Source organism: Streptomyces sp. NPDC002209 (assembly GCF_042890265.1).
Classification (GTDB): domain Bacteria; phylum Actinomycetota; class Actinomycetes; order Streptomycetales; family Streptomycetaceae; genus Streptomyces.
In genome coordinates this window covers 1-57,671 of sequence record NZ_JBIARX010000021.1, presented here as the reverse complement: position 1 = coordinate 57,671, position 57,671 = coordinate 1, and the positions used below count along the sequence as shown (strand labels likewise).

Annotated in this window: 53 protein-coding genes and 1 pseudogene (1 of these 54 running past the window's edge); 34 read left to right on the top strand and 20 right to left on the bottom strand. The window is 67.9% G+C overall.

Annotation, left to right across the window (positions count from 1 at the left end; translation table 11 throughout):
• Window positions 1–5,650, bottom strand: the 5' portion of a protein-coding gene (locus ACFYXK_RS29325; protein WP_389413846.1) for a polymorphic toxin-type HINT domain-containing protein. Its footprint begins 1,271 nt before the window's first position; the window shows 5,650 of its 6,921 coding nt (coding positions 1–5,650); the start codon lies at window positions 5,648–5,650; its stop codon lies beyond the left edge, outside the window.
• A gap of 772 nt (window positions 5,651–6,422) precedes the next feature.
• Between ACFYXK_RS29325 and ACFYXK_RS29320 the strand changes: the two genes are divergently transcribed.
• The 4 genes from ACFYXK_RS29320 to ACFYXK_RS29305 all read left to right on the top strand — a co-directional run bounded on the left by ACFYXK_RS29320 (window position 6,423) and on the right by ACFYXK_RS29305 (window position 13,697).
• Window positions 6,423–10,694 carry a ricin-type beta-trefoil lectin domain protein gene (locus ACFYXK_RS29320; RefSeq protein ID WP_389413845.1) on the top strand — a complete coding sequence of 1,424 codons (4,272 nt, stop codon included), beginning with the start codon at window positions 6,423–6,425 and terminating at the stop codon, window positions 10,692–10,694.
• Window positions 10,695–10,788: 94 nt separating this feature from the next.
• On the top strand, window positions 10,789–10,932 hold the full coding sequence (locus tag ACFYXK_RS29315; protein WP_389413844.1) for a hypothetical protein: 144 nt from the start codon (window positions 10,789–10,791) through the stop codon (window positions 10,930–10,932).
• Window positions 10,933–11,454: 522 nt separating this feature from the next.
• Window positions 11,455–12,810 carry a tetratricopeptide repeat protein gene (locus ACFYXK_RS29310; RefSeq protein ID WP_389413891.1) on the top strand — a complete coding sequence of 452 codons (1,356 nt, stop codon included), beginning with the start codon at window positions 11,455–11,457 and terminating at the stop codon, window positions 12,808–12,810.
• A gap of 17 nt (window positions 12,811–12,827) precedes the next feature.
• Window positions 12,828–13,697: a glycosyltransferase family 2 protein gene (locus ACFYXK_RS29305; protein WP_389413890.1), complete on the top strand. Its 870-nt coding sequence runs from the start codon at window positions 12,828–12,830 to the stop codon at window positions 13,695–13,697.
• A gap of 542 nt (window positions 13,698–14,239) precedes the next feature.
• Here the strand turns inward: ACFYXK_RS29305 and ACFYXK_RS29300 are convergent.
• A pseudogene (locus ACFYXK_RS29300) lies at window positions 14,240–14,788 on the bottom strand (WYL domain-containing protein); the annotation flags it as partial.
• A 197-nt stretch (window positions 14,789–14,985) separates the two neighbouring features.
• On the opposite strand from ACFYXK_RS29300, the gene ACFYXK_RS29295 reads away from it, so the two are divergent.
• From ACFYXK_RS29295 to ACFYXK_RS29270, 6 genes are all read left to right on the top strand, one after another.
• On the top strand, window positions 14,986–15,354 hold the full coding sequence (locus ACFYXK_RS29295) for a hypothetical protein (RefSeq protein ID WP_389413843.1): 369 nt from the start codon (window positions 14,986–14,988) through the stop codon (window positions 15,352–15,354).
• A 330-nt stretch (window positions 15,355–15,684) separates the two neighbouring features.
• Window positions 15,685–16,077: a hypothetical protein gene (locus ACFYXK_RS29290; RefSeq protein ID WP_389413842.1), complete on the top strand. Its 393-nt coding sequence runs from the start codon at window positions 15,685–15,687 to the stop codon at window positions 16,075–16,077.
• 103 nt (window positions 16,078–16,180) lie between these two features.
• A complete protein-coding gene (locus ACFYXK_RS29285; protein WP_389413841.1) occupies window positions 16,181–16,363 on the top strand; it encodes a hypothetical protein in 183 nt (60 codons plus the stop codon).
• A 101-nt stretch (window positions 16,364–16,464) separates the two neighbouring features.
• On the top strand, window positions 16,465–17,535 hold the full coding sequence (locus tag ACFYXK_RS29280) for a DDE-type integrase/transposase/recombinase (protein ID WP_389413840.1): 1,071 nt from the start codon (window positions 16,465–16,467) through the stop codon (window positions 17,533–17,535).
• Complete coding sequence (locus ACFYXK_RS29275; RefSeq protein ID WP_389413839.1) at window positions 17,532–18,050, top strand: AAA family ATPase; 519 nt, start codon at window positions 17,532–17,534, stop codon at window positions 18,048–18,050. The genes ACFYXK_RS29280 and ACFYXK_RS29275 overlap by 4 nt, the downstream gene beginning before the upstream one ends.
• Window positions 18,047–18,346 carry a hypothetical protein gene (locus tag ACFYXK_RS29270; protein ID WP_389413838.1) on the top strand — a complete coding sequence of 100 codons (300 nt, stop codon included), beginning with the start codon at window positions 18,047–18,049 and terminating at the stop codon, window positions 18,344–18,346. Before ACFYXK_RS29275 ends, ACFYXK_RS29270 begins: the two co-directional genes overlap by 4 nt.
• Before the next feature lie 452 nt (window positions 18,347–18,798).
• Here the strand turns inward: ACFYXK_RS29270 and ACFYXK_RS29265 are convergent, their stop codons facing one another.
• The 6 genes from ACFYXK_RS29265 to ACFYXK_RS29240 all read right to left on the bottom strand — a co-directional run bounded on the left by ACFYXK_RS29265 (window position 18,799) and on the right by ACFYXK_RS29240 (window position 24,576).
• Window positions 18,799–20,106: a sedoheptulose 7-phosphate cyclase gene (locus tag ACFYXK_RS29265; RefSeq protein WP_389413837.1), complete on the bottom strand. Its 1,308-nt coding sequence runs from the start codon at window positions 20,104–20,106 to the stop codon at window positions 18,799–18,801.
• An 80-nt stretch (window positions 20,107–20,186) separates the two neighbouring features.
• Window positions 20,187–20,714, bottom strand: a complete 528-nt coding sequence (locus ACFYXK_RS29260; RefSeq protein ID WP_389413836.1) for a flavoprotein — start codon at window positions 20,712–20,714, stop codon at window positions 20,187–20,189.
• Window positions 20,701–21,951 carry an MFS transporter gene (locus ACFYXK_RS29255; RefSeq protein WP_389413835.1) on the bottom strand — a complete coding sequence of 417 codons (1,251 nt, stop codon included), beginning with the start codon at window positions 21,949–21,951 and terminating at the stop codon, window positions 20,701–20,703. Before ACFYXK_RS29255 ends, ACFYXK_RS29260 begins: the two co-directional genes overlap by 14 nt.
• Window positions 21,927–22,895 carry a hypothetical protein gene (locus ACFYXK_RS29250; protein WP_389413834.1) on the bottom strand — a complete coding sequence of 323 codons (969 nt, stop codon included), beginning with the start codon at window positions 22,893–22,895 and terminating at the stop codon, window positions 21,927–21,929. The genes ACFYXK_RS29255 and ACFYXK_RS29250 overlap by 25 nt, the downstream gene beginning before the upstream one ends.
• Before the next feature lie 11 nt (window positions 22,896–22,906).
• Window positions 22,907–24,118, bottom strand: a complete 1,212-nt coding sequence (locus ACFYXK_RS29245) for a hypothetical protein (protein ID WP_389413833.1) — start codon at window positions 24,116–24,118, stop codon at window positions 22,907–22,909.
• Entirely contained in the window at window positions 24,115–24,576 is a 462-nt protein-coding gene (locus ACFYXK_RS29240; protein WP_389413832.1) for a uridine kinase, read from the bottom strand. The genes ACFYXK_RS29245 and ACFYXK_RS29240 overlap by 4 nt, the downstream gene beginning before the upstream one ends.
• Window positions 24,577–25,311: 735 nt before the next feature.
• Here ACFYXK_RS29240 and ACFYXK_RS29235 point away from each other — a divergent pair.
• The 3 genes from ACFYXK_RS29235 (at window position 25,312) to ACFYXK_RS29225 (ending at window position 28,584) form a co-directional block, all read left to right on the top strand.
• A complete protein-coding gene (locus tag ACFYXK_RS29235; protein WP_389413831.1) occupies window positions 25,312–25,596 on the top strand; it encodes a lactococcin 972 family bacteriocin in 285 nt (94 codons plus the stop codon).
• Between the two features lie 143 nt (window positions 25,597–25,739).
• Complete coding sequence (locus tag ACFYXK_RS29230) at window positions 25,740–27,851, top strand: hypothetical protein (RefSeq protein ID WP_389413830.1); 2,112 nt, start codon at window positions 25,740–25,742, stop codon at window positions 27,849–27,851.
• 46 nt (window positions 27,852–27,897) lie between these two features.
• Entirely contained in the window at window positions 27,898–28,584 is a 687-nt protein-coding gene (locus ACFYXK_RS29225; RefSeq protein ID WP_389413829.1) for an ABC transporter ATP-binding protein, read from the top strand.
• A gap of 404 nt (window positions 28,585–28,988) precedes the next feature.
• On the opposite strand, the gene ACFYXK_RS29220 is transcribed toward ACFYXK_RS29225, so the two are convergent.
• Together ACFYXK_RS29220 and ACFYXK_RS29215 are read right to left on the bottom strand one after the other, a co-directional pair.
• Window positions 28,989–29,786, bottom strand: coding sequence for a leucine-rich repeat domain-containing protein (locus tag ACFYXK_RS29220; protein ID WP_389413828.1), 798 nt, complete (start codon window positions 29,784–29,786; stop codon window positions 28,989–28,991).
• A gap of 503 nt (window positions 29,787–30,289) precedes the next feature.
• Window positions 30,290–30,775 carry a hypothetical protein gene (locus ACFYXK_RS29215; RefSeq protein WP_389413827.1) on the bottom strand — a complete coding sequence of 162 codons (486 nt, stop codon included), beginning with the start codon at window positions 30,773–30,775 and terminating at the stop codon, window positions 30,290–30,292.
• Window positions 30,776–30,940: 165 nt separating this feature from the next.
• Here ACFYXK_RS29215 and ACFYXK_RS29210 point away from each other — a divergent pair, with 165 nt between their 5' ends.
• The 5 genes from ACFYXK_RS29210 to ACFYXK_RS29190 all read left to right on the top strand — a co-directional run bounded on the left by ACFYXK_RS29210 (window position 30,941) and on the right by ACFYXK_RS29190 (window position 36,432).
• A complete protein-coding gene (locus ACFYXK_RS29210) occupies window positions 30,941–31,255 on the top strand; it encodes a hypothetical protein (RefSeq protein ID WP_389413826.1) in 315 nt (104 codons plus the stop codon).
• 966 nt (window positions 31,256–32,221) lie between these two features.
• Window positions 32,222–33,790, top strand: a complete 1,569-nt coding sequence (locus ACFYXK_RS29205; protein WP_389413825.1) for a hypothetical protein — start codon at window positions 32,222–32,224, stop codon at window positions 33,788–33,790.
• Between the two features lie 120 nt (window positions 33,791–33,910).
• Window positions 33,911–34,594 carry a hypothetical protein gene (locus ACFYXK_RS29200; RefSeq protein ID WP_389413824.1) on the top strand — a complete coding sequence of 228 codons (684 nt, stop codon included), beginning with the start codon at window positions 33,911–33,913 and terminating at the stop codon, window positions 34,592–34,594.
• 79 nt (window positions 34,595–34,673) lie between these two features.
• Window positions 34,674–35,162, top strand: coding sequence for a hypothetical protein (locus ACFYXK_RS29195; protein ID WP_389413823.1), 489 nt, complete (start codon window positions 34,674–34,676; stop codon window positions 35,160–35,162).
• A gap of 181 nt (window positions 35,163–35,343) precedes the next feature.
• Window positions 35,344–36,432, top strand: a complete 1,089-nt coding sequence (locus ACFYXK_RS29190; protein WP_389413889.1) for a selina-4(15),7(11)-diene synthase — start codon at window positions 35,344–35,346, stop codon at window positions 36,430–36,432.
• Window positions 36,433–36,487: 55 nt separating this feature from the next.
• On the opposite strand, the gene ACFYXK_RS29185 is transcribed toward ACFYXK_RS29190, so the two are convergent.
• Entirely contained in the window at window positions 36,488–37,789 is a 1,302-nt protein-coding gene (locus tag ACFYXK_RS29185) for a cytochrome P450 (RefSeq protein ID WP_389413822.1), read from the bottom strand.
• 339 nt (window positions 37,790–38,128) lie between these two features.
• Between ACFYXK_RS29185 and ACFYXK_RS29180 the strand changes: the two genes are divergently transcribed.
• Entirely contained in the window at window positions 38,129–39,502 is a 1,374-nt protein-coding gene (locus tag ACFYXK_RS29180; RefSeq protein ID WP_389413821.1) for a cytochrome P450, read from the top strand.
• A gap of 193 nt (window positions 39,503–39,695) precedes the next feature.
• Here the strand turns inward: ACFYXK_RS29180 and ACFYXK_RS29175 are convergent, their stop codons facing one another.
• Window positions 39,696–40,172, bottom strand: coding sequence for a hypothetical protein (locus tag ACFYXK_RS29175; RefSeq protein WP_389413820.1), 477 nt, complete (start codon window positions 40,170–40,172; stop codon window positions 39,696–39,698).
• A gap of 389 nt (window positions 40,173–40,561) precedes the next feature.
• Between ACFYXK_RS29175 and ACFYXK_RS29170 the strand changes: the two genes are divergently transcribed.
• From ACFYXK_RS29170 to recR, 7 genes are all read left to right on the top strand, one after another.
• Window positions 40,562–41,464 (top strand): helix-turn-helix domain-containing protein, encoded by a 903-nt coding sequence (locus ACFYXK_RS29170; RefSeq protein WP_389413819.1) that lies wholly within the window; start codon window positions 40,562–40,564, stop codon window positions 41,462–41,464.
• Window positions 41,386–42,372, top strand: coding sequence for an SAM-dependent methyltransferase (locus tag ACFYXK_RS29165; RefSeq protein WP_389413818.1), 987 nt, complete (start codon window positions 41,386–41,388; stop codon window positions 42,370–42,372). The genes ACFYXK_RS29170 and ACFYXK_RS29165 overlap by 79 nt, the downstream gene beginning before the upstream one ends.
• Window positions 42,373–42,715: 343 nt before the next feature.
• A complete protein-coding gene (locus tag ACFYXK_RS29160; protein WP_389413817.1) occupies window positions 42,716–42,973 on the top strand; it encodes a Tn3 family transposase in 258 nt (85 codons plus the stop codon).
• A gap of 2 nt (window positions 42,974–42,975) precedes the next feature.
• Entirely contained in the window at window positions 42,976–43,224 is a 249-nt protein-coding gene (locus ACFYXK_RS29155) for a Tn3 family transposase (RefSeq protein WP_389413816.1), read from the top strand.
• 681 nt (window positions 43,225–43,905) lie between these two features.
• Complete coding sequence (locus ACFYXK_RS29150) at window positions 43,906–44,505, top strand: hypothetical protein (protein WP_389413815.1); 600 nt, start codon at window positions 43,906–43,908, stop codon at window positions 44,503–44,505.
• Window positions 44,506–44,932: 427 nt separating this feature from the next.
• Window positions 44,933–45,445 (top strand): RNA polymerase sigma factor, encoded by a 513-nt coding sequence (locus ACFYXK_RS29145; RefSeq protein ID WP_389413814.1) that lies wholly within the window; start codon window positions 44,933–44,935, stop codon window positions 45,443–45,445.
• Window positions 45,446–45,660: 215 nt separating this feature from the next.
• Window positions 45,661–46,269 carry a recombination mediator RecR gene (recR, locus tag ACFYXK_RS29140; protein ID WP_389413888.1) on the top strand — a complete coding sequence of 203 codons (609 nt, stop codon included), beginning with the start codon at window positions 45,661–45,663 and terminating at the stop codon, window positions 46,267–46,269.
• A gap of 365 nt (window positions 46,270–46,634) precedes the next feature.
• Here recR and ACFYXK_RS29135 read toward each other — a convergent pair whose 3' ends face one another.
• The 3 genes from ACFYXK_RS29135 to ACFYXK_RS29125 form a co-directional block, all read right to left on the bottom strand.
• A complete protein-coding gene (locus tag ACFYXK_RS29135) occupies window positions 46,635–47,252 on the bottom strand; it encodes a hypothetical protein (protein WP_389413813.1) in 618 nt (205 codons plus the stop codon).
• Between the two features lie 380 nt (window positions 47,253–47,632).
• The gene (locus ACFYXK_RS29130; protein ID WP_389413812.1) at window positions 47,633–47,980 is read right to left on the bottom strand and encodes a hypothetical protein; all 348 of its coding nucleotides are present in this window, start codon (window positions 47,978–47,980) and stop codon (window positions 47,633–47,635) included.
• Between the two features lie 4 nt (window positions 47,981–47,984).
• Window positions 47,985–48,419 (bottom strand): hypothetical protein, encoded by a 435-nt coding sequence (locus ACFYXK_RS29125; protein ID WP_389413811.1) that lies wholly within the window; start codon window positions 48,417–48,419, stop codon window positions 47,985–47,987.
• 139 nt (window positions 48,420–48,558) lie between these two features.
• Here ACFYXK_RS29125 and ACFYXK_RS29120 point away from each other — a divergent pair, with 139 nt between their 5' ends.
• Window positions 48,559–49,149 carry a hypothetical protein gene (locus ACFYXK_RS29120; RefSeq protein WP_389413810.1) on the top strand — a complete coding sequence of 197 codons (591 nt, stop codon included), beginning with the start codon at window positions 48,559–48,561 and terminating at the stop codon, window positions 49,147–49,149.
• A gap of 333 nt (window positions 49,150–49,482) precedes the next feature.
• On the opposite strand, the gene ACFYXK_RS29115 is transcribed toward ACFYXK_RS29120, so the two are convergent.
• The 3 genes from ACFYXK_RS29115 to ACFYXK_RS29105 form a co-directional block, all read right to left on the bottom strand.
• On the bottom strand, window positions 49,483–51,156 hold the full coding sequence (locus ACFYXK_RS29115) for an FG-GAP repeat domain-containing protein (protein WP_389413809.1): 1,674 nt from the start codon (window positions 51,154–51,156) through the stop codon (window positions 49,483–49,485).
• A 437-nt stretch (window positions 51,157–51,593) separates the two neighbouring features.
• Window positions 51,594–51,815 carry a hypothetical protein gene (locus tag ACFYXK_RS29110; protein ID WP_389413808.1) on the bottom strand — a complete coding sequence of 74 codons (222 nt, stop codon included), beginning with the start codon at window positions 51,813–51,815 and terminating at the stop codon, window positions 51,594–51,596.
• Window positions 51,816–51,819: 4 nt separating this feature from the next.
• The gene (locus ACFYXK_RS29105) at window positions 51,820–52,071 is read right to left on the bottom strand and encodes a hypothetical protein (RefSeq protein ID WP_389413807.1); all 252 of its coding nucleotides are present in this window, start codon (window positions 52,069–52,071) and stop codon (window positions 51,820–51,822) included.
• Between the two features lie 460 nt (window positions 52,072–52,531).
• Here ACFYXK_RS29105 and ACFYXK_RS29100 point away from each other — a divergent pair, with 460 nt between their 5' ends.
• The 5 genes from ACFYXK_RS29100 to ACFYXK_RS29080 all read left to right on the top strand — a co-directional run bounded on the left by ACFYXK_RS29100 (window position 52,532) and on the right by ACFYXK_RS29080 (window position 54,906).
• Window positions 52,532–52,942 carry a hypothetical protein gene (locus ACFYXK_RS29100; RefSeq protein ID WP_389413806.1) on the top strand — a complete coding sequence of 137 codons (411 nt, stop codon included), beginning with the start codon at window positions 52,532–52,534 and terminating at the stop codon, window positions 52,940–52,942.
• Window positions 52,939–53,307, top strand: coding sequence for a hypothetical protein (locus ACFYXK_RS29095; RefSeq protein WP_331720587.1), 369 nt, complete (start codon window positions 52,939–52,941; stop codon window positions 53,305–53,307). The genes ACFYXK_RS29100 and ACFYXK_RS29095 overlap by 4 nt, the downstream gene beginning before the upstream one ends.
• Window positions 53,304–53,582, top strand: a complete 279-nt coding sequence (locus ACFYXK_RS29090) for a hypothetical protein (RefSeq protein ID WP_030303903.1) — start codon at window positions 53,304–53,306, stop codon at window positions 53,580–53,582. The genes ACFYXK_RS29095 and ACFYXK_RS29090 overlap by 4 nt, the downstream gene beginning before the upstream one ends.
• 286 nt (window positions 53,583–53,868) lie before the next feature.
• Window positions 53,869–54,384: a hypothetical protein gene (locus ACFYXK_RS29085; protein ID WP_389413805.1), complete on the top strand. Its 516-nt coding sequence runs from the start codon at window positions 53,869–53,871 to the stop codon at window positions 54,382–54,384.
• 120 nt (window positions 54,385–54,504) lie between these two features.
• Complete coding sequence (locus ACFYXK_RS29080; protein ID WP_389413804.1) at window positions 54,505–54,906, top strand: hypothetical protein; 402 nt, start codon at window positions 54,505–54,507, stop codon at window positions 54,904–54,906.
• 38 nt (window positions 54,907–54,944) lie between these two features.
• On the opposite strand, the gene ACFYXK_RS29075 is transcribed toward ACFYXK_RS29080, so the two are convergent.
• The gene (locus ACFYXK_RS29075) at window positions 54,945–55,277 is read right to left on the bottom strand and encodes a DUF6415 family natural product biosynthesis protein (RefSeq protein WP_389413803.1); all 333 of its coding nucleotides are present in this window, start codon (window positions 55,275–55,277) and stop codon (window positions 54,945–54,947) included.
• 69 nt (window positions 55,278–55,346) lie between these two features.
• The gene (locus ACFYXK_RS29070) at window positions 55,347–55,685 is read right to left on the bottom strand and encodes a hypothetical protein (RefSeq protein ID WP_389413802.1); all 339 of its coding nucleotides are present in this window, start codon (window positions 55,683–55,685) and stop codon (window positions 55,347–55,349) included.
• 163 nt (window positions 55,686–55,848) lie between these two features.
• On the opposite strand from ACFYXK_RS29070, the gene ACFYXK_RS29065 reads away from it, so the two are divergent.
• A complete protein-coding gene (locus ACFYXK_RS29065; RefSeq protein ID WP_389413887.1) occupies window positions 55,849–57,435 on the top strand; it encodes an ISL3 family transposase in 1,587 nt (528 codons plus the stop codon).
• 39 nt (window positions 57,436–57,474) lie between these two features.
• The coding region (locus ACFYXK_RS29060) for a transposase (RefSeq protein ID WP_389413801.1) at window positions 57,475–57,671 on the top strand (197 nt) is incomplete at its 3' end.

The window sequence follows — 57,671 nt, the reverse complement described above, 5'->3', positions numbered from 1 at the left end:
TGAAACAGTCCCGGGCGTCGTTGTAGCCGATCAGGTCGCCGACGAGGTCGACGACCTCGTTGATCAGGTGGTCTCGCCTCTGCTTGGTCTTGTGGAGCTGCGTAGTGGCGCTCTTGAGTTCCCCGTCGGGGTCGGTGGTTTTGCCCTTGTGGTCGGAGAGGGTCTGCGTCTTGATGTACGAGCTTCCGCCGCATTCACCCTGCTCGCACTTGTATGCGAGGCCGCTGGGGTCGGACTTGTTGATCGGATCGTTGTTGGAGTACGCGTACGCGTTCCACTGCTGCGGGTCGCCGGCGTCGAGGATGGGGTCTGGGCTGATGAAGCGGCCGGTGGTCGGGTCGTACTCGCGGGCGCCCAGGAGGGTGAGGCTGGAGGCCTTCTCCTTGGTGCCGCCGATGAAGCCCTTGTCGCCTGCCCAGCTGCCGGGGGCCGGCTGGGTGCCGCGCTCGTTGCCGAACGGGTCGGAGGCGCGGCGGACGTGGGCGAGGTCGGTGGCGTTGAACTGGACGCCGCCCGTGCCGTGGTGGTCGGAGCTCTGGTAGGTGAGGGCGGAGGTGCCGCCGGTGGTGGTGCGGGTGATGGACAGGCCGCCGGGAGCCGCGTACGTGCGGGTGTTGGAGACCTTGCCGGTGGCGGTGTCCAGGGTGATCTGGTCGGTGCCGAGGTTGAGCGTCGTGCTGCCCGGGTCCCGGCGGATGAGCTGGTTGCCGCCCGTGTCGTACAGGTAGCTGGTGCCGGCGCTCTCACCGGTGCCAGTGATCTTTTCGAGCTTGCCCTGGTCGTTCCAGGTCAGGTTCTTGGTGCCCGGTGTGCTGGTGATCGAGGCGGTGTTGCCGCCCGCGTCGTAGGTATAGGACGTGACCTTGGTGCCGGACGGGCCGGTCTCCGTGGAGCTCATCAATGCGTGCGGGCCGCCCGTGCCGCCGCCCGTCTTCGGGTCGGTGGAGGGGGTGTTCTGGCGGCCGCCGAACGTCTGGGTGACGGTGGTGTCCTTGGCCGCGTTGCCGGTGACGTCCTTCTTGACCAGCTTGGTGCGGTTGCCGAGGAGGTCGTACTCGTACTGCTGCCAGTACGGGGCGGGTCCGCCCACGCTGGGCTTGCCGGTGCCGTCGACGGCTGGGCCGCCGGAGTTGGTGCAGCCGCCGACGCCGGGGACGCTGGGCTGGGGAGCCGTGCTCTGGCTCCCGGTGTCGGTCCACGCTTGGGTCAGCCGGCCCAGGTAGTCGTGCGTGAAGCACTGCAGGTCACGGGTGGCCCCATCCTGCGTGTTGCCGATCGAGGTCAGCTGGCCGACCTGGTTGTAGGTGTAGTCGACGACGTCGACACTCGAGGTCGCCGCGGTCTGCTTGTCCACGGTCGAGCGGATCTGCCGCCCGGTCGCGATGTCGTAGCCGATCGTTGAAACGATCTGCTTGGCGCTCTTGCCCACCGTGGTGCGGATGACGTGACCGTAGGGGTCACGCCGCAGGTCCACGACGTAAGGCGAGCGGGTCGTGCCGATGGTGCCGTCGAACGCCGCGAGGTTGCCCGCCGCATCCATGGAGAACGTCATCGTCTCGACGCCCAGACCCGCCTGCGGAACGCCCGGAAGCTCGGTGCTCGCCAACTGGCCGTACGCATCGTAGGTGTTCTTGGCCTCGTAGGTCCCCGCAAGCCCCTTCTCGACCGCCGGGATGGTGGTCTTCGTGCCGAGAGGGCGGTAGCCGCCGTCGTAGCCGGTGACTTCGGAGACGTAGGCGCTGCCGCCGGCTCCGCCGACGTAGCGGGTGCTCGTGGAGGGCTTGCCCAGGGCTTTGGTGTCGTAGGTGAAGGCGCCGACCTGTTTGGCCGGGTCGACGGCCTTGCCCTCGTAGGTCGCGGTGGCACGGCCGAGGAGGTCGGTGACGGTGGTGGCGCTCTTGTTCCTGCCGTCGGTGACGGTGGTGAGGTTTTTACTGTCGTCGTAGACGGTGGTGCTGGTGCCGGCGTCCGGGTCGGTGGTCTTCACGGTGCGGCCGAGGAGGTCGTAGGTGAAGGTCCACTCGTTGCCTGCAGAGTCCTTGCGCCGCAGTTCCTGGCCTTGCGTGTTGGTCTCGTAGGTCGTCTCGTCGTAGGGACCGGTGGGCGTGTTCGACTTGTACTGGCGCAGGAGCGAGGTGGTGCCGTTGGCGATGGTCGCGGTGGCATAGCCGCCGTTCGGCGGGATGGTGCGGACCTCGTCGGCGCCCGGGTACTCGGTCTTCGAGCGCCACTGTTCCACGCCGTACGACTGGAAAACGGAGGCCGTCGTGCGGCCCAGGCCGTCGAACACGGAAACCGTCTGCGCGGGGAGCTTGCTGTCGGGGTTGACTCCGCCGTTGGGCAGGAACAGGGTCCCCGACGGACCGGCTTCGTCGTTGTAGTAGGCGGAGCTGGTCTTGACCTGCCAGCCGTGTGAGTCGAACAGCGCGTCCGTGATCAGGCGTCCGCGGGTACCGGAAACAGGGGCCGCCTGTGTCTGGCGGGTGCGCCCGAGTCCGTCGTACACCGTGTAGCTGGACGTGTACGAGTCGTCGTTCATGAGCGCCTGGCTCAGGACGCTGGACGGCGCGTCGCTGCCGTTCATCGCGTACGAGTACTTGCGTACGGGCAGGGCGCCCTTCGCCCGTTCCTGGCCGGGCTGCCAGATGGAGGTGACGCGGCCGAACTGGTCGTACTCGCGTTCGGCGACGTGCTGGTTCTCGTCCGTCGTCTTCAGCGGCAGCGAGCGGCCGATGTCGAGGGTGGTGGTCGTCTTCCAGCCGAGCGGGTTGGTGTGGGTGACCTCGGTGGGCAGGGAGCCGGTGGCCGGCTTGTACTCGGTGGTGGTCACCGCCCCGTCGGGGTGAGTGGCGTCCTTGCGGGTCTTGTTGGTGTTGCTCGTGACGCGGCCGTACGCGTCGTACGTCGACGTGGAGTTGAGCCGGTAGACCGCCTTGCCCGCGTCGTCGTACTTCTCGAGGACCGAGGTGCCGGTCTGGTCCCCGGTGGCACCGGTCTGTCCGGCGGGCTGGTTGTCGAAGGAGGCGAGGGTGTCGCCGACGGTGTTCGCGGCCGTCGGGCTCTGCCCGCAGGCGCCGGAGAGGACCAGGGTGCGGGAGGCCAGCTGGGTGAGGGCGCCGCCGGGGCCGGCGGCGTAGTCGAACGTGGTGCACAGGCGCTGGTCGGGGCGGGACAGGTCGCTCTTGTCGTCGACCTTGGTCGGGCGCGACAGGAGGGTGTCGTCGTACTCGGAGGTGCGCTCGCTGATGCGCCAGGTTTTCCCGTCCGCCAGCTTCGCGCGGGTGGTGACCTTGGCCGTGTTCTGGGCTCGGGCGGTGATGGCGGGGAGGTCTCCGGACTGGGCGCGGGTCGCGGTTTCCTTCTTGCCGAGCCAGGGGGTGGTGACCTCGTCGGCCACGACGGTTCCGCCGTCGCGGTCGTACGTCTCGGTCTGGCGCACCCGGCCGGACAGGACGTTCTCGTCCTTGATGGTGCCGCCCTGCGCGTCGGGCACGGTGACGCTGCGCTTGGTGCCGTTGGCGAGGACGTCGCCGTCCATGCCGCGCAGGTACGTGGCCACGCTCTTGGTGCGCGGGGCCTCGGCCGCGTTGCCGTTGCCGGTGCGGGTGGTGACCGTGGCGTAGCCGCGGAACTGGTCCCAGGTACGGGTCTTGGGATCGGCGAACTCGGAGTCATTGCGGTGCCAGGCGATGCCGCCGCCGTACTCGTAGTCCGTGACGGTGGTGACCTGGCCGGCGACCATGTCCTGCTGGGTGACGGACTGGACGACGATCTTGTTGAACCAGTCGTTGACCGGATCCGGGTACGACTGCTTGGGCAGGTACCACTTGACCGGCATGCAGGCCATCGTGTTGGAGTCCTCGGAGGAGGGCATGGTGCCCTTGACCCTCGAGCACTCCGGCTCCTTGTAGACGACGTTGATCAGGCCACCGGTCTCGGTGGTGATCTTCTCGATGCGCGGGCGGTAGTAGTGGGGCGCCGAGGCGTCATTGCCGTCCGGGCGCCGTACCACGCCGTCGACGCGGTTGGCGATCTGCCGCGGCTGGAACGACACCGCGGGCAGTTCCTTCTCGGGCTGGCCGTTGGACGCCTTGCGCACGATCGAGTCGAGCCAGAGCGTCGGGGAGGTGCCGTCGCCCGGGTTCTCGAAGGACTGGTTGAGGAAGTAGGAGTCGACGCCGCGGTAGCCGGTGCCGGCCAGGACCTCGGTGTCGATCCGCTTGACGCGCTTGGAGGAGAAGTAGGTCGGCGAGAGGTTCAGGCACTGGCCGGCGGCCGCGCATTCCTGGTCGACGGGTGTGTCGGGCCAGGAGTTCGCGTTGGCCTTGGTGCGCTGGGCGGGGGCGCAGGCGGGGGCGTCATCGGGGAAGCAGCGCTCCGTGGAGCGCAGCCACACCTGGGCGGCGGGCTTGGCCGCGCCCTTGGCCGCGATCTGCTCCGGCAGGCGCTGGCCGTAGCCGATCCAGGTCGGGTAGCTGGCGCGCTGGTAGAGCGTGTTGGTGCCGGTGCCGTTGTTCTGGCCGCCCCCGCGCCCGTAGTAGTTGTCCTCCTGCTCGTAGCGGTAGGAGACGAGGTTCTGGTGCGGGTCCACGACGTAGTCGAGGTTCCACTGCCAGCCCAGCTGCTGCCACGTGCCGTTGGCCGGGGTCTGGGCGCCCAGGCACTTGTCCTGGCCGCTGTTGAAGTAGACGGGGACCGTGGAGACGGACTTGGCCTCGGGGTCGGTGCCGTCACCGCCGGGCAGGCGGTTGGAGCCGAAGTAGTACTGGGTGCCGTCGGTCGTGGTGACCTTGAAGCCTTCGCCCTTCCAGGCGGCGTTGCGCTGATCGGTCAGGCGCTCGATCTTCGTGCCGTCGTCGCCCTGGAGGCGGTACACGCAGGTGGTGTCGTCCCGGACGATCTGCCCGGAGTGGCCGGCCAGGTTCAGCGAGAGGATGTCGCCGGCCCAGCACTCGTCGCCCGAGTCCTTGATGCCCGCGTCCTTGCACCCCTTGTACGAGCGCGAGATCGAGCCGGGGCTCCAGTCCCAGCCCTCTCCGAACAGGCCTGCCTGCGCGTTCGTCGACGCGGTGCGGCCGTCGACGGAGGAGGAGTCGTAGCCGAGGGAGATTCCCGGCCCCGCGCCGGCGATGCCATTGGGCACCTCGACGGTGTAGCCATAGGTGAAGTTCGCGGCGTTCGCCCCCGCCTGCCAGGAGGCGGACGGCTGCAGCGGGCTGGCGGTGTAGTCACCGCTGGCGCCCTTGGGGCCCGGCTCCAGCGCGAGCGCCACGTCCTGGGCGGCGAGCACCTGCGGGGCTGCCGGCGATGCCGACTTGGTGCCGCCTGGCTGGTTCTTCTTCGGTGCGGCGGCGAAGGCAGAGGGGCTCTTGGGCACGTCCACCTCGGCGACCAGGCGCCCGGAGGCGTCCCGGTGTGAGGCGAGGGGCGTACGGGTCGTACAGCCGGTGGCGCCGGGAGTGGTCAGCGCACAGGTGGGCAGCTGAACGAGATGAGCGCGGTCGGCCCAGTTGGCTCCGGCGGCCTTGGCCCATGCCGAGACGTCGAGACCGACTTCCACCTTGCCCGCGGGGCTGGCGCCGGCGGTGCTGCTGAGGGCGATGAGTGCGCCGTTGACTCCGGCGGCCCGGGTCTTGGCTGCCTCCTTCACCTCGACACGCAGTGTGCTGTCCTGGCCGGATTGTGTGGCCGATCCTCCGACGGCGAGAGAAGACAAATTCACCGACCGATTCACGCCATTCGCGGGCGCAATCCAGACAGGAAGCCTGCCGGCTTGGACGGCCCCGGAGCTGGTGATGCCTCGAGCCGTTTCCTTGGGACCTAAGGTGACGTTTGCCGCGCCGGCCGGAATCTTGCTTTTCGATTCGGGCGACCATTTCCGGCCAGCTGGCGCCTGCTTGGCCGAAGGCTTGGCATTGGCCCCCTTGACGGGTTTCGCATCCGGCAGCGGCGTATTGGGTGGAACCCACACCTTTGGCGGTTTGTCTGCCGCTTCGACTACGGGAAGGCCGAGGCCGGAGAAGAGAACTGACAGCGCAGCGACGACCGCGATGCGCGACCGTCTGGTGCGCGAGCGCACGGTGGAGCCACCTCTACGAGACAACCGAATCCCCCCACAGGACACAGGAAGCGTGAACTCCGGACCGGCAAGGCCCAGATCAGACGCACCTTACGAAGCGCACGTTCGATTTATCAGCGGAGTCTCATATTCCTCACGCGTGACTCATGTCACTTGAGGTGCACCTCGGGCGTTCACCACCCAAAGCGGACAGCGGAATCTCATAAAGCGTTGACAGAATTGCAGACGTGAAGAGATTGTGCGGCTGACTTCTGTCCGTCTCACAGCTCAGGGGGGCTCTCACGTGAGATCGTCATTTTCAGCATTGCGGACACCAAGGCCGGGGGGCCGCACTCGGCGGGCCTTGCGCGTCTCGATGCTGCCCGTCGCCGGAGCAGCCGTACTCTCGCTCGGAACCGGCCTGATCGCCGCTCCGCCCGCAGCGGCCGACGGCGGTGTGCGTGGCCACGGACCAGGGCAGTCCGCCTGGCCCGCGCCTCCGCCCAAACCGGCGCCGAGCGCGCAGGAAACGGCCATCACCAAGGCCCTCGCCGAGGCCAGGAGCAGCGGAAAGCGGGTGGCCGTCGCCGATCTGACCACCGCGGGCTCGCAGACGTTCGCCAATCCCGGCGGCACGCTGACCACCGATGCCACTGCCGTACCGGAGCGCACGAAGGGCGCGGACGGGCAGTGGCGCGCGCTCGACGCCACGCTCCACGGCGCCGCTGACGGTGCCGTCGTACCGGCCGCGGTCTCCTCGAAGCTCAGCTTCTCCGGCGGCGGCACGGGCCCCATGGTCTCCATGGCCACGGCCGACGGCCGGAAAGTCGCCTTCAAGACCCCGTTCGCGCTCCCCAAGCCCACACTCGTCGCGGACAGCGCCCTCTATCGGAACGTCCTTCCCGACGTGGACCTGCGACTGACCGCCGACCGGCAGGGCGGCTGGAGCCAGGTCCTGATCGTCCGCACCGCCCAGGCCGCCGCGGACCCGGCGGTCAGGAAGCTGCGGCTGGATGTCGAGGCAGACGGGCTGACCGTCACCGGCGACAGCGCAGGCAACCTCGACATCAAGGACGCCAAGGGCCGGACCCGCTTCACCAGCCCGAGCTCCTTCATGTGGGACTCGGCCGCCGCACCGGCTCCGGCCACCGCCCAGCGCCTGAGCAAGTCGGCCGGCGCCGACGCCCCGCAGTCCGCCCCGGCCACCGATGATCCGCCCGCGGCCTCCACCGCGGACGGCCCGGGCGCGGGCGCCACCGTAAAGCCGGTCAGGACGACGGCCGACTCGAAGGGGATCGAGCTCGTCCCCGATCCCGATCTGCTGGGCAAGGGCACAGGCCCCTGGTACATCGACCCGGGCTGGAATCCGGTTCTGGACAACCCCAACCAGGCCTGGGCGCAGGTCCAGGAGGCCTACCCGGACACGAACGAGTTCAACGGCACCGAGTACGGCCAGGACAAGCCGGCCACCGGCTACTGCGGATACAACATCGGCAACCCGCCCTGCACCGGAATCGGCCGCACCCGCGCCTACTTCCAGATCGGGGTCGACTCGAGGCTGTACAACACCGAGATCATCAACGCGACGTTCTCCGCGACCGTGATCTCCTCGTCCAGCCCGAGCACCGGCACACCGATGGGCCTGTACTCCACCAACGCCATCGGCAACCCGACCAGCTGGAACCGGCAGCCCTGCGGCACGGGCTCCACCATGCAGGGCTGCAGCCAGGTCGGTCACACCAGCATGTCGGGCACCGGCCAGATCGACTTCAACGTCACGGACCTGGTGAAGAACGCCGCCCGGTACCAGTGGCCCACCATCACCGTCGGCCTCGCCCCCGACGACGAGTACAACAAGTACTACCGGCAGCGGTACGAGAACACCCCGCACATCACCGTCGAGTACGACATCACGCCGACCGTGTGGTGGCCCCGCACCCGTCCCACTCCCGGCTTCGCGAACTCGGCCTCGTACGCCGACTGCCGCACGCCCGGCACCGCGACCCCCTGGGACAACCCCGGCTGGGTCGGCGCCAACAACAACATCACCCTCACCACCGCCACGTACTCGGCCACCAAGCGCCAGCTCCAGACGACCTTCCAGTACTGGGACGACGACACCGGCAAGACCGAATACGCCCAGACCGGCTGGAACGGCGACTACGGAGACGCGACCGTCGACGTCGGCGCACTGACCGACGGCCACCAGTACGGCTGGACCGCACGCACCACGGACGGGACACTGACCAGCGCGGCCACGGAATGGTGCTTCCTGCGCGTCGACCGCACCCCGCCCACCGCAGCCGTCACCTCCACCGACTTCCCGGCCTCAGGCACGATCGGCGCCCACCCCAAGCGTGCGGATGATGAAGGAACGTTCACCCTCTCAGGCACCGATCCCGCACCCGCAGCCGGCGGGCGCGCTTCGGGCCTGGCCTGCGCCCGCTGGACCACGGACCCCGTCAAGGCCGCGGCCGGCAACTGGAAGTGCACCGATACAGAAACCGGCATAGCCAAGCTCACCGACGGAAAGACCACCATCAAGGTCACCCCCCAGCGGTGGGGTACCAACTACCTCTACCTGCAGACCCAGGACAACGCCGGCAACCTCTCCCAGCCCGTCGCCTACAGCTACTACGCGCCGTCCAACCCGAACAGCCCTGCCCCGATCTTCGGCGATCTCACCGGCGACCGGAGGGCGGACATCCTCCTGCCCGACAGCGCCGGCACGCTGCGCCTAGTCGGGGGCGACAGCGACCCTGGTGCGGCGCCCAGCGCCCGCCCTCAGCTGGCCCCCGGCTGGAACGGCTGGAATGGCATCCACACCACCCACCGCGGCAGCCTGGGTGAGAAATCCGTTGACGATCTCTTTGCCCACCAGCCGGGCCAGCCCAAGTTGTACATCTATCTCAACGACGCGACCGGCGGCCTCGATGGCACGGCACCCGTGACCATGGCCAAGCCCGGCAGCTGTGTCACACCCGCCGGGGCAGCAATCGACTGCACCGCTCACGGTTACGGCACCGACTGGTCCAAGGTGACGCAGATCGCGGCCTTCGGCTCACTGTCCGGGGACACCGCAAAGGACGGGGCATTGGGGCGTACTTCCCTGCTCTTCGTCGAGAACGGGCGGCTCTGGCTCGCCGCGGCCGGAACTGTAAACAAGCTCGGGCCCCGATCCGTCCTGCTTTCAGCCAACGACGCCCGATGGGACGGCTACGAGTTGATCACTCCTGGGCGGGCACAGGGCACAGACCTGCCGACTCTCTGGGCCCGATCCAAGGCCGACGGCACTCTGCACGCCTTCCCGGTCAGGGGCATGACGCAGGAACCCGACCTCAGCGGCTTCACCGACCCGTCTGCAGGCACGATCGGCGGCAAGTTCGAACCTTCCCGCTACCCGCGGGTCGGCTCCGACGGCGACCTCACCGGGGACGGCATCCCTGATCTGTGGGCTGTAGATGGAAGTCAGCAACTCGTCGCGTTCAAAGGCACGGGTACCGCCCCGAATGGCGGCACTGTCCCACACCCCACGGTCACCGACGTCGATGTGACCCCGATCTTCATGGGCAACCTCAACATGCCGACCGCGCAGTGGAAGCTGACCGGGCAGGACGGCACCATGACCCGGGATGCGGTCGGCACCAACGACGCCACCACGACCGGCATCACGTTCTCGCCCGACACGATCGGCGGCCGCGCAGCCACCTACGCCGCTTTCAAGGGCTCAGAGGCACAAGCGACCATCACGGCCGCCCGTTCGGCCGTCGACACGACGAAGAGCTTCACCATTAGCACCTGGGCCAAAGCCGGGGCCGAGAGGAGGCTCATCGCCAGCCAGGACGGGAATCGGACGAGCTCCTTCATCCTGTATGCCGACTCCTCGCACTGGCGCTTTGCCCTGGCTCACGCCGATGCCGACGGATGGCCGTTCGACTACACCGACATCGCCAACGACGCCGCCCGGTTCACCCCGAACACGTGGGCCCGCCTGACAGCCGTCTACAACGCCGACACCGGCCTCATGAGCCTCTACGTCAACGGGGTCCTGGCTGGCACCGCGCAGCACCGGGCCTCCACGAGCCCTGCCGCCGGTGGGCCTCTCGTCCTCGGACGGTTCAAGGCCGACGGAGCCAGTGCGGACGCGCTTGACGGTGGCATCAGCGACTTCGCGGTCTATCCGTACGCCGTCGCCCCCACCGCCCCGGACGCCGTCGGCCCGATTGCTCTGACGGTCTCGGCCGCCAACTGCGTCGACAACGACTTCAACCGCCCCGACGACGGCAACAAGATCCAGATCGCCGCCTGCAACGGCAGCGACGCCCAGAAGTTCCAGATCCGGGGCGACGGAACCATCCGTACCAACGGCAAGTGCCTCGGCGCGGTGAACGCTGGCACCGCGAACACGACGCTCATCGAACTCCAAACCTGCGACAGCAGCGCCCCGCGCCAGCGGTTCCTCCCCCGAGCCAATGGCAGCATCCACAACCCGGTCTCCGGCCGCTGCGTCGACCTCGGCAACTTCGACACCCGTCCCGGAACCCCGCTCCGGCTGTTCGACTGCAACGGCAGCCCCGCCCAGCGCTGGACCATCCCCACCCTCGGCACAGCGCCTCTCCCCGCCCCCAGCGCGTAGACGCCCTCACCTGAGCCAACGCAGCGGCCGCCTCTCCGAAGTCGGGGGGAAGCGGCCGCTGCCATCCCACCCTCTCATCAAGCTGCTCAAGAAGGTGCCGGGCTTCGCCTCGGCCGTCGCCGGAAAGCAAAGCGACTTCAAGGCGTGGTACGACGGCCTGTCCTGGTACTGGAAGGCGCCGCTGTCCGCCGCACGCGTGGCCGGCGACCTGTACACCATCTGGGAGTTCTTCCACTAACCGGCAAGCCAAGGTCTGGGTGAAAGGGGGGCGCCACAGCCACGGCCGCACGATCTACTTGAAAACGGGGCGTCCGAGCTGGTCGACGGTCCAGCCCGTCGCGCGCCAGTGGGCGGGGTCGAGGGCGGTGCTGACCTCGTGGCGTTCTGCTGGGAATCACGGGACCGCTGACCGGACGCATCCTCAAGGGCAATTCCGATGGATTCTGGGGCCCCAACCTCTCTCCAGCACCGGACTTCATCGCCTGGTTGAGCTCTGGCTGGACGACATGGCGGTAGGCCACGACAACCGGGCACTCGAACTGGCCTCTCCCGCCAGCCGCAGCACTGAAAGGCGCAGGCGTCCCACCTCATAGTCGCTCCGGACGCCTCCGAGCGACATCGGCTCTCACTGACATTGATCATGAAAATCGTGCACCAGTGACTCCCGAGATCGCCTCGGAACGACATCCGAGGCGAGTGACATAGCCACCCAGTTTTCAGGCCCTGGTCGGGCGTATCGAGCAGCTGTTCAAGCTCGCCGATCGCTTCGGCGGCGAACGCTGCACTGGCGGACGCCATCGCCGAGGCCGGGTGCACGTACGAGGCCCTGGCCAGGGAGATCCGTACCGTCGCCGCCGAGGCCGGGGAAGAACTGCACACTTCCCGCTCGGCCGTCCACTCCTGGGTCACAGGCGGTACCCCAAGCGGTCAGACCCGCTCGTACATAGCCGAGGCTCTCACCAGAAGGATGAAGCGGAAGGTCACGCTCACCGAGATCGGTCTAGGCTGCGCAGGCATTGGGGAGGCCCTGGGTGCCGATCCGCTGGCCAGTGCCGCCGAGCTCGGGAGATGCGTCATGCTTCGTCGCAGGGACTTCCTCAACGCCGCCTTCGCGACAGCCGCTGTCGGCCTGCCACTCTCCTACGACCACGAAGCCGTCGCCGCCACGCTCCGGGCGGCCGAACGCGGCGGCAGCGTCGGTGCCGAGGAGGTCGCCACCGTGGCTCACCTCACCGAGACCTTCCGGAGCGCGGACGACCGGCTGGGTGGCGGCCACGGGCTGACGACGGTGACCGCCTACTTGACGGACACGGTAGTCCCCATGCTGGAGGCTCGATTCCCGTCCGAGGTGGTACGGCGAAGCGCCTTCGGAGCGGCTGCCACGCTGGCGTGCCTGGTCGGCTGGAAGCACCATGACCTGGGCCGGGAGTGTGCGGCCCAGCGTTACTACCTGCTCGGCTTCCAACTGGCCTGCGAGTCCGACCCGGCCGGGCACGGCGCGTGGATGATGCGGGCCCTGACCCACCAGGCACTCGACCTCGGCCACCCCGGCTCGTGCATCGGCCTGGCGGAGGAAGCACTGCGGCGCGCGTCGGGCAAGATCGACCGGAAGACCGAGGCACTCCTGCTGGTCACGTGCGCCAGGGCGTACGGGGCTGGCGGAGAGGCCGAGAGGGCGGCGGCCTCGCTGCTGTCGGCCGAAGACGCGATGCTGGCCGGGGGCGATCAGGTGCCCTCATACGCCGCGGCTTCCGGGCCGGTCTCGGCCACCGTCGCCTCGCACACCGGAAAGACCTTGACCGAGATGAAGGACCACCGGGCCGCCGAGAAGCACTACCGCGCAGCGCTCAGGGGCCGGGTGCCGGGCACCTACCAGCGCGTGCACGGCCTCACCATGGTCAACCTCGGAAAGTCGGTTGCGGCACAGCGCCGGCGCGAAGAGGCCGTGGCCCTGTGGAACCGCTCCCTCGACTTCATGGACGGCGTGACCTCGGACCGGAACCGGAAGGAGATCCGGTCGATCCAGTCCGCGGCGGCCGGCTACCGAAGGCGCAGCGTGCCAGGAGCGGAAGCCCTGAACCAGCGCGCGGCCGAGATGCTGCGGGCTCAAGCGTGAACGACGCCGACACGGACATGCCCACGGTCGGCGTGGTGATCCTCACCATGGGAGACCGGGAGAAGGAGCTCCAGGCCCTCCTCGAGTCGGTGGCAGCCCAGGAAGGAGCCCCCGCGACGGTCGTTGTACTCGGCCAGGGGGTGAGGCTCCCGGACCTTCGCGACGGGGCTGCGGCCGTCGAGCTGCCGGAGAACCTGGGCATCCCGGGGGGCCGGAACGCCGGAGTGCAGTGGCTACGCAAGCACGGAGGCGTCGATGTCGTGCTGGTCCTGGACGACGACGGCCTGCTGCCCCGGACCGACACCCTGCGACTGGTCAGGGAGGCGTTCACCGCCAACCCCCGCCTGGGGATCGTGGGCTTCCGCATCGCGGACGAGGAGGGAATCTCCCAGCGCAGGCACGTACCCCGCCTCGGCGGCGCCGACCCGCTCGTCTCCGGACCGGTCACGACCTTCCTGGGCGGCGCCCACGCCATCCGTATGCCCGTGATCGACCAAGCCGGCGAATTCCCCACACAGTTCTTCTACGCTCACGAGGAAACCGACTTCGCCTGGCGTGCGCTCGACGCAGGCTGGCAGATCGACTACCGGGCAGACCTGGTGCTGACGCATCCCCGAACCCCGGCGTCCCGCCATGCCGTCTACTACCGGAACACCGGACGCAACCGCGTCTGGCTGGCGAAGCGAAACCTGCCGGCCGCCCTGGTCCCCGTATACCTCGCCTCGTGGGCGGCCTACACCGTTGCCCAACGCCCTCCCCTGGCAGGGCTCAAGTCGTGGTGGGCCGGGTTCTTCGAGGGCGTGCGGACCGCGTGCCCGCCACGTCGCCCCATGAGGTGGCGCACGGTGTGGCGCATGACCCGGCTGGGCCGCCCGCCGGTGCTCTGACACCTGAGCCCGCCACCACCAACACGAGTGCAACGTCCGGTCGCTGGCCGGTACCGGCTGCGAGGACTGGTCGGCACATCGGCTTCGAGTCGTGGACCGTCTCCGGGCGCCCGGAGCCGGTGGCTTCCCAGTCACAGCAAGGCCGTCAGGCGTTGAACGCTGCGGCTTCCCTCACGGCGTACGCCCAGGGGGATCAGGGCAGCGTGGGCCGGCAGGCGCACGCCGCCCGTGCAGGGCGAGAATGCCATCACCGTGTCGCTCCCTTGGCTCCCCGGCGCTGGACGAGTTGGCGGGCGAGGCCGCCCGTTGTCCCGTCGCAAGTGACCTGGTCCGGATCCAGGGCCGTGACCTGCGGCAACCAGATCAATTGAGACACCCGGACCGCCGACAATTTCAAGTGATCTGACCCCAGAAGCATGAATATCAGGTCTTTCTCATTTGGTCTGATCCTTCCCTGATGTCCCCACGCCCGGCGCGCGGACCGGACCCGAGGCCAGTGACTTGGGAATCCGCAGCTGGGACTCGCGCAGTAGACAGCGACGTCAGGCTTGACGGGCAGAGGCTGCGAACCGGTTGGCGAACGCGATGACAAGGTCTCGGAGTTCGTCCGATCGCTCGATGACGAACGGCCGGTCGAGCGAGGCGAGTACAGGAGGCAACCAGTCGAGCCTCTCTGCCCGCAATTCGACGTGGATCCAACGCTCGATGTGCGGACCTACGCCTTCCACGGGCGCGGGCTCCTCCACGCTCGCGACACTGGCAGGAAGCCGGGTGCGGATCTGTTCGACCGTCCCGTGGATCCGCAGGGTCACTTCGTGCCGGTACGCGGCCTTGGCGAGCCCTGACAGGACGCGCTGTGCCGGATCGAGTCCGGCGGGCGGCTCGAAGGAGCCGGGCAGGGCCCTCGCGTCCGCAATGCGATCGAGCCGGAATGTCCGGTCCTGGCCGATCCCGGGATCCGTGCCCGTGACGTACCACCGGCCCGCATGGGTGACGATCCCGAACGGGTGCAACGTGCGTTCGCTTCTCCGGCCGTCTCGGGCGGTGTACCTGATCGAGATCGGGCGGCGATGGCGTACCGCATCGGCAATGTGTTAGACGACTCTCAGCGTGTTCATGAAGCGGGGTAACGGCGACATTCCCATTGCACACGGGATGTAGCCGGGTCCGGGACTGGGCTGTCTCTTCGTGCACGACGACACGGTGAACACGAACGTTCCATGGGGCCGTCGTTCGTTCAGAAGGCCTCGACGTGGGGCCGTGCCGACGGGATCGGTACTCTACGGACGTGGATCACCCCGCCCGGCAGTACTACAACCCGCAACTCACAGCGGATGAAGAGCGCGTCCTGCTGCGGAGGAACTACCTGCTCAACCAAACAGGTCAAGCGGCGCTGGGACTCATCGGGCCACACCTTCGCGGTATCGCGGTAGAGCCTCGACCGGACGCGATCGTCCTCCACTTCGCCATCACCGCACGCACTGCTGAGGTGGAAGAAGACCTCGACGACATCATCTTCGAGCTCGAGGTGTTCCTCGGCGGCGGACCCGAACAACGTTCGGAGATCACAGCCGAGATCCATGTTGGTGGGACAGACGCTACGTGGCCCGGGCGCCGGCACGCTCTGCTCTACGTCGCGAAGCCGGAATCCGGGTGACCGAGGCCCAGGGGTTCTGACGATTCCTCGTCCAGGGTCAACGGCGCCTTGAGCGACATGATCCTTTGGCATTTGGGCAGGCTGGCGGTACTTCGTCCGTGCTCGGAGCTGAGCACAGCTTTGCCGCGGAGGCTGTCGGTGTTGATCGTGGACTCGGACGCGCTGCTGGTAGAGCGACAGCTGCGAGCCGGCCAGCTGGAATGCCCGCTGTGTTCCTCGGTCCTGGCGCCGTGGGGGCATGGGCGGCCCCGGGAGGTCCGGGGTGACCTGGGGACGCGTCTGTTTCTGCGGCCACACCGTACGCGTTGCTCGGGCTGCAAGGTCACGCACGTGCTCCTGGCGGAGGGGATCTGGCCGCGGCGGGCGGATGCGGCCGTGGTGATCGGGACCGGACTGGAGATAGCCGCGTTGGGCATGGGCCACCGCCAGATCGCTGCCCACCTGGGCTTGGCCGAGGGCACGGTCCGCGGCTGGTTGCGGGCATTCGCCGGACGGGCGGAGGCCGTGCGCCGGCATTTCACCGTCGCTCTGGTCGCGCTCGCGGACGACCCGGTGATGCCGGATGCGGCGCCTTCGACGTTCGCCGACGCGGTCTCGGCGGTCGCGGCCGCCCATCAGGCAGCCACGACGAAGTGGCCGCACATGCTCACGGTGTCGCGGTGGGAGTTCGCCGGGAGGGCGATAGGCGGCAGGATCCTGACCTCGTCTTCTTCCTCTGTTTGATCAACACGGGCCGCCCCTGGGCGGGATCGGAGGGTGCCGGAAGTCTTGATCGTGTCCGCCGGCTGAGCGGCGGGCTCTGTTCGAGACGCGAGGTGGGTTGCCTATGTCACCGAGTGAGGACGAGGACCGTCGCCGGGCGGAGCGGGCCCGGCAGGTGGGCCTGTTCCGCTACGGCCTGATCCAGGACCTGATCGACACGAAGCTCACGACACGCCAGCGCGGGAAGCTCGCCCGCGAACTGGCCGCGAAAGAGCACACCAACCCGTTCGGCCGCAGGTCAAGGTGACCCGCGGCACTTTGGACCGCTGGGCTCGCCACTACCGAGCCGGCGGTTTCCCCGCGTTGGTGCCGGCCCAGCGGCAGGTCACCCCTCGGACGCCGGTGGAGGTGCTGGATCTGGCGGCCGCGCTGAAGAAGGAGAACCCCGCCCGGACAGCCGCGCAGATCCAGCGGATCCTGCGGACGACACAAGGGTGGTCGCCGACGGACCGGACGTTGCAGCGGCACTTCGCGGACGCCGGCCTGACCGGCGCCAGCGGAGAGAAGAGTGTGTTCGGGCGGTTCGAGGCCACCCGGGGCAACGAGCTGTGGACCGGGGATGCCCTCCACGGGCCGAGGATCGGAGGGCGCAAGACGTACTTGTTCGCGTTCATCGACGATCACACCCGGGCGATCGTGGGCCACCGGTTCGGGTTCGCCGAGGACACCGTCCGCCTGGCCGCGGCCCTGCGGCCGGCGCTGTCTGCCCGTGGAGTCCCGGAGTCGATCTACGTCGACAACGGGTCGGCCTTCGTCGACACGTGGCTCTTGCGAGCATGCGCGTCCCTAGCCGTTCGGCTCACCCATTCCAAGCCGGGACGGCCGCAGGGCAGGGGGAAGATCGAACGGTTCTTCCGCACCGTCCGTGACCAGTTTCTGGTCGAGCTCGATGACGAACGTGTCGGTCAGATTGAGCATCTCGCCGAGCTGAACAGGCTTTTCACCGCGTGGGTGGAGACGGTCTATCACCGCACGGTGCACTCGGAGACGGGGCAGCCTCCGATCGAACGGTGGCTGGGTTCGATTCCCCGGCCGCTTCCGCTGCCCAGCCCCGCTGATCTTCGGGAGGCGTTTTTGTGGTCGGAGTTCCGGACCGTGACGAAGACCGCGACGGTCAGCCTGCACGGCAACAGCTACGAGGTCGACCCGATGCTGGCCGGGATGAAGGTCGAGCTGGTCTTCGACCCGTTCGACCTGACCGAGATCGAGGTGAGGGCCTCGGGGAAGACGGCGGGCAAAGCCCTCCCGCACCGGGTGGGCCGTCATACCCATCCGAAGGCGCGGCCGGAGACACCGTCGGAGCCGGCCCCGCCGACTGGAATCGACTACCTGAAGATCCTCGGCGAGACGCACACGGCGAACACCGCGAAGGGCATCAACTACTCGTCCCTGATGGACGACGGGCGGGCACCGCGATGATCGACCGCGTTCAGGGGTACTTCGGGTTCACCCGCGTCCCCTTCGGCCGCAACCTGGCCCCGTCCATGCTCCACCAGCACCACCCCCACCGGGAAGCCGCCGCCCGCATCGCCTGGTGCATCAACAACCGGGCGATCGGCGTGGTCACCGGCGAAGTCGGATCCGGCAAAACAGTCGCCCTCAAAGGCGCCGTCGCCTCGCTCGACCCAGCCCGGTTCACGGTCATCTACCAGCCCAACCCCGAGGTCGGCATGCGCGGCCTCTACGACCGCATCGTCACCAGCCTGGGCGGGACCCCCAAGTTCCACCTGGCCGCTCTCGCCACCCAGGCGTCCGCCGCGCTGGCCGCGGAGGTCGACGAGCGGGGCAGGACGCCGGCCGTCGTGATCGACGAGTCGCACCTGCTCGACCACCAGGAGCTGGACGCGATCCGCATGCTCACCAACTACGACATGGACTCCACAACGCCGTTCGCGGTGTTGCTGATCGCCAGCCCACCCTGCGCAAGCGGATGAAGCACGGCGTCCTGGCGGCCCTGGACCAGCGGATCTCGATCAGCTACCAGATGCCCACGATGACGAAGGAGGAGACCGCCAGCTACATCAAGCACCACCTCACGATCGCCGGGCGCGAGGACACGCTGTTCTCGGACGACGCCGTCGAGCTCGTCCACCTCACCAGCCGCGGCCTGCCTCGCTCGGTCAACAACATCGCCTGGCAGTCCCTCATCGCCGCCTTCACCGAGGAGAAGGGAATCGTCGACGAGTCCTCCACCCGGACCGCCATCACCGAGACCCACGCGACAGAGTGAGCACGAAGCCGACACCGTGTTCACGAGGACCCCGGCGGCCTGACGGCCGCCGGGGTCGTTTCATCCCACCCCGTCGACAACCAGCACGTCGCCTTCATGCTCATCTTCAGCGTCGCTCAACATGCCGCGCCTGCGCACCGCCGTGGCCTACCTGCGCGGCGACCTCGTGCCCGCCGAGCGGGCGCTGAACACGGCGGAAGAGCGCGAGGCTCTTGCCGCACGGCGCCGGCCGCCGGCTGAGCCGCCCGCGTGGCTGATCGAGCGCGGCATCGGAGCGAGCCGGCTACGGCCGAGCCAAACGCGACCTCCTACGAACCCGCATCCTCAGAACCTGACCACAGCCCGATCACAAGATCAGCGACAGAGTCGGTCAATGAGTACGCCGACACCCGATCCCCGGTCACCCGCTGACAACCAACCGCAGCCACCACACCACCCAGTCACAAGCAGGGTCAGGTGTCAGACGGTTCGTCGGGGAGGCCGACCTGTGTGCCAGCGCCGTTGTCGGGAAGTTGGCGGCAGAACGTGGCGTGTTCGGCGACGGCAGATTTGAGGAGTGAGGCGGGAGCTTCACTGAGGTAGTCACAACTGCCGATGGCCTTGCGCGGGAGCGGGGCCCACAGGGCGCGTCCGCCGCGCTTGGCTCGCATGGACTCCTGGGCTTGGAGGAGCAGATCGATGTCGTGGATGACGGGATGGTTCGCGGCTAGGCCGAGGCTGGTGCAGAGCCGGACGATACGGGCCCGGTCGTCTTTGCTGATCCAGCCAAGTTGGAGGGCGATGGCGGCGCTGAAGCACATTTCGATGGCGACGGCGTGGCCGTGGAGGAGACGGGCGCGGGGCTCGAAGGTCGGGCTCCAGGTGTGTCCGTAGGCGTGCGGGCGGTCCTGGTAGGCCTCAAACATGTTGGTGCCCTCATGCTTCATGTAAGCGTAGAGGGAGCGGTACAGGATCTGGCCGCCGACGTCCGGTTCGGAGTCGGCGGGCGGGGAGAATCCGGTGGAGACCAAGTTGGGGCCGGCGTGTTCGAGGAGGCGGAATAGCTCGGCGTCGTCGACGACGGCCATCTTAACCATCTCGGCAACACCGTGGCGGAGGTAGCGGGCATCGAGGGTGGCCAGCAAGGTGCGGTCAACGACGGTGAGGACCGGCGGGTGGTAGGCGCCGAGGAAATTCTTGAAGCCGTCAGCGTTGACGCAGGTGCGTGGGGAGGGGCCGGCGTCGATCGCGGAGACAATGCTGGTGCCGACCATGACGTACGGGGTGCGGCGGTGCAGGAGCGCGCAAGCCAGGCCGGCAGTGTCGCTAAGGACTCCGCCGCCGATCACCAGGACCGGCTCTCGGCGGGAGACGTCGCAGCCGTTGGTACCCAGGAAGTCGACGATGCGTGAGACAGTGCCCAGGTTCTTGTCCCGCTCGCGGGCCCGGCACACCAGCAGGTTCAGGTCGATGCCGTGGGCAGCGAAGTAGCCGCGGATGTGGGGGCCGTGAACGCGGTCGACGTCCTCGTCGACGACGGCGATGCACCGCCCGAGCGGCTTGTACAGCTCGGACAACAACTCGTGGCCTGGGTCGAAGACGCCATCGGCCATCTGCACAGCGGACTGCACAGTGAGCGTTGCGGTGACGGAGAACGCCCGGTCGGTGATGTTTGTCTCGATAACGCCGTGGTTGTCAAAGTAGGGGCTTGTGGCAGACGCGGGGTCGCGGGTAGTCGTGACCATGTGCGGCAGGTCGGCCAGGGAGTCCTCGAAGGCCATGGTGTGCTTTCTCCGTATGCTCGTTTGTTCTGTTCCCCGCCCCGGCAGCCGGAACTGGCCCGCCCCGAGCGGGTCGGCGGTCAGTGCAGCGCATAGCGCTCGACGATCTCGGCGACGGCGGACCGCCAGGTGCGGCTGCGGCCGTCGCCGAGGACGCCGGTGCTGATGGCAATCTCGGGCCCGGGTTCCAACACGTGGTGCCCGCGGGCGCGCAGGTCCGCGACATGCCGCCTGGTGGTGGGCGCCTCCCACATGACGCGGTTGGTGGCCGGGACCACGACAGCCGGTCGGGGGGAGGCAAGGAAGGTCGCAGTGACGAGGTTGTCGGCGAGGCCCAGCGCGCACTTGGCCACCGTGTTGGCAGTGGCGGGCGCGATGACCAGCAAGTCAGCCTGCGCGGCGAGGTAGGTGTGGATCGGCTGGTCCTGCCAGTCGGCGTTGGTGAGGAACGGCACGGCGGTGTCGTGGACGAACTTCACGGCGTCCGGCGTGCACAGCACAGTCGCGCGATGGGCGACGTGGCGTTCTAGCAGGTCAACCAGCTCTTCCAGGCCCGCAGCCGAGGAGGAACCCGTGACGCCGAGCACGGCGTGGTCAAGACGCTTCAACAGGCTCCCCCTCAGGAACGCGGTCGCGGCCCGGCCTGGCGACGGCCGCAGCGGTCAACACGAGGACAGGGACCGCAGCCGCAAGCCACAACAGCCGCCCGACACCGAGTGCGGTCGCGGCGGCGATCAGCCCCAGGACGCCTGCCCGGACAACCGACTCAGTGCCGTGCAGGGCGGCGAACACTCGTCCCTGCACGGCTTCGTCAGCGTGCTGGTGGATACGGGCCATCGCCACCGACTCAAGCATCGCGCAGCAGGCGCCGATTATGAGCCCGAGGGCGAGCAGCACTGCGATCCCGGCGGACAGGCCCAGACCCGCGACTGCCAGGACGAGTACCGTAGCGGCCGCCGGCACCAGCCGGCGGAAGTGGCGGGGGTCGTCGAGCCGGCCGATCAGCACGCCACCGGCCAGCACCCCGAGGCTGTATGCCAGGAGGAAGTGGGTAAACCCGCTGGCGCCGTGTCCCTGGTCCTGCATCTGGCCGGGGAGCACTGCCTCGGTGGGGGTGAACGCGATGACGGTGGCCAGTGTCATCGCGGTGCTCGCCAGCAGCACCGGTGATGTCTTCAGCGCCACGAACCCGGCGGTATCGACGGCCAGCCGCCGCGTGGTCGCTGCGGAGTTCGGGCTGCGGGTGGCGTGTGCAAGCGGCCAGGTCAGCACGCCGACCAGGGCGAACACCCCTGCTGCCGTAGCGAGAACCATCGGAGCGTCGAACCGGTCGATGGCTGCGCCCACTAGCAGGAAACTGAGGGCGGCCCCTGACTGACCGGCAATGCTCAGGTGGGCGTTGCCTTTCACATAGCGGTCTGCGGGCAGCGTACGGGTGAACACCTTGCGCATGGCGGGGCTGGTGGGCAGTTTCAAGATCCCGACCAGCAGGGTGATGGTCATGAGTACGGCGACGCTGGCCGGTGCCGTCCACCAGGCCACGGTCGCAGCGAACGCGGCCAGCAGCACCACGCGCGCGGCAATCGATGCCGCCAAGACGGGCCGGGTACCGTATCGGTCCACCGCGGCGCCGCTGACTGGGGACAGCAGCGCGGGCAGGAAGTACAGGGCCAGGTTGATGGCCAGCAGCGCCGTCGACCCGGTCTTGGCCAACACTCCAAAGCTCATCGCGACGCCGGCCATGCTCGCGGCGATCGCCATGAGGAAGTACGAGACCAGGTAGAGCGGATACCGGGATGCGGTCCCAGCCGCAGGCGCGGTCACTGTGCCGCCGTTCCGGCCCATTCGGCTCCAGGTGTCCCCGCCGTGTCCTGTGGGGTCCCGGCCGGCCACGCAGCCAGCCGGAGCGGTCGCGGCGCGCTGGCTGCGAGTGCGCGCAGCGGTGCGGGTACGGCTGGCAGGTTGCTGATGCGCTCGAAGAACACCGACCGCCACCAAAATTCGCGGTGGAGGTATTCCTCGGACAGCAGTGCCCCCTCAATGTCAGCCAGCAGCCGGTACACCTCCAGCACCGCGGCCTTGTCGGTTTCAGGGTCGCCTGCGGCGTTGGTCTGGGCGAGCGCCGCGGTCAGCTGGGCACCGATCGGCAGGGCGCCTAGTACGGGACGGGAGAATGCCCACTTGCGCGGCGCGGGCAGCCGCCCGGACTGCAGGTGTGCGATGTCGCACAGATCCTTGATCATCTCGGCGACCAGGAACCGCCAGGCGTGTACCTCGTCTCGCAGGAATCCTTGGAAGACGGAGCGCCAGTACGTCGACGCGTAGCGGCTGACGATCTGGTGGACCAGGTCGTCGCCGACCAGTCGGACCGCGTAGTCGCCGAGGAATCGCTGGTGGCGCGTCAGGGCGTGGTCCTTCTCCCACGCCACGTCCATAGTCCAGTAGTTCTCCAGGTCCTCCATGTAGCCGGTGTCCAGTGACGGCGGCCGGGCACAGAAGTCCGACAGGACGGACAGTGTCAGGAACTTCAGGTTCAAGATCCCGTCTTCGGTCAGGACGTTGAACACCACCCATTCGACGTCGGAGTGGTCGCGGCCCTCGGACAGGATCTCGTGGGTCATGCCTTCGGCCAGGTACGTGTCGGTGCAGTACGCCTCGGACAGAGCCACGGCATTGTCAACGAACACCCATGCGTCGGTGTCCGACAGTGCATCGGCGGTGTGCAACCGGTGTGATCCGCAAATCGCGATCCCCAGAACCTCGTCCAACGCGCGCAGCCGGTCGAACAACTCGTGATTCTTCATCGTGCTCCTGTCCCCCAGCGGGTGTCTGTATCGGCGTGGTCGAGGCTGGACGGCGTGCAGAGCGGCAGCCATACCGCCGCGTCACAGCTCCCGTCACCTGCCTTCGGCTCGCCGGAAAGTTCCTGTGCCAGCAACCGTGCATCCGGGCTGAGGCAGCGTGTCGTGTCCTCCAACAGCAGAGTTCGCGGGCACGACTCCCCGAAGCAGCGTGGCAGCACCCCGCACGAGACGCACTCCGTGCGGCGGTTCCGGTAGCCGTTGGCCGCGGCCCACCTGGCGACGACCGCAGCGTCCACGCGAAGTGACCCGCCGTCGGTCCGCCCCAGGCTTCCTTCGGGTCCGGCCGCCGGGCACTTGCGCACCGCGCCGCTTGCATCGATGTAGACAACATCCGGAGCCGCGGCCGGACAGCCGAGCGGCCTAGGGCCGGTGCCGATCACCGCGTTGCGGACCTGTACCCCGGTCGCGGCTGCGAGCGCATGGACCGCGTCGGCACCGCCTGCCGCCCGCGGCACGGCGCCGACCCTCCGGTCTTCCTGAACCCCGACATCGGCCAAGGGCAGCAGGTCCGCCAGCTTCGCGAGAAACTGCGCGAGGCTGCCCCGAGAGCCTCCGAGTGGGGCAGCTGGGACTGTCACCGTCACACTGCGCGCCTGCGCCAGGACCACGGCCAACTGCTCAGCCTGGCGGAGATCTGGGTCGAGGTCCGCGCCGACGGCCAAGTTCACATCCAGCGGCGGTAGCGGCTCCGGGGCCGCAGTGAGGAGCGCTGCCACATCGGCGGCGAGACGCTGGACCCGCAGCGAGGCAAGGCGGTCATGCATGACCTGCAGGAACACCGGGTCTACCCGACCGCCCGCAGCCTGGAGCCAGGTGAGGGAGCGCACGGGCGTGGCGTCCAACGTCGCGGCGACCGCATCGCTGACCCGGCCCTCCACAGTGAGCTCCACATACGGATGGAGTCCCTCGCACAGGAACTTCTCCAGGTAGGCGTCCTCCACCAGCTGGGCGGCATCCGGCGCGTCTGTTGCCGACGCCTCCTCCAGGAAGGCGAGTTCGTCACTGGTGAAGCCGCTCGAGGCCAACAGGTCCTGGGGGCTCTGCTCGGTGGCGATGAGGCTGTCGCTGAGCGAGGCGTACAGGTAGAACCGGCCGTCTTGCTTCTGAACGACCGTGTGCCGGCCCAAGCGCGGCACCGGCCTGTTCATCGGCCCTCCTGCGCGGCGAGCTGGCGGTGAATCGCCAGCGCGGACGCCCGGGCGGGCAGTATGCCGTCCAAAACGAGGTCCGCGCGCCGCATCGTGGGCAGGATGTGCCGCAGGTAGGTGTCCCGCCCGTGCTCAAGGTAGTTAAGCACCACCTCGTCGGCGGGCTCGTTCTCGTCGCGGACTTTCCGCAGGAGCTTCCGCGCCAGGCACAGGTCTGCGGGGGTGTCGAGGAAAACCCGGGTCTGCGCCAATTCCGGCATCGCCTCCGCCAGCGCGAAGATCCCCTCCACTACGACCAAACCCGCTCGCCGCCGCGCTTCCTCGACTGCGGCCGCCACGTCGTCCCAGCGCACAGACAGGGGGTCGCCCTTGTCGACGATCGCGGCACCGCTCCTGCGGTGAGCCACCGACGGGGCCTGCACGGGGTCGCTGCTGTAGAAGTCGTCCAGCGCGACCACCTCTGTATCCGCGACCGCGTCACGCAGGCAGTGAGCCAGCTCCGTCTTCCCAGCCCCGGCGCCTCCGCCGATACACACGACCACTGCCACCCTGGACACTCCGCGTTCCTCAATCCGATGCAGCCCGAGCCAACAGGGGCCGTGGCTGCGAGGCCCCCAAAAAAAAGGGGGGCGGGGACCGGCTCGCCTGGTCGGCAAGCCAAGCCCCGCCCCCACGTGCTGCGTCAGCAGACCCGCCGTTCGCGCTCGGTCTTCTTCGGAGCCGGCGCCTTGATGATCACCATCGCGATATTCCCTTCGCAGTCAACTTCAGCTTCGCCGCCGAACCAGGCGACCCCGCGACGCTACCGCCGGGTAATCAGTGCATGCCATGATCTTTTTGGTCACGCCGTCTGGCTTGATAAAGGTGCAAGGCGCAGGCAGCTGGGCTGGTCAGCGCGGTGCACCGGGCCTCGTGCACAGCCGGTCACTGACCAGCCGGGGCGTCACCCCAGGAACCGATGACGACATCGGATCATCAGGAGTAGGCCCTTCCGCGCCGAGCCGCCGTAGGGCCTTCTCGGACTCAGATCCCGATTTCCCTTGTGCCGCCCTGTCGACCGATGTGCTTGACCGGCGGTTACCAGACTCACGCGCCCAAATCCAGCCAAACATTTCTAGCAATGTTGATCATTACCGCGTCTTGCTGTCACTCTCCCTTCTGGTCAAGATCGTTTTAATGAAGGAGAGTTAATCGTGCAGATCAAGCGTGCGTTCAGAATTGCCCTGACCACTGGCACCCTTGTTGCGGCGGCTGCCACTCCGGCACTGGCTGCCAACGTCAGTGGCGGACTGTGGGACTACGGCGTTACCGACTCGGTGGTGTACTCGAACTACCTCCACAAGGACAAGTGCCACGGCTCGTCTGTCCAGGGCTCGTTCTTCTCCTCGAGCGGCGATGTCGACGCCGGCGACTGGTCCTACGCGTCGGCAGGCAAGGCGTGGTCGGGCAATAAGTCGTACTACCGTTCAACCTGCTGATCGGGCACCCGTCGCGGCTCCAGTTTATTTCCTGGTAGCCGTCCCGAGCTGTGGGGGGGGAGCAAAGGCCCCCCCAGCTCGGCCTGGAGAGGTCGCCCACCTCGCCGAGCTGCGCTCCCCGAGCGCCCTGACCTAGGTAATCAATGCTGCACCGAGGTATCAAGTTCGTCCACGCCGCCGTGCTGGCCTTCTCCGCGGTCGTGGCGTTTCTGTTTGTGCGGGGGCTGGATGAGGACTTGGTGCTGGGCCACTCCGCCCTGGTCTGGGTTTCAGAATCCGACGGCTCGGCGAGCGGCTCCCAGACCGCTCAGGCCGTCGCCTCGTTCGCGGCCGACCACGGGGTCACTGTGGCCCGTGAAGTGCCGGATCTGCAGGATCCCGACAAGCGTCGGCATCTCTATCTCGCCCCGGGACACTCGGACTCTGACGCTGCGTCATGGCTGGACGAGGGCTATCCGGCGTTCGGACGGGACTACCGTACGGCTGTCCATCCAATCGCCGAGATCGGACAACGAGACCCGCGGGGCATTTACTACATATTCGGCTCCGTCCAGGATGCCGACGCGCTGGTAGCCGAGTTCGCCCGTCACGGCCTGACTGCAAGCGTGAACCATCCGCTCTCATTCAGCGAACTGGCCCCCTTGTACTCAGGCACTCCTCTGTGCTGGTCCGTGCTGGTGGTCGCACTCGCCGCTGTGACAATGACGGGCGCAAGCCTGCTGCTCAACGCTAAGGCGTACGGGGTCCAGCGGCTACAAGGGAAGTCCTTCGCCAACGTTCTTGCTCGTGATCTGCGGCAATTGGCAGTGTTCTGGGCGGTCGCGGCCTGTGCGGTGGCCGGAGTGGTGCTGGGCTTCCTCGGCCTGTACAACGGCCTGGCATGGCTGAGCCTGTTTGCTTCGGTCGCCGCAGGTCTCGCCGGCATGCTCATCCTGCTGATGCTGGCCGCCCATGCGGGCGCGCTTGCCTTGACCTTCAGGATTGAAGTACTACGTGCCCTCAAGGGCGAACTCCCTGCCCGGGTGGCGTCCCTCTGTGCCTACCTCGTACGAATCCCCGCCCTGCTCCTCGCTCTGAGTATCGCCACCTCCGTCGTCTTGGCAGGTCAGGACGTGGCGGCGCGCCAGGGCAGCCGCGAAGCTTACGCCTCGGTGGGCAACGCCACTGCCATCCGCCTGAACGGCAGCCTGGGCAGTGAATCATCGAAAATGGAAGGACCGGTGGGTCAGTGGCTCCGCCGGTCCGACGCCGAGGGGCAAGTCATCATTGCCGGGCGCCGCGAACTTCAGAGTATCTCCCCCAGCCAGCACCTGCCCCAAGGCGAGATGCTCATCGTCAATGAAACCTTCCTCGCTAAGCAGCCATTCCTTGACCCCGATGGACGGCGCTACCCCCCAGGAGTACAGAGCGAGAAGACACCGGACACACGCAAGGTGCGGCTCATCGTCCCCGAGCCCCTCGCCGCGCACGCGTCGACGATCGCCGCCAAGGTCCCCGCGATACTGAGCCCTGGCAATCCGAAGCGCATCCGCCCGGATCAGGTAGAGACGCTCCGGGCGAAGAGCGGACAGCGCGTCTTCGGCTATAACCCCGGTGACCAGACTTTCACTGCCCTCCGCAACACGAAACAGGACCGGTCCCTCGTTCGCGATCCAGTCCTCCTCGTGGTGCCCAACGGCTCGACTTTCCTCACTGACAACGCCTATACCGCGTTCGCGACCCAGGGAGGCGTGGTCTTCTCAGACCCCGACGACGTCCTGGCTGGGATCACGGCGAACAAGCTGCAGACCTACGTGACCGCGGTGCGCCCCGTCGGGCAGAACGCCGCCCTGCAGCAGCGCGAGGCTGTCAACGACTTCCGGCTGCAGCTGTTCAACCTCATCGTGGCCATGACCGTGCTCCTCATCACCGGTGTTGGCGTCTGCATCGTCTACTCACGCAAGAACGCCCAGGCCATCTTCGTCAAACACATCAGCGGCTGGAAGTTCACCGCCATCCACCGCTCGGTCCTCGCAATTGAAGGCCTGCTCGCTGTCCTCCTCGCCGCCTGGGTGCCATTCCACGCGTGGCATCAGAACCAGGAATTGAAGAGGTACGCGGCTCTGGGTGTCCCGGCGCCCCGGCCGCCTGTCCAGGTCACGGGGCTGGACCTGGGCCTCACCGCCGGGCTGGTCGTCCTCGAGGTCGCGGCCGTTGTCATCGCCCTGGCTATCTTCCACGGCCGCATCGTCAAGGAAGGGGCAACCGAAGCGTGAGCCCCGCCCACGCCCGTACCCCCTCAGCTTGAGCAGGAGCACCGCAGTGATCGAAATAGAAAACCTGTCGAAGTCTTTTGGCCCTCGAACGCTATGGTCCGACATCAATCTCACCATCAGCAAGGGCGAGTTGCTCGCCCTTGTCGGACCCAGCGGATCGGGCAAGTCCACCCTTCTCAACTGCCTCGGCCTTCTGGACTCACCCACTGCCGGGGCGATCCGACATGGGGGGAAGGACATCACCAAACTCAACATGCGCGGAACCCGACGGTTCCGCCGCGACATCCTCGGCTACCTCTTCCAGAACTACGCCCTGATCGAGAACGCCACGGTCACCGCCAATCTGGAGATCGTCAAGCCCCGCCGATCGACCCAGCGCGGCGGGCTCGGGCACGTCACCATCACCGAAGCCCTCGAGCGTGTCGGCCTCGCCGGGCGGGCGAAGGAGAAGATTCACCACCTCAGCGGTGGCGAGCAGCAGCGCGTGGCCCTGGCCCGGCTCATGGTCAAGCAACCTGCCCTCGTGCTCGCCGACGAACCGACTGGCGCCCTCGACCAGGGCAACACCACGATGGTCGTCGATATCCTCCGCGAGATGAGTGACGCTGGATGTGCCGTCGTCATCGCCACCCACAACGACTACGTCCGCGACCGGTGCGACACGGTCTTCGCAGTCGACACGCCTTCCCATGCCGAGGGATCCCCCACAAAGTCGGCTAGTACTCCAGTGTGACTTCGCGATCACGTCGGGCCCGCGGTCTCGCCATGGCTTCGCTGGTCAACCGCCACCCGGTGCTTGGACCCGAGAACAGCTACCGCACCTGCATCCTGCACCCCTACATTGCCGGCTACGAACCTCGCCGCAGCGGTAGAGCGGGCGGCCCGCCGAATTCAGGACGCTGGCCGGCGGGTGCTTCTGCCCTCACTACTGGCCCTCGCGCTCGTGCCCAGGCTCGTGCGGTGCGGACCGCAATCGAGGCATCGGCGAAGCCGCGGGTGCGGTCGAAGGCGCGATGGCTATGTCCTCCTTTTCGGGAGGCGTTTGCCGATTGCGTCGGATGGCTCAGCGGCGGCAGATCGAAGATCCAAGTCAATGAGATTTGATGTCGCCTGCGTGTGCGATTAGGTGCTTGTTGTTCAGTCCCAGTCAGCTGCGGGTTGGCTGACCCGGCCGCCCGTATGCGCGGATTGGATGTAGTCCTCAGGCGCCTGGGGAAGAGAGGCCACGCATTGCGGAGAGCATGCGTTGACCAGGAGGGGCAGGACGTCCGTGGCCACGCGCAAGGAGATCCAGGCCGGGTGGAGCCCGCCTTGCTCTATTGGTTGGTCGCAGACGCTGCATGATGAGACGGCTGTAATGCCCCAGCGGCGTGCGTCCAAGTCTGTTGTGTCGAGATCTGCGACCGAGCTGCGGGCGGGCGCAAGCCGGGGGAACGGTGCCCGCAGCTTGTAATTTCCGAACAGAGAACGCGTGCTGACCGTGCTCCTCATGAGCCGGGGGCATCTGGTGATTTCATAGGGAAACCAGTGCAGCCTGTAGGAGGTGTAAGGGGTGAACTCCTCCAGGCTGCTCATCGCCCCGATTGCGGATGGGAGTCGGACGAGGTTGCTGCCGTAGAGCACGAGGTGCTTGACCGCCGTCAGCTTGCCGATGGCCGGCGGCAGAGTGATGACCTGCCGCCGTTCCTCGGGGCTGAGCTCAACAAGGGGACGGAACTCTTCCCGGCCGTCGGCGGCCGCCTCGTCGATGAGCTCAAGTAGGTGCTGCCAGCCCGGAGCCGAGGTGTCCTGAAGCTCGGTGTGGAACCCGACGCGAGCGCGCGGGTGCGGCTTGCGCTGGTCGAAGCAGCGGCAGGACTCGCGTCCAGCCGACTCTGCGCCGGACGATTCGCCCCACCGGTTCACGAAAAGCTGCTGCTCTCCCTCATCCACCATGACGCCAACATACGGTCGCTCTCCTCGAATGGCGCGAGCGGCTGAGCGAAACGGCCCCCAAACCCGCAGCTCCCGCTGACCGGCGGATCGCCGCCCTGCGGCAGGCCGCCCAGGACAAGCACCAGCAGGCCGTCCAACGGGCGGAGACGGGCATCTGAAGGCTGATCAAGGAGGGCGAGGAGATCAACTTCCGGGCCGTCGCCCGCGCGGCCGGCGTCAGGCTGGACTTCCTCTATGCCCACGCCGACCTGCGGAAACGCATCGAGACCCTGCGCGGCCAGCAACGGGCCGCAGACCGGCCTGCCCCTCAGGCGCTCTCAGTCGACGACGGCACGGTTGTCCATACCCTTACCGAAGCTCTTCGTCGTGAGCGCACTACTCACCGCGAGCGCGTCCAAGAACTCGAACAGCGACTGGCCGCCGCACACGGCGAGATCCTGCGCTTGCAACGCGTGATCCAGTCGAACGGCCCGGGGCTGTGAACACTCGCCGGGCTGCGGAGCCTACGATCCCGAGCGCAATCCCAGAACACTGTGCTCCACCACGCCCGCGGGAAGATCACTTTTCCCCGAAGCCCGGGCAGTCAACTCCACGAGACCGGCCCGGAGGTCGGCGGCGGGCTCACCGAGGATGATCGAACTGACGATCAGTTCCATCATCAGACTGTCGTATTCGTCGCCCGTTCTCCGATAGCGCTCCACATCAGTCTCCACGACAGCAGAGGCGATCCTCCTCCCACCACCAATCACGGGGGCAAAGGACGCCTCATAGACGCCATAACCGGTCCAACTCCGGTGCATGAAAAGGACATCGCCTTCGACGAAGACGTTCCACTTCTCATCCATGTCCCGGGCTCGATATCCGCGCTGGATCCGGTCCCAGTCCTCGTCAGTCCAGACACGATCCGGCAGCAGAGACACCGGACAGGGCGTGCTGATCGGATGGAGGCGCCGGAACGACTCTCGGGTGAGCGGGGCATCGGCAGTCATGGCGTGATCCTACGGCTGCACTACTCGAACACGACATCGACTTAGCGCCAAGAACCAGTGCCCTGGGCAGAGAGTGAACCTCTGCCACCTTTCGGACGCCTCTGCAGCGTCCTGATCAGTGATTTCGCACGACTCCGTCGCCGCTACCCCAGATAGCGGAGGGACTTGTCGCGGGGGAAGGCGGCGGACCAAGCGCTGGACGAGCACCCGATCATCTTCCTCGGCTCAGAAGGGGAGACTGGCGTTGCCGCCCGGGGCCTAGGCGCCTTCCTGTGGCTGCTGGCCGAAGGGTTCGGCCCATGGGAAGCAGCCACGTCGTACGAGCGCGAGCCCGGCTGGGGCCCGCACCCCAATCGTGCGCTGGCGGCCATCGCCGAACAATTCGCACCAGACCGCAATGCGCCGGCAGCTGCCATTGTCGAGCAGGCCATACGGGAGTTCCCCGGCTTCGACGAGTCCATCATGGAACTCTGCCGCTGAACCAAGGTACCCGGCGACCTTTCGGACAACGTCCTGTCGCAGTGAAGGTAGCCCGTAGGAACGCAGTTGCCAGTACTGGTTCAGGTCGGCTGAGACATCGGCACTGTCCTCGTCTCAGTCAGCATGAGCCCGGCCGAAGAGGCGGCTGGTGCGGCTGCGCGGACGCGCGGGCGGCCAACCTGCGGCCTTTGCAGCAGCCCCAGTGGTGACTTCCTGGGCGCGCATCATCGTCACGGGTCGACTCCCACGCAATGAAGTGATCCGGCCGATTCACCGAGTCCACTTGATCCACCCTCCTTCGGCCGCGACTGACGCACCCTCACCAACCCCTGAGATGAAGCAGGATGGGTTGGTCGACCCTGCGCAGCGGTCGATACGGTGCCTGTGATCGGATAGAGCGAGGGGGACACCCTTCCCCCGAAAACCAAACAGGCCCAAAACGGGCCTGTCGGTCCGTCTTCCGGGTGGCCGCCCGGGCCGACGGACGCACACCTGGACCAACGACGGAGAGGTGCGCTCATGGCCAGCGTACGGGGTGTGGCACTGCTGCCGCACCGTCCAAGGCCCCCTGACCGGGGCGGCGGTCTCCACACCGCCCGAGAGGCCGGCCCGCAACACCAGCCTCTCCTCTGACATATCTGCGGCCGCTCTCCTTTTGCAGAAGGAACGGCCGCCGACTCTCGCCCGAGTCATTGCTCCACCAGCGATGAACCCAAACCCACTCGCTGTGGATGCTCCAGCCGGCGTGCGCAACCGCGTCGGCTCTGCCCCGGGTACGACGCGAGGCCGACATCCGCAATTCCGGAGCGGCCGCGCTGCGCCGTGCCCGCGCTTGGTGCATCCCCACGCGTTCGCCCTAAGGGGGAATGCCCTCGTGCAGCGCACGGACTTCAGCACATCCATCCACTTCGCCTTGCCCGCTCTCCCAGGCCACACCAGCGCGGCCACCCGAGCCGGGGTGAGCCAGTGAAGAAGCGCAGCGGACGGCCGGCACGGTTTGCGGCAGTCCCCAACGACACCATCGACGACGCGGTGGCCATGGACCTCGAGGCCCTGGGACTGCTGGCGGTTCTGATCCGGCACCAGGACGGGTGGGACATCCAGCTGGCGACGATCGCCCGGAAGTACGGCTACGGCCGTGACGGGCTCGCGGGCGCCATGGGACAGCTCCAGGTGTCCCGGTACGTCGTCAAGATCCGCATCATGGCCTGGAAAGGCAACGCATGGTCCACCGAGGTGGTGGTGTACGACACCCCGGCCACGGACGCGGAGGTGGCGGCGCTGCTGGAGTCGGTCGAGCGTGAGCCCGATGTCCGGCAGGTGCAGCTGATCGAGCCGACGCCCAAGGCCGTGGCCGCGGCCGCCAAGCGCCGGGCGAAGCTGGCGGCGGGGAAGCCTGCGGGCAAACTCAACATCACCGTTCCCCGACTCCCGGATTCCCGGGAGTCGGGGCTGACCTGCGAGAACGATTCAATTGACCAGGTCGCTCCCGACTCCCGTGATTCCCGGGTGTCGGGGAACGCAGGAGTCATTAAGAAGACTGTCAGCCAGAAGACAACAGAAGACGATCAAGCGCCTGCGGCGCGAGCCGCTGGTGACGCCCGTAGGGCTGGTGCGGGTAGTAGCGCGCGGGCGAGCGCGGGCGGCTCAGCCGCGTCCTGCGGCGCTGGCGCGCCGACCCCGGGGGCTCGGTCGGCGAAGGGCACGAGGACCGGCCGCACCCGTATGTCGGCCGAGCAGGCCGCCTCGGTGGCCGAGGTGGAGTCTGCCTGGCCCGAGGCCCTGGCCCTGCTGCTGCCGAAGCACCGCCCGGCCGTGCTCCGGGACACCATCCTCGCCGCCTTGGACGGCGGCCGGACCGCCGAGCAGCTGGCAGACCGGGTGCGGCGCCGGTGGTGGAACCACGGCTACGCCATGGACGCGGCCCGCGGAGGCAAGGGGATCTGCTCCGCGGTCGGCGTGGCGGTCGGCCTGGTCCGGCCGTCCACGGACTGCCCGGACCCTATGTGCGAGGACGGCGCCCGGATCCACCTGGGCCCACAGGACGTCTGCCCCAAGTGCGAGGAACGCCGGGCTGGGCGCCGGGCCTCCCGACGGCAGGGGGGCGTTCCCGGCCCCCGGGCGGCTGCGCCCGCCGCGGTGTGGTGGGAGTGCGAGGGCACGGACGACAGGGGCCGGCCGTGTGAGGCGACCGGGAAGGGCACCCGGCCCGAGGACGGCCTGTGCTGGAAGTGCCATGCCCAGGCCGAGGCCGAGGTGATCGAACGGGCCGTGGCCGGCCTGCGGGCCGAGATGGCGGCGGAGTACGCCGCTCAGGCCGATCGGCTCAGGGCGGCATCCCGTTGGGACACGATGCTGGCCGACGCGTACGCCGAGCACGCCGGGCGGGAAACGGCCCGTGCCGCGCAGCGGCAGGCCTGGCGGGCGGCTGCGGTGGAGAGCACGCGGCGCATGCATGAACAGCAGGCCGTGAACCACCCCGCGCCGACAGGCCCACAGCAGTCCGACCCGCCGACCGCAGCAGACCCTGTCTAGCGCCTGCTTTCCCCGATGCGTTCTTCGCATCCCACCCCCGGGAGCCATGGAAGGCGCCACCCGGCTCCTCGGCAACCCTGCATGGAAGACTGGACCTTGTGTAGCGACGAAGGGCAAGAAATGGATGACGACTTCTGCGTGCGAGAGAACATAGGCAGCACGCCGCTCGCGGCAGACCACAGGGTCGCCTCGGACCCCGTCCAAGAGCACCAGGACGCAACCACGGCCCTGGAAAACGCCATTTGCCAGGAGTTGAACCACCCCCCGCTCGGAGCCTTCACGGAGGTGCCTGATCGCCGTGGCACCGTGATCGAGAAGTGGACCCGTCGCCTCGCGAAAGCCGAGCCGACGCCGCTTCACGCCCTTCTTGTGATGGACGGCTCACCGGTCGACGCCCGTTTCACCGACCCGCTGACCGGCATGCCCGTCCTGCGCAGCCCGGACGGCGCAGACGGCAATCCCACTTGGCGGTTCTACGCCCCTTTGTCTCTCCCTGCCGACGGGGAAGCGCTCGCCTCCGTGACCCTGTACCACACCGCCTGGATCACGACCACCCGCGGCCGTGTCTATCCCGCCCCCTGTAGCTCTTCCGAACAGCTGGCCTGGCACCGCTGGGGCGGAACACCAGTTCAGACCGCGGCTGTCATCGACGCGCTGCTTGACGATCTCGGGGCCACGGTTGACTCCGTCAAGCATCACGCTGTCCCCAAGGGCCTGTCCGAGCTGCTCGGCAGAGATCACATGTACCGCGTGGAGCTCGGTCGTGACGTGCTGCTGGAGGCACGCCGGTCTCCGACGGCCTAGCGCAGCTTGAACGTCAGGCCCTGATGCAGCCGCAGGCCGACCGGCCTGCACTGCGTACACAGAGAGGTTTACTCGCCCCGTGACGCTGAGCTCCGCGGACCGCCTGAGACTACGCTCGATCGCTGACGACATCATCGGCTGTGCCGCTCTGCGGGAGCACCGCATGGTGGACATGCTGATGGGCGAGGTTGCCCGCAATTGGGGTGAGGACGGCGAAGAGCACGTGACGTTCCTGATGGCACAGGACATCGTCGAGAACGCGGCTCCATCCGCCCGCAACGCGTACGCGAAGGTGACCGCGGGCACCGCCCTGACACCCGAGGACCGGAAGGAGCTTGAGAAGCGCATCCATCGGCAACTCGCGGGCTGTGAGGACATGGAGATGCTCTACGCCCTCACTGAGGATTTCCTGAATGCCGTCTGGCGGGACGAGCCGTCGGACCGCAAACGCGCCGTGTCCGCGGCGCGGGCGTACGGCGGTGCCGGTGCGCTGCGAACGATCCTGCTGGCGATTGCGGTCAATCATGCGCCAGAGGGGCAAAGCGGCCCCACTCCCCCGTCGGCCTGACCCGGGGGTCGCGCATTCAAGCGGAAGCATGAGCCTGCTTGGTGCATTTGCTCGGATCGCCCCACTGGATCGAGCCATGCTCATGCCGCATGATCGCGAGTCGAGGTGCAGAAACGGGTGTGAAGCCTGTGCCACGCGGCGCAAGCCTTCGTCGCCCGCGACAGAGGAGCCCCCACTCGTGATTGCCGTCCCGCCCTTGTTCTCCCCCATACCGCCTGCCATCCACCCCTGTCACGCAGAAATCAACGCACAGACCGCCGACTGGGCGGAGACGTTCGAGATAGGGTCCGTCGACCTGCGCCGCAGGCTGGTGCGGCACGAGATCGGCGTTTTCGCGGCCCGGATACTGCCGCATGGGCGCGAGGAAGTGGTCAGGGTCGTCGCGGATTTCGTGATGTGGCTGTTCGGCGTCGACGACGGCTACTGTGAGGAAGGCCTTCTCGGCCAGCGTCCAGGAGACCTTGCAGGAACGATGCATCGGCTGCTGCGGGTGGCACAGAATCCCGAGGCTCCTCTGCTACTCGACGATCCGCTGGCAAGCGGGCTGCGGGACCTGCGGGCCCGGGTGGACAAGTACGGGACGGATAGTCAGGCCGCCCGCTGGGTGGCCAACTTGCGCGAGTACGCCCTGTCCGTCGTATGGGAGGCGTCCCATCGCCGTGCGAACACGGTCCCGGCCCTGTCGGACTACACCCTGATGCGGCTTTACGACGGTGCGACGACGGTCATCTTCCCGCTGCTGGAGATGGGGCACGGATATGAGCTGCCGTTCAGCGAGCGCGACGACAAGTCCGTCCGGGCCGCCGAGGAGATGGCGTCGTTCGTGATCACGTGGGACAACGACATTCTCTCCGACCACAAGGAGCGATCAGGGGACGGCTACTACCTGAACGTTCTGCGGGTCCTGGAGGAGGATGGGCTCGGCCCGCAGGAGGCGATGGCCCGGGCCATCGCCCAGCGTGACCGTGTACTGGGCGCCTTCATGCGCCTCACCGACCACCTTTCCGCGGTGGGCAGTCCGCAGATGCGGCAGTACACGGCCGGCCTGCGGAGCTTCGTCCGCGGGTCTCTGGACTGGGGCGTCACATCGGTCCGGTACACCACCCCGGACGACCCCGCCGATCTCCCCACGGCTTTCGCCAGGAGACCGACGGACGACAGCCCTGAGCCCTTGGGGATTGACGCGGTGTCGTGGTGGTGGGACGTGGTGCCGGCCGGCCGGCCCCTGCGAGCGGGTCAGCCGCTCGGCCTCTCCGGTATGCGGGGCTGACCGGACAGCAGGGTCCCGCCGGCCGCAAGCTCGATGGGAGACGGTTGTCGGCACGTCACTCGCGGGTTACCACAGTCATGGGAATGGAGTCGGCGTGTGCCACGGCTGAGGCGACCTCCCGCGGCGTGTGCCCGGCGGCCGGGACCAGCTTCCAGCGGTCCAGGATCGTCGCGATGGCGATCGTCGCCTCTGTCCATACGAACAGGTCGCCGATGCACTTGCGGTTGCCCGCCCCGAACGGGATGTAGGCGCGGCGGCCCGGTCCGGCGGCCTGCCGTTCGGGAAGCCAGCGGTCTGGGTCGAACCGGTCGGGGTTCTCGTAAAGGCCGGGATCGCGGTGCAGCGCGTACAGGCTGAAGGCCACCTCGGTACCGCGCGGCAGGGCGACTCCCGCCAGGGTCACCGGCTCGGTCGTCCGCCTCATCAAAAGCGTGACGCCGTGCAGCCGGATCACCTCGTCGATGACGCGGCGCAGGGCCTCCAGCCGGGGCACGTGCAATGCGGTGACGGGGCCGCCGCGGACGACCTCGCGGATCTCGGCAATGACCTCCTCTTCGACGTCGGGTCGGGAGGCGAGTTCGTGGAAGGTCCAGGCGAGGGTGGCGGCGGTGGTCTCCGCCCCCGCGAAGAGAATCGTGGCCAGCTCGTCCCGCGCCTCCTGGTCCGACAGCCGCGTACCGCTGTCGGGGTCCTGGGCCGTCAGCAGCAGCGACAGCAGGTCGTCGCGGCCCGTTGGATCTGCCGCACGTGCGCGGGTCACCACCTCGTCGATGACCGCGCGGAGTTCGGCGGCCGCACGGTCGAATTCCCTGTTGGCACGTATGGGGAGCCGGTCGAGGATCTTCGGGGAGGCCGCGCGGACCAGGAGGTTCGTGAGCAGCACGGGCAGGTGCTCCCGGACCGCGTTGACGGCCGGAAGGCCGATCTCGGAGGAGAACAGCGTCCGGGACAGGGTCTCCACGGCGTAGCCCGCCATGGCCGGCTCCAGGTCGATGACATCGCCGGGCTTCCAGGACTCGGCGAGTGCCATGGCACTGCTGCTCATGATCTCGGAGTAGCCGGCGATGCGGTCACGGGTGAACATCGGCTGGATCATGCGGCGGTGTGTGCGGTGGAACTCGCCGTCGGAGTTGGCGAGGCCGTTGCCGGCCAGCGGCCTCAGCCTGTCGAAGAAGCGGCCCTTCTCAAAGCTGTTCACCTGCCGGACAGTGACCTCGTGCACCAGCTCGGGTGTGGTCACCACGTACATCGGCATGGTTCCCAGGTTGACCCGCACGAGCTCCCCGTGGCCTCGCAGTGAGGAGAGGAAGCCGAGCGGGTCTCTCCACAAGGCCAGAGCGTGACCGAGGAGGGGCATGGCTCCTGGTGCACACGGAACGGACGTGAGGGATGTGACGGACTGCTCTTCGGATACTGACGACATGCCAAGTGGTCCTTCCTGCCGGGGCTACGCGGACCAGGATCCCCCTGCCGTACGCCCGAGAGCCCAGCGGCTCCGCGAATCAGCACCAAGGCCTTCTACGCAAGATCATTGTCGGCCAAGTGCGCAACCGCTTGTCCTGGTTGAGGCGGAGACCTGCGCTCCGGTGGGACGCCACTCGACGGTATGCTGCACGTCGCTGACTCCTCGTCACTCTCAGTGGGGGCTCACCCCAAGCCTTCCAGAGCCCCGCCCCTGCCCGGAGGCAACGCGACCATGCAATCCCCCGATACGACCACCGCCTCGGCCGCTGCCGCTCGTGGCTGCCCCATGCACGCCGCGGCCCCTGACGGCGTGCGCCGGCTCTACGGCGCCGAGGCGGAAGCACAGCCGTACGCACTGTACGAACAGCTCCGAGCCGAGCACGGCGAGGTGGCTCCCGTACGCCTGTACGGAGACGTGCCCGCCTGGCTGGTACTGGGGCACCGGGAGAACCTCGAGGTGATGCGCTCCAGGAACTTCTCCTCCGACTCCCGCAACTGGCACGCGATCCGGAACGGAACTCTCGCCCCTGACTCGCCCCTGCAGCCCATCACGGCGTGGCAGCCGCTGGTGGCGCTCACCGACGGGACCGAGCACTCCCGTCTGCGGGAAGCGGTGACGGAGAGCCTGGCCGGGGTGAACCGGCATCGCCTGCGCCGCTACATCACCCGGTACGCGGTACGCCTCATCGACGGTTTCGCCGGGGAAGGCAAGGCCGACCTCGTCGCCGACTTCGCGCGGAAACTGCCCGCGTTCGTGGTCGCCCACCAGCTGGGCATACCCGAGTCCGCCGCCCTGTCGGTGGGAGCGGCCGTTTCCGACATGATCAGTGGTGGCGAGGCCGCTCTGGCCGGCAACCAGCTGGTGGTCGAGACCGTGCACGACCTGGTGGAGAGCCGGAAACTGCAACCCGGCGACGACCTGGCCAGCCGGCTGCTGGCCCATCCGCAGGGCCTGACCGATGAGGAGGTCCGCCAGCACCTGCGGCTCATCCTGGTCGGTGCGCTGGAGCCCACGGCCAACCTGATCGCGAACACACTGCGGATGGTCCTGACCGACTCCCGTTTCCGCGGCAACCTCTCCGGCGGCCAGATGACGCTGCCGGACGCGCTGGAGCAGGTCCTGTGGGACCACCCCCCGCTCGCCGTCGTCCCGACCCGCTGGGCGACATGCGACGTCGAGGTCGGCGGCACCCAGATCGCCGCGGGTGACATGGTGATGCTCGGCTTGGCCGCCGGGAACGTCGATCCGGTGATCCGCAGCGACCCCGACAAGCCCGTTCACGGCAACCGCTCACACCTGTCCTTCGGCGCCGGCGCCCACGAGTGCCCGGGCCAGGACCTGGGCCGGGCCATCGCCGAGACCGGCATCGACATGCTGCTGGAGCGCGTCCCGGATGCGACCCTGTCCATCCCCGATGACCAGCTGCAGGTGGTGGGCACGTGGATGTCCCGCCGGCTGACCAGCCTGCCCGTCGCATTCAAGCCCCGCCGGCAGGCGGCTCCTCCGGCGGCCGCTTCGCAGGCCCCCAGGGAGCCGGTTCAGCCCGAGGCCGCTCCTGCGCCCGCGCCGGCACAGCGCCGGTCCTGGCGGTTCTGGCGCCGCTAGCCGGCCGGGTCCGGCGCGCCCGGTCACCTCACCGGCGCGCGGACGGGGGCACGGACAGGTGCAGGGGCCCGGTCGTTGCCGGGATCGACACCGGTCTCGGACATCGGCCGGGCGGGCGGCCCCGTCGGCGCGGAGCACGACTGCTCCGGCGGCGTCCGGTCCAGAAGCCCACCCAGGGCGAAGTCGTTCCGGCTCACGCGCTGTCTCTCTCCAGATGACGGTGGGACAGCTGCTGGTGGTACCAACGCTCATGCTCGGCGTCGCGGAACTCGAGCTTGCACCAGCGGGCGTCCTGATAGCCAGGTGCAGAGCGCCAGTAGCCGGCGAGGACACACAGGTGGTTCCAATCGTCCCGGAGGCGATCCAGCCGCATCTCCGCTCGCACCTGGCGCTCCACCTCAGTGGACATCGGGGGCATCCGAACCCCGATCGGTATACGGATACGGCCGGGTGCTTCGCCGGTGATGGACCACTCCAAGGTGAGAACCAACGTGGCTACCGCCTCTGCGAGCGCCGAGGCTGTGATGCCCTCCTCGCTGTATGACGGGTGAGCACGTGCCGCTCGCTCCAGTCGGGGAAGCAGGAAGTCGCCGATTTCCCACACGACGTCGGCCGTCAGCTCATCGGCGTACCTCGGTCCATCCCCCACCCGATCGACGTCGCTCGTCAAATCGCCCCCTCTGGTTCGGCCGGCCATTGCCGCGACTGCCGCGCCGAACCGGGACCCCGCTGGTCGAGCGGCGCGGCGTTGAGTGCCGCTCTGCGTCCGGATCGTTCTGCGGCGAAGCGTTCCTCTCGACAGACTGCGGTTCGTTCTTGTCGAAGTTCAGCAGCGCCGCTGCGGAGCAGCAGCCGCATGTCAAGGCGCCAACGGGGCCACACGCCGGCTGCGCGATGCCCTAACTCGCCTGCGGGGGCGGGTTTTGGCGCCGGTGATCGTCTCCGGACCCACACTATCCATCATGTACATCGCAAGCTGCAACTACCGATGTGTAAATTGCAGCTTGGAATGTACACATCGCTTGTGCCAGACTCTGACCACTTCGGAAGGGGGGAAAGTTGGCTGCGCCGAAAGCGACCACAACACTTCAGTCAGTCCTGGCGAAGCGCCTCACGGACTGGCGCATGCAGGCTGCCCCGCGGATCAGCCGGTCCGATGCGGCCCAAGCCGTCGGTGTCACGCCACACACTGTGCGCCGCTGGGAGATCGGCGAGTCCAACCCTCCGCGGACGACGATCGAAAAGCTGCTTGACCTGTACGGAGCCACTGCGCAAGAGATCACGGGTTTCCTTGCAGAGGTGGAGCAGGCCAAGCAGCCGTCATGGTGGGCGTCGTATCCCGCCGAAGTCCTGCCCAGGAACCTGCACCGGTTCCTGAGCCTGGAGAGTGCGGCCACCGTCATCCGCGCGTTCGAGCCGTATCTGGTGCCTGCACTGCTGCGCACCGAGGACTACGCGCGCGCCGCCCTGAGTGCCTGTCACCCTGGAATCGGGACAGACCTTCTCGACCGGCACATTGACCTGCTGCAGGAGCGGCAGCGCCGGATCCTCGGCACGCGCCCCGGCACACCGGAGGCCGCGGGGACGACGCGCCCGATTCTATGGGTGGTCCTCGACGAAAGCGCCCTGCGTCGCAGCGTGGGCGGCCCACAGGTGATGCACCAGCAGATCGAGCATCTCCAGGCCATGGCCAAGCAGCCGGAAATCAAGATCCAGATCGTCCCTCAGCACCTCGGCGCCTACCCGGGAACCGAGGCGGGGCCGTTCCACCTCTTCCGGTTCGCCGAGCCCGAACTGCCAGACATCGTCTACCGGAGCAGCTTCGACGGCGGCGAGTACCTGCACCAGAAGACGAGTCGCCATCTGCAGGGTTTCGACACGATGTGCGCGGTATACGCCGCGCCGATCCGCGATACGCCGGCGATCTTGGGGGAGATCGCCAGAGAAACATTGCCCCGGTGACCGGCACCGCAACTGCCCGGGCCGCAATGATCAAAGAGGGGGAGTACATGGGCACGAAGTACAAGACGTTCACGCCAGGGCACATCGATGCCAGCCAGCCGCACCCCGGAAGGGTGTACAACGCCCTCCTGGGCGGAAAAGATCACTACGAGGTGGATGCCGCTGTAGCTGCGGCCATCGGGAAGGTCCACCCGAACAGCAGAGCCACGGCCTGGGCAGCCCGGCACTGCATGGAACGGATTGCGACGTTCATGGCCCGCGAGGGCATCACCCAGTTCCTGGACCTCGGGTGCGGTTCTTCCATCGAACCAGACCTGGACCAGATCGTGCGGAGCATCGCACCGGATGCCCGGGTGGTGTCCGTCGACAGTGACCCGATCGTGGCCCGGCGCTCTGAGGCGTTCATGTCCGCGCCCGAGTCCGCGGAGGGCCGTTCCGTCTTCCTCCAGGCCGACCTGTGCGACCCGTCCTCGGTGCTGGACTCTCCCGAGGTCCGCAACACCCTGGACCTCACGCAGCCAGTCGGCCTCTGCTTCAACAACGTCCTGTGCTTCATCGACGACGCGCGCCGGCCGCATGATGCGGTGGCTGCGTATGTCGAAGCCGTGGCACCGGGCAGCTTGATGAGCGTCATCCACCCGACGGCTGACTTCAAGGACTTGAGTGAGCTCGTCGTCGCCTACAACTCCGAGGACGGCAGCGGCCCTCTCCGGCTCCGCGGACGAGCCGAGATCCTGCGTTTCTTCACCGGTCTCGAGCTCATCGAACCGGGGCTCGACACCTCCCGCGGCTGGCGGTCCGACATCGCTGTTCCCCAGGTCGGCGTCAGCAACATCGCCGCCGTCGACACCTCGACCCTCACCGATGAGGAGGACTCGAAGTACGCAGCCGTCGCCCGCAAGCGGTAGCCAGAAAAACAGTGGCCGTCCCTCTTTGCAGAGAGGAACGGCCACCGCGACTCGCCCGAGTCATCGCACCACCAGCAGTGGAACCCAAACCAACCCACTGGGGGTGCTCTAGCAGGCGTGCGCAACCACGCCGTGCCCAAGGATAGCCATGCCCAGGATGCGCACGATCAATTGCCCCGGACTCACCAGGTTCTGAGCCACTGCAACGCCCCGGCCGAAGCCGATGCCGAGCAGCACCGAAGCGCTGCAGACGGGGTCCCAGCACCCGCCGAAAAGACAACACTAAGCCCGCGAGGCTCCCTCTGTAACGTGGCCCGACCACATCAACTGCCCCGTCACCGTTGTGGATCGTTGGCAAGCTCTCTCCGCGTCCTCCCGGCAGAACGCGCTGGCCGGCGCGCTGAAGGAGTACGGGGCGACCCGCAGAACGATCTACGCGGCAAAATACCTGTCGGACGAGGGCTACCGGCGCAAGATCGCCCGGCAGCTGAACAAGGGCGAGTCCTTGCACGCCCTGCGCCGCCAGCTCCACTATGCCCGCGAGGGCAAGGTCGCCCACCGTCAGCCCGAGCGCAGTAGAACGAGCAGGCGTGGTGCCTGACGGTGGTGACGAACGCGGTGGTCTGCTGGGACACCGAGTACATGGGCCTAGCCGTCGGCGAACTGTGCGGGGCCGGCCGCGAGGTGGACGCCGAGGTCCTGGCGCACATCTCGCCGGCCCGCAGCTCGGGGGTCAACTACTACGGCTCCGTCACCGTCGACTATGAGCACGAGCTGGCCCAGCTCGGCGAGCGGGGGCACCGGCCGCTAAGGGCCGTGGCCATGGACGATCCCGGAGCCGTCGGGCTGTAGAGCAGCGGATCGGCCCCGGTTGGTTGCCGGGCGCCCGGAGCCTACGAAACCATCAGGGATTGGGTGGCCGAAGGCCGGACAGCGGCGGGTGCCGCAGTGCTGCCCTCCGTCGGAGACGTGCAGGGTGCACGTCTCCGACGAAGGGCCTGCATCGTCGTACCGGTCAGCACGTCTCGATGTGCTCGTGCAGCCGGCCGTGACTTCTGCTAGAGATCGCGCAGGGTCTTGCTGGTCAGCGCGACCGCAGAGGTGACTGCCATGATGGATGCCGCGACCACGAACGAGGCCGTGAGCCAGCCAGCTTCAATGCTCCAGCCGGTGGACAGCTGGCCAAGGGGTTGGAGACTGGTCGCACCGGCGGCAGCAGCAGGTGCTGGGCATCGATCCCGGCCGCTGACGCCTCGGGGCCTGAGCAGGTTCGAGCGGACGGCTGAGCACGGACATTCGTACGCGGTGGTGCACGTTCACTTGTACGCCGACGCGCGGCACCCTCAACACCGACCAGTGGCGCGAAGCCGGCTGGATCACCCGAACCCTCGGCCGCTCCTAACGCCTGTCGATCCCAATGCAGCGGGAGGCCGTCGTCCCTGGCGACGGCCTCTCCCGCATCTGGGCAAGTGCCGCAACCAAGGAACTGCCCAAAACCAGATATTCGGTGGACACCGCCACTACGGTGGACGCATGACTTGGTCGTTGGGCTACTTGCCTCCCCGCGAGCCGGATCTACTTGACGCACTCTTCCTTTCGGCTGGACGCTCCCTTCACATCGCCAACGCGTTCGAAGGGAAATGCCGTTGGATGCTCCGATGCATCAACCTGGTTGAAGTGCACCAAAATGCCGACCCTGTCGCCACGTTCGAGGAGCTCATCACTGCACTTCCAGCCGACAAGATGCTCGGACCGGCGCTGCACCAGCTGACCGGCCACATGTCGTGCTCCACCGAGACCATAGACGTGCTGCGGCGGGCCAGGAAGGCACGGAACTTCATCGCGCACGAAGGCGCCGACGTCGGTGACATCAGCGCCGCCCCGGCGAAGCACCTCCTCGCGCATGCTGGCCGTCTGCGCTCCGCGGTCTCAGACCTGGCAGTCGGAGACAACATCGTCTCGCAGTGGGGATTCCACTTTGAGGAGCCGAATTGGTCTCTCCCGCGAGACCTGATTGATGCCTACCCGGCGATGATCGACGAGTGGGTCTTCGGGCACTTCGCGAATCTCCTCGACGAAGTCGCGGCCCCAGTGCCCACAGAAGCCTCCGGGCCAGCACAACAGCCTTCATAGACGGTCTGCCCGGGTCTAAGCATCCTCGTCCAGTTCACTGCCGGGCGGAAGCTGGGACTGCTGGCCAGCATGTCCAGGACGCCGCTGCCCTAATGACGCTGTCGGCGGCCCAGGCTCCGGGTTTGCAGCATTCAGGAAGATCATCGCTCTACAAGGTATGGCAACTGACGAGAGAGGACCGGAGGACCCGCAGCCTGACCGTGAGAGGGCAGCGAGTGCTTCCGGCCGGGGGTACTGGCTGGCTTCCTTTGACAGGGTGGCTGTCACGCTGTCCGCGGTCTACGCCGCCACCGGTTCCAGTGCTGTGACGGCGGTGGCAGGGGCGGTATCGATCGCCTTGGCTCGCAACTGGCGTCGCCGGTGAGCGGGCCCGGGGTGCGGTGTGCGCAGGATAGGCAGAGCGGTCTGGGGGCGGAGGCACGGCAGCTTGAACGAGCTTGAATATGAGGCGTTCTTCCGCAAGGACTACCCCGCCCTGGTCCGCCACTTGGCGATCTTGGGGTGCAGGGACGAGGCGGCCAGGGATGTGGCTCAGGAGGCCATGGTGAGGCTTCTGGAGCAGGACGGGAATGTCGCTCATCCACGTGCCTGGGTGCGGCTGACGGCTAGTCGTATCGCTTTCGACAATAACCGCCGCGACATCCGCAGAAGCCAGTTGTCCTGGCAGGAGGCGAACATGCCCGCCGCGGCTCCGCTGGGCCCCGCCGAGCAGTCGGCTCATCAGAGCGAGGCCCGTCAGGTGCTCGAGCTATTGCAAGGCCTGCCGCCCCGGCAGCGCGAGGTGATGGCGTGGCACTTTGATGGGTTTTCCGCAGGCGAGATCGCTACGTTACTGGGGGCCAAGCCGGCGACCGTGCAGTCCAACCTACGACACGCACGGGAGCGTCTGAGGCAGGCTTGGAAGCAGCGCACTCACAGGGGAGGCGGGAAGACGATATGAACGCAGCCGAGCAGTCGGCGGCCGATGACAGCGAGTTCACCGCTTGGGAGTCCCGGGTTGGCGAGGCCATCGCGGACGAACTCGTCACACCTCTGGAGACGGAGGCCGCCCTGCGCAACCTGTCGGATCACGGCAGTCCTGTGGAAGGTCAAGTCGAGCCCGAGGCTGGCACCCAGGCCGCAGTAGTGACGTCCGAAGGTCAGCAGTCGAAGGACGTGCTTCAGGACCTGATCGACGAGTTGGGCAGGCTGCCCGGCGTCGGGCCCAAGAGCGCGCAGCGGATCGCTTTCCACATCCTGCAGGCGGAGCCCACCGACGTCCGGCGCCTCGCGCACGCGCTGCTGGAGGTCAAGGACAAGGTCCGGTTCTGCGCGGTGTGCGGGAACGTGGCGCAGGAGGAGCGGTGCAACATCTGCCGCGACCCGCGCCGCGACACCACGGTCATCTGTGTCGTGGAGGAGCCGAAGGACGTCGTCGCGATCGAGCGGACACGCGAGTTCCGGGGGAAGTACCACGTCCTCGGCGGTGCGATCAGCCCGATCGAGGGCGTCGGCCCGGACGACCTGCGCATCCGCGAGCTGCTGGCGCGCCTCGCGGACGGTGAGGTGACCGAGCTGATCCTCGCCACCGACCCGAACCTGGAGGGCGAGGCGACCGCCGCGTACCTCGCCCGCATGATCAAGCCCATGGGCCTGAAGGTCACCCGCCTGGCCAGCGAGCTCCCCGGCGGGGGAGATCTGGAATACGCAGACGAGATCACCCTGGGCCGCGCTTTCGAGGGGAGGCGACTCCTAAGCGGTCTCGGTGAAGTCAACTCCCAGTGAGACTCTCAATGCCCACCAGTGGCGCGAAGCCGAGTGGATCGCTCGGGCCTTGACCCGCCCCTGAGCCCCGCGGCCCGCCCAGGTACGTGATCAGGTGGACCGCCTGGTTACGGACCTCTGACACGCCCCGCCGCGGGGCCGAAGGGACTGACAGGGGCAGACTTCCGAGAAAACCCTCCCGATTAGCACGGGCCCGTGCCGTACTCGGCCTCTGCACAGGCGCGCACCACCTGCAGAAGCTGCTTGAAAAGCACACTCAGATCCGACCAGGCCCACTCCGACCAGCACATCCGTCGCTGGGCCACGGCAGACCACGACGCGGTCTGCCTGACTGCCAGCCACCCACGGCAGCTACGGGCCAGCCCTTAGCAGTTCTGGGTGGTGAACTTTGTAGCGGGTTCGGTGCCGGTGCCGGCGTCGGCCGTCGGGAGTTTCCAGACGGCGATGCTGCCGTAGTGGTCTTCGATAAGGAGAGTTCCGCCTTTTGCCGGCACGTTGAAGTCGGCGATTGCCTTGTACTCCTCGTCGGGTTTGACCGTGTCATAGGGAGTGAAGGCGTCGATGCATCCTTCCCATGGGGCGTCGTTGTAGTCCATGGCCTCGGCCATCTCCGGGCCACGAGCCCATTTGATCTGGTTGTCCATTTGCGAGCCCAGGTACCCGCCTGTCTTGGACTTCTTCGTGAAGGCGACAACCAAGGCGTACTTGCCGGTCAGAGGCAGTGTCTTGTCCTTGGCGAACGCGTCTCGGTAGGCAATGCCGGTGAGCGTGACCTGCATAGGACGGCCTTGATCGTCCCTGAGCGTCACCGTCTGCCCGATCTCCCGCGCCGTCGAGTTAACGGCACCAGCCTCACCCGGCACCTGGCCTGTCTCCGCCGGCGGCTCAGAGTTGACGGATTTCTGGCCTTCTGCCCCGGCCGTGCTGCACCCGGTGACGGCCATGGTCATCGCAAGCACCGCGGCCGTAGCTGCTTTCTTCACGGATGAGTCCCCCCTGCTCTCATGCGACTGAGGTCGTCGGTCTTCTGCGGCTGTTCTGCACGTAGAAGAGCGTGTTCAGCCAGGCTCCCTACGACTCCGACTGTCACCCGAACGCTACCGCCCGTGGCGACCACGTGGCCTGTTCCAACGCTTCGGTGTGCACGGCAGGACGGTCGGACAAACCGGCCCGCCTCCGGGGTCGGAGAATTCTTGTACCGATCCGAATGCTGACCGCCGTCTGCCGGTAGCCTCGAGCCACTGCTTCCACGCCGCCCTGTGCCCCCCCCTACTCGCTGAGCTGGAGTGATCGGCTCGTCTCGAGTCTCGCCTCACTCCCTTCCCGTATGCCGTCGGGCGGCCTGCTGCGCGAAATCGGTGTCTCATCTGCGCCGGTCGTAAACGACCTCGGTCCGGATCCCCGCGGCAAGAGCCGCCCGCCGCAGCACACCATGCGCGGCGAGATGCCCGTGGAACGCGGTCCACTGGGCGCCTGTTGCAGCGCTGGCGGGCTCCGGGGTGCTGCGGGTGGCGGTGGCCTGGTCCATGGCAGCGGCGAAGCCGACACCCCGGCGGCGGCGCTGGTAGACGGTCTCGATCGTGATGCCGTCCCCCGCCGCGGCCTGGGCGGTCGCCATCCCGGCCCGCAGGTGCCCGAGGAACTGGCGGCGGCACTCCGGTGTGAAGGCGAGAGGGCGGCGTTCCGCGCGCCGGGCGGTCGCGACGGTCACCGCGTCACATGCCGCGGCTAACGTCGGTCTGCTCGCTGTGCCAGGTGTTGGCCTGGCACAAACCCTCGAAGAGGATCTGGAAGACCAGGCTGAGCGAGGTGCCCAGGGACAGCAGCCGCGGGTAGTTCACCCGGCCAAGGATGCCCACAGCCTCGGCTCCGTCCGAATCCACGCTGACCAGCCCCGAATCGGTCAGGGCCACGCGAATCAGGCCGGCCGCAGCGCGACGTCGTCCGCCGCCTACAGCGGCACCCACACCGAACCGCCTTGGGAGCGGGGGAATGCGGGCGCGGGGCGCGACGCCTTGGTTGACCCATCGCCCGGGGAGAGCTCCCGCGCACTGCCCGGCAAGAACCAGCGCGCCCTGCGGGTCCTCAGCCGTGCCCAGGAGCTGGCCGGACTCTTCCTTCTCAGCGTCCAGATCGAACGGCCGGAACACGTCCAGGTCCAGAAACGTCCTCGTGCCCCACGTCTTGGACAGCGTGGACGTAGACCTCGAGCAACGTCCTCGCTGGCCGGGCCTCGGCATACCTCACACCAGGGCGCTCGGGCACACCGATCAGGTGGCCGCAGTACCTATGATCGACGTCTTCGAAGGGGGGCTCGCCGTGCCTGAGTCGCGCATCCAACCGTCCTGGCGTGCACCGTTAGCCAAGTGGATCCAGCCTGCACTTGAACGCGCTCCGTATGCCGTTGTCCCGACGGCATACGGCGAGTACACCCTCTTCCGGGAGCCTGGCAAACGACCGAACCCTGCGGCGAGAGCCGAGGCTTGGGAGCGCTGGCAGCTCATCCTCGGTGAGGACGTCGTCCTGGAAATCGACAACGCCGCGACGCCCTGGCACGGCTTGCGGAGCAGGATGCGCCTCGGAGTCCATGGCACGCTGGATGGCGTGCCGTTCACGGCGCGGGCTGCGAGCAGGTCGTTTGTGCCGCGCCACCGAGGCATTCACTTCGATATATGCGATGGCCGGGCCATGTCGTTCACCGCACATCGCTTCCACCGGCACTTCATTCGGAGTATCGGCGGTGAAGAGCGTTTCATCCTGCGTTCCAATGGTGCCCGTTGGGAGACAGACCGGCTGGACCGTGGCGAGTTGGCGCTCCTGTGCTTCGTCCTGATCTCGGGCGCCGACGCGCTCCTCACGTCACCCCTATGGAATCTCTAGGAGCACCCGTAGGACCCAGGATGGTGGGAGGCTGCTCTCCAGCTTCAGGCCGCGGGGGCCGAACGGCCCGGGCTGTGACCGAAGGGCGGTGAGCTCCCGGGCGGGCCGCCAGTCAGGCCGCGTCCGTGCAGGCGCAGCGCATCGCCGCGCTGGACGGCCTGCAGCTACTGGCGGCCCCGTCGGGGTCCTGTTCCACTACTTGCCCGGCTCTGAGCGGATGGTGGTCGAGCAGGCGGCGCACTGTCAGAGGTCGGCTGGACCACTGCGGCTCAACGTCGGGCGCTCAATCATGGCGACCTCCAACGCTGTTGGGCGTCGGAGGGCGGGCAGTGGTCAGGCGATCGGGGCGAAGCCGGTCACCGTTGGGTGCGGGCCGGTGGTGCCGGTGCCGGGGAAGACGGTGATCTTGCCGGAGGCGTCGGCGGACCACAGGTCGGGCAGGCCGTCACCGGTGAGGTCGCCGTCCGAGCCGATCCGCGGGTGCGTGGCAGCGGGCACGGTGGCCAGGACAGTTCCCGCCGTCGGGTCGTTGAAGGCGGAGAAGTCGGGTGCGTCGGCGGTGCCGGTGACGGAGAAGGCGCGGATCGCACCGTCTGCCGTGGAACGGGTCCACAGGGTCGGGAACGCGCTCCCCTGCGCGGGGCCCGGGGTGAGCAGTTCGTACCCGGCCCACCTGTCGTCATTGGGCGAGAGGAGGGTGGACTCCCAGGCCAGACCGATGCTGTCACTCCGGGTCAGCCACAGGCGGCCATTCTCAATGGACAGCAGGGAGGTATGCGGGAGGATGCCGCCCACTGCGGTGTCCCCCCGAGGAGATCCATACGCCGCGATCTGCGTGACCTGCGTCCAGTCCGTGCGGAAGCCGTGCTGTGCGCAGTCTATGGCCGCGCCTGAAGTGTTCTGGCAGGTCTCGGGCTTCGAGAGGAGCCCCGGGCCCTGCTCGGTGAACCGGCCCCCTCCGTCGTTGCGGAACAAGTACAGGCCGTATCCGCTTGGGGAATGAGCGATCAGGTCGTCGACCTGGTCGCCGCTGAGGCTTCCCCGGTGGGTGTACTGGATTCCTGCCCAGCTGCCAATGTCTTCGGGGGCGGCCAAGCGGCGCGCACTGGGGGTGTCCCGCGGGTCGGAGCCGGGCTTGCGCAGGTTGCCGTCCGCGTCGGGGACCAGGACGTCCGGCTTGCCGTCGGCGTCGATGTCGCCGAAGGATGCGGGGGCGGCGGCCTGCTGGGCGTAGTAGTCCAGGTGGGCAGGCTGGGAGACGTTCCCCGCGTTGTCCATCGTCTCGAGGTAGACGGACTGGCTGCCCCAGCTGGCGGGCTTGAGCTTGATGTCGAGCGTGCCGTCCGTCAGGCGGACGACGTGGGCGTCGGTCGCCTCGTCCGAGCAGCGCCAGCCGACACTCGGGGTGCCGTTCGTACTCCAGCGGGCGCAGGCGATACCCGAGCCGGTGTCGGTGTCGGACCCGTGCAGCGTGAACACGGCCTCCTCTCCGGCCCTCTTGGGTGTCGCGTCCGTGGTCACGTCCGCCGTCGGCGGGGTGTGGTCCACGCGGAAGTAGCACCACTGCGTGTAGGGGCCGGTCAGCCGGCCGTCGCTGGTGCGGGCACGCCAGGCGTACTGGCTTCCGTCGGTCAGGCGGTCTCGGGGGATGACCGTACGCGCCTCGCCGGGCGGCGCCCACGAGGCCGGGTATTCGGTGCGCGGACCGCCGTACGTGGTGTCCCAGAGCTGGAAGGCCGTGGTCAGCTGAGTGGCTGTCGGCGAAGCGGTGGTGACCCGGGCCGTGACGTCGCCGAGGCCGATCCAGCCGGCACCGGCTCCGGAGTTCGGGTCGGTATCGCAGTCGGAGTACCGCCCTTCACCGGCGAAGCCGGGCGTCGGGCTGGTCCGGGGCGCGGTGGTCTGGGGCGTTGCCGGATCAGCGCCGGCCGCAGAGGCCGGAGCGGCGGCGGACAGACCGAGGGTCAGCGTCAGCGCCGCCGTCGGGAGTATGCGGGCACGTTGCATGCGGTTGAGTTCCCCCCTGGGAATGTGACTGGTGATCAGTCGTGATCACGAACAGGACTACCAGATGCGACGAATATCGGAACCGTGTTCGACATTCTGGGCGTGCCCCACACCGACAACCCCCGCTCCACCCACCCAAAGTGAACCCCCGCGAGGATCCGCCGAGAGCGGCTCATCGGGCCCTCCTGCGTCACCGAACCCGACCACTCAGCGATCACTGGGCACATCCAACCTGGCCGTGGTACGGGTCATCCCCGCGTGCGCGGGGAGCAGTGCCGGCCAGCCAGGAAGAGCACCAGCAGTACGGGGTCGTCCCCGCGTGCGCGGGGGGCAGGCTTGCTGAGCAGCTCGTTTAGGCAAGCCGGGACGCGTTCTGGAGTGCTTCCACTGATCACGACCTCTCAGGTAGACCGTCGTATATCCGGTTCTCCGTCGGCTTATGGGAGGCGTGCCAGTGCGTCGACCAGCTGTTTTACGGACACAGCACCGGCCTCCGGGAGGCGGGCCTCCGACCATGCCCGCTGCGCGACGGCCGTATCGCCCTTAGCGGCCGCCAGGACGTTCTGCTTCGCATTGTTCTCGTGGACTGGGTCGGTATCGAGGCCGAAGTCGGCCAGGTGGACCACGATGCGCACCTCAAGCTTCGGATTCGACCCCATCCGCTCATTGAGGCGGTACGCACCCGGTGGCCATCAGCGCCCGGGCCCGCTCGATCATCGCCCGCCCCGCCTCGGAGTCACCGCGGTCGGTCCGGATCGGCTGTTCCAGCTCTCCCGAGGTGTTCCGCAGAACCAGTACGCCGCGGGTACTGGACGCCTCCGTCCGCACATCCAGCAGCGTCGCCGTGAACTGCTTCGCCGCATCCAGCCGAGCGATGTCCTGGCCCACCGTGTCCCCCAGGACGTACAGGCTCACGGCACGATCACGGGCCCGATCCGTCCAATCGGCCTCCTCATCCGGCGGGCACGGCCCCACGGCATGGACAGCGGCAATGCAGAGTTCGAGGTCACGGGGATTCACCACCCCATCGTGAACGAACCTGATCACCAGGTTCCAGGCCAACGGCGGTCAGTCCCCGCACCAGTGGAGCGCACGCTGCTGGCGGCCACCGCCGCACTCAGACACCTCCGGCCGACGCGAAGCCTTGCGGGTTGGCAGCGCTCCCGCCCCAGCGCCCGGGACGAGCAAGATCGACGACGACGCTGACCGTATGCGTGCAGTCCCGGCAGCGCGGTACTCACCATGCTCCTGGTTCGGTCCCGTCCGGCCCGGCATCCGCACCTGCCCTCTTCCGCCATTTTGGCGTAGACTCTGATGCGGGCGCCGACCACCGGCGAGTTTCCGCCAAGCGGACGTCTTGAGGAGCGGAACCCCGATGACCCGTGCCGGGCGCCACACTCTCAAGCTCCACCGCGACGTCTGGGTCCGGGGTGCCGCCCAGGCCAAGCGCGACGGGCTGGCCGCCACGCGTGCCGTCCAGCACCTCCTCGCGGGATTCGCCTCGGGCACGATCACCGTCGGACCCGTCTCCGGCGCCACCATCGGCACGTACCGCGCCAACGTCGAGATCCCGGACAACGTCTGGAACCGCGCCTTGGAGCGCGCCGGCCTTGCCCGGGCACAGGTATCCGGGCCAGTGCCCACCGCCATGGCGGACACCGCCCTCGCCCCCGACATCTCGACCCTGTGCGAGGTCCTCATCCAGGGCTACGCCGACGGCAGGATCACCCTGATCGCCCCCTCGGGCACCGTCCGCATCGAATCCCAACGGAAGGCAGCGGCATGAGCACGGCACCTGAATCCGGCCCCGAAGCAGTCCCCCAGCCGGCCGCCCGGCCCGAGGACCTGCGGGCCGCCCTCGCCCGCCTCGCTCCCTCCCGCCTGCCCGAGTTCGACGCGGAACGCGCAGCAGCGGTCGCCCAGGCACGCGCCGAGGTCTCCCCCGCCCCCCTCCACCGCCTCGTCTCGTACTGGGCCGTGGAGGTCGCGCACGCCCGCAACCCCGAGAGGCTTTCCCGCCTGCGGGATCTGGAGCACCAGGCGCAGAGCGCCGACGACGCAGAGCTCCCGGGTGTCCTCTCACAGATCCGCGCGATCCTCCTCGAGGTGCACGCCGAGGCGGGGTTCACGCGGCAGGGCGACAGCCGGTGAGCGACCTGGACTGGAGCTGGGAGTACGAACCCGACGAAGCGCACGTCACCACCGGGCTGGCGGTCTCCGTCATCGCCGAGGCCGAGCAGGTGCTGGCAGACCTGGTCGAGCTCGCCGCCATGGGCGTGGACCCGACGACCACGGGCCGCGGACCGGCCGACGGCGGCGTCCGCCGCATCGACCTCCCCAGCGGGGGCTGGATGTACGTCCTGCCCATCCCGCGCCGGCGCACCCTGTACGTCACGGCCGTCATGCCACCCTTCCACCTCCTGTGACCTGACCTTCGTACCCCTGCCCGGCGTGCCCAGGTGAGCCAGGCGAAACGACGGCGCCCGCGCCTTGGCGTGACGAAGTACCCAGGCCAGCAGCGCGGAGGCCAAGCGCTGGACCAGGATCCTCCGCGGCGGTGGCCCCCGCGGCCTGCCCCGGCGGCAAGGAACGGTCGACCGGCAGCTCGAAGAGGCCCAGGCTCCGCACGCACCCTGCCGGAGCAGGCTGCCGAGCAGCAGCACCAGTGAAACCTGTTCGCCCATGGCCCCAGAGTGAAGGGATCATGGGCGGATGCCGTCGGCCGAAGCAGCAGCCAGCGAACTACAGGATCGCGCCAGTCTCTGGAACGTGGGTGAGATCCCCGCAAGCGATGTCGTCAGCGCGGCCTGTGACGCGCTCGTCGCCGGCCTGGACAGCCCCGGACTTCGGATGCTGGCAGCCTGCACACGCGCCGAGGCGGACTACGACGTGCACGACTTGCTCCCCGAAGCGCTCGATGAGCTCGGCCTCATTCTCTATCCGGCCACCAGTGAGGCCGGCCAAGAAGCTGCCGCGCGAGCGCTCGCACGACGCATGCTGTCCGGCGGGCTAAAACCTTGGGAGCTCACGTTCCGGATCAACCGGCGCTACGGGCATGAGCTGCCCCTGACAGCACGGCTCGCCGAACTCGATGACGAGTACGCCTTCCTCGAATTCGGCGGCGGCAAAGCAGCAGCTCGGATCGATGCTGAGGTCACAGCCGAAGCTCGCCGCCTGGCCGCAGTCCACCCCCACGTCCCCACCGAACCCACGGACATCCCCAGCTGATGCACACAGAACGACCCGAGAGTTCCCGCTGAACAAGCTTCAGTTTCCCTGAACCGACAGGGCTCCCCGCGTCTGAGCAGTTGCGGTACGCGCGTCGGCACATCAGATCGGAGAATCCATTTGGCCATATCCCATCGCTGGCGTCTGCAGGGCTATGCCTCTGACGGCTACTCCGGCGCGGAAGCCCGGTCGCTGCTCGTACACAGGCTGGACTGGGCGAACCACGAAACGTGGTTTGAGGATGACCAGGGCCGCCTCCTGTCTGTGGTTACCAACGGTGAGCGCGCGAGGGTTGCTCTGGTGGATGGCGCAGGCGGCGATACCGGGGAGCACCTGGTCGATCCGCTCGGCGAAGGCATCTCTGGCGGATATCTGCTGTCCAACGGGCAGATCGATACCTACTGCGACAGGGAGACTGTCCCCTTCCCCGCCGCCTGCGAGGCCGTGGAGCACTTCATCGACCACGACATCTGGCCCTGCAGCTCAGCGAGTCGCAATGGCGATGACTGCAAGGACGCCTAGCACAATCAGGACGTACGCGATCTGCTGGGAGCACTCGGTCACAGGGCGCTCGTCGCACGGTGCTGGTCCAGTGCACGGACCATGCCCTGGACCACGCGGGCCAGTGCACGCGCATAGTTCCAGTTCGAGTTCGGATTCGAGCCATAGGGCCCGGCCGCGACGGCATACGCCCAGTCTGTAAGAGCGCCGCTCCCGCGGGGAGACAGCTCGCCGCGCGGGACCGTGGCAACGAGCGCACGCAACTGCTCCCCGCAGGTGATCAGGTCATCGACGAGCCGGGCGACATCGAGACCCGAAGGGCGTTCCGTGTACGGCACCAGCGCGCGGGCCACCAGCTCGCTTGCTTCCGAGTGGTCCTGCGGCTGCTCCATGATGCGCTCCCTACCGTCGTCATGGGTGGTAAGGACACCTTGGACTTCCAGAAGTCCCATGAGGAGGACTTAGAAGCGGACTTCTGCGGCGATAAAGCGGACTTCTTCATACACCGATTGATGAACAGCGGCTGCGGGTAGGGCGTCCTGGGACAGTAGGCAGCCACCATCTACCGCCCCGCATTGGCGGGCGGAGGCTGTGAAGGCAGGGACGTCCTTGGGGAGGCAGCCGATGCCGGGCCGCATGCCGCCGGCCCCGATGCGGGGGTCGATGCCGAGAATGTCCACGATCTGGGAGATGTCGCCGCCGGCTGCCTCGCACATGTCGGCGACCGCATTGATGTAGCTGATCTTCAGGCCGAGAAAGGTGTTCGCGGCGCCCTTCGCGAGTTCGGTGGCTTTGTACATGAGAACGAACGGACGGCAGGTGTTCACGACTTCGGGTTCTGGCTCACTTTCCGTGGAGGATGCACGCTGAGTGACGGTTGTCGGGTGAGGGCGCCCTGGGGAAGTTGCCCGGAATTGGCCCGTACCAGGTGCGGTGTGGCTGACAGTTCGGCCCGTGGAAGAAATGGTGCTCCGGCTGGAGGAGTTACTGTTCCCGTCGGTCACCGACGTGACGGTGCTGTCCGTCGCAGTGAACGACGAGGCGGTACGTATAGAGGCCCGAAGCACGGTGCCCGGGGCCGTCTGTCCCGGATGCGGGATCTGGTCACGGCGGATTCACAGCTCTTACCTGCGATTTCCCGCTGATGTGCCCAGCGGAGGCAGACGGGTCGCTCTCTGTTTGCGCGTCCGCAGGTTCCTCTGCCCGGTCATCTCGTGCGAGCGGCGGACCTTCGCCGAACAGTTGCCGGGTTTGACCCGTCGGTACGGCCGACGGACCGAGCGCCTGCGTTCGACGCCGGCCGCGGTCGGCCTCGCGCTCGCGGGTCGGGCCGGCGCCCGCCTGGCGCGCGTCTTCGGCGTGTCCGTGAGCCGCAGCACGGTGCTGCGGCTGGTCGAAGCGTTACCCGACCCCGAAGTTCCAGCCCCGCGGGTGGTCGGCGTCGATGAGTACGCGACCCGCAAAGGGCGTCACTACGGGACTGTCCTGGTCGATGTCGAAAGCCGGCGTCCAGTGGACCTGCTGCCCGACCGGGAGGCGTCCAGCCTGACCGCTTGGCTCGCGAAACGGCCCGGTGTGGAGGTTGTATGCCGCGATCGGGCACCGTTCTTCGCCGAAGCTGCCACGGTCGGGGCACCCCAGGCGGTGCAGGTCGCAGACAGGTGGCATCTTTGGCACAACCTGAGCGAGGCTGCAGAGCGGTGCGTCGCAGACCACCGCGGATGCCTGCAGGTCCTGGCGCCAGATCCAGCCCAGCCTGCCCCCGAGCCGGAGAAGTTCGAAGACCCCTCCGGCTCGCCCTGGCCGAGGGGACACCGCTTCGCCGACCGCACCCGCGTCAACCACGTGACCGTCCACGAATTGCTGGCGGCCGGGCTCAGCCGGAGGGCGATTGGCCGCCAGCTCCGTATGACCTCCCGCACCGTCAAGCTCCTCGCCGACGCAGCCACCCCGGAGGAACTGTTCCAGGGGCAGTGGCAGGGCCGGCCATCCAAACTCGACGCCTTCAAGCCCTACCTGGATGACCGCTGGAACCAAGGCTGCACGAACGCCTGGAGGGTGTGGGAGGAGATCGTGCCGCTCGGCTATCAGGGCAGCTACCAGCGGGCTCGCGCCTACTTCCGGGAGAAGCGGCTCTCGCCAAGCCCCGTCACGGCTCGGCCACCGTCACCCCGGGTCGTCGCCGGATGGATCCTCCGCCGGCCGGAGACCCTCACCGAGACAGAGCACCTTCGACTCAAGGCCGTTCTGGTCCACTGCCCTGAACTTGACGCCCTCACCGGCCACGTCCGCTCCTTCGGCCAGATGCTCACCGAGCGCCAGGGCGAACGGCTGCCGCAGTGGCTCGATGCCGTCCGGCAAGATAACCTCCCCGGCCTCCATACCCTCGCCGCAGGCATCGACCGCGACCGCGATGCGGTCATCGCCGGTCTCACCCTGCCCTGGAGCTCCGGGGTCGTCGAAGGCCACGTCAACCGGATCAAGATGCTCAAACGCCAGATGTTCGGCCGGGCCGGCTTCGATCTCCTCCGCAAGCGTGTGCTGCTTTAGACGCCGTTTCTTATGGTCCGATCGTTCGTTGAGCCGTGCATGACGGATTTGGTTGAGCGGCTGGTGCCGGATGAGTTGTGGGTGTTGTTCCGGCGAGTGGTGCCGCCGACAGAGGTGATACGCCCGCAGGGTGGGGGCCGGCGGCGGGCGGGTGATCGCGAGACTCTGGCGGCGATCATCTTCGTGGCGACGTCGGGTTGCACGTGGCGGCAGCTTCCGCCGGTGTTCGGCCCGAG

Bases quoted from the DNA above. Each gene is read 5' to 3' on its own strand.
- ACFYXK_RS29305 (WP_389413890.1), top strand. From the start codon at position 12,828: ATGCCCACGGTCGGCGTGGTGATCCTCACCATGGGAGACCGGGAGAAG.
- ACFYXK_RS29285 (WP_389413841.1), top strand. From the start codon at position 16,181: ATGTCACCGAGTGAGGACGAGGACCGTCGCCGGGCGGAGCGGGCCCGG.
- ACFYXK_RS29275 (WP_389413839.1), top strand. From the start codon at position 17,532: ATGATCGACCGCGTTCAGGGGTACTTCGGGTTCACCCGCGTCCCCTTC.
- ACFYXK_RS29270 (WP_389413838.1), top strand. From the start codon at position 18,047: ATGAAGCACGGCGTCCTGGCGGCCCTGGACCAGCGGATCTCGATCAGC.
- ACFYXK_RS29265 (WP_389413837.1), bottom strand. From the start codon at position 20,106: ATGGCCTTCGAGGACTCCCTGGCCGACCTGCCGCACATGGTCACGACT.
- ACFYXK_RS29255 (WP_389413835.1), bottom strand. From the start codon at position 21,951: ATGGGCCGGAACGGCGGCACAGTGACCGCGCCTGCGGCTGGGACCGCA.
- ACFYXK_RS29245 (WP_389413833.1), bottom strand. From the start codon at position 24,118: ATGAACAGGCCGGTGCCGCGCTTGGGCCGGCACACGGTCGTTCAGAAG.
- ACFYXK_RS29230 (WP_389413830.1), top strand. From the start codon at position 25,740: ATGCTGCACCGAGGTATCAAGTTCGTCCACGCCGCCGTGCTGGCCTTC.
- ACFYXK_RS29220 (WP_389413828.1), bottom strand. From the start codon at position 29,786: ATGGTGGATGAGGGAGAGCAGCAGCTTTTCGTGAACCGGTGGGGCGAA.
- ACFYXK_RS29215 (WP_389413827.1), bottom strand. From the start codon at position 30,775: ATGACTGCCGATGCCCCGCTCACCCGAGAGTCGTTCCGGCGCCTCCAT.
- ACFYXK_RS29200 (WP_389413824.1), top strand. From the start codon at position 33,911: ATGGATGACGACTTCTGCGTGCGAGAGAACATAGGCAGCACGCCGCTC.
- ACFYXK_RS29185 (WP_389413822.1), bottom strand. From the start codon at position 37,789: ATGCCCCTCCTCGGTCACGCTCTGGCCTTGTGGAGAGACCCGCTCGGC.
- ACFYXK_RS29180 (WP_389413821.1), top strand. From the start codon at position 38,129: ATGCAATCCCCCGATACGACCACCGCCTCGGCCGCTGCCGCTCGTGGC.
- ACFYXK_RS29150 (WP_389413815.1), top strand. From the start codon at position 43,906: ATGACTTGGTCGTTGGGCTACTTGCCTCCCCGCGAGCCGGATCTACTT.
- ACFYXK_RS29120 (WP_389413810.1), top strand. From the start codon at position 48,559: ATGATCGACGTCTTCGAAGGGGGGCTCGCCGTGCCTGAGTCGCGCATC.
- ACFYXK_RS29115 (WP_389413809.1), bottom strand. From the start codon at position 51,156: ATGCAACGTGCCCGCATACTCCCGACGGCGGCGCTGACGCTGACCCTC.
- ACFYXK_RS29110 (WP_389413808.1), bottom strand. From the start codon at position 51,815: ATGGGGTCGAATCCGAAGCTTGAGGTGCGCATCGTGGTCCACCTGGCC.
- ACFYXK_RS29100 (WP_389413806.1), top strand. From the start codon at position 52,532: ATGACCCGTGCCGGGCGCCACACTCTCAAGCTCCACCGCGACGTCTGG.
- ACFYXK_RS29095 (WP_331720587.1), top strand. From the start codon at position 52,939: ATGAGCACGGCACCTGAATCCGGCCCCGAAGCAGTCCCCCAGCCGGCC.
- ACFYXK_RS29085 (WP_389413805.1), top strand. From the start codon at position 53,869: ATGCCGTCGGCCGAAGCAGCAGCCAGCGAACTACAGGATCGCGCCAGT.
- ACFYXK_RS29075 (WP_389413803.1), bottom strand. From the start codon at position 55,277: ATGGAGCAGCCGCAGGACCACTCGGAAGCAAGCGAGCTGGTGGCCCGC.
- ACFYXK_RS29070 (WP_389413802.1), bottom strand. From the start codon at position 55,685: ATGTACAAAGCCACCGAACTCGCGAAGGGCGCCGCGAACACCTTTCTC.
- ACFYXK_RS29065 (WP_389413887.1), top strand. From the start codon at position 55,849: ATGGTGCTCCGGCTGGAGGAGTTACTGTTCCCGTCGGTCACCGACGTG.